This window comes from Bradyrhizobium sp. UFLA05-89 (assembly GCF_059803475.1).
Genome location: NZ_JBANBA010000001.1, coordinates 173,015 through 229,628, shown reverse-complemented (window position 1 = coordinate 229,628; position 56,614 = coordinate 173,015). Strand labels below are relative to the sequence as shown.

General features: G+C 64.0%; 53 protein-coding genes (1 of these 53 only partly in view). 20 read left to right on the top strand and 33 right to left on the bottom strand.

Going from position 1 to position 56,614, the window contains the following annotated elements; translation table 11 throughout:
- Positions 1-135 precede the first annotated feature (135 nt).
- On the top strand, positions 136-774 hold the full coding sequence (locus SO139_RS01015) for an aspartate/glutamate racemase family protein (RefSeq protein WP_498539546.1): 639 nt from the start codon (positions 136-138) through the stop codon (positions 772-774).
- Between the two features lie 97 nt (positions 775-871).
- On the opposite strand, the gene SO139_RS01010 is transcribed toward SO139_RS01015, so the two are convergent.
- Positions 872-1,516, bottom strand: a complete 645-nt coding sequence (locus tag SO139_RS01010) for a TetR/AcrR family transcriptional regulator (protein ID WP_449383249.1) — start codon at positions 1,514-1,516, stop codon at positions 872-874.
- Positions 1,517-1,676: 160 nt separating this feature from the next.
- Here SO139_RS01010 and SO139_RS01005 point away from each other — a divergent pair, with 160 nt between their 5' ends.
- From SO139_RS01005 to SO139_RS00985, 5 genes are read left to right on the top strand one after another with little or no spacing between them, the layout of a single operon-like run.
- Positions 1,677-1,886, top strand: coding sequence for a ferredoxin (locus tag SO139_RS01005; RefSeq protein ID WP_449383250.1), 210 nt, complete (start codon positions 1,677-1,679; stop codon positions 1,884-1,886).
- A gap of 53 nt (positions 1,887-1,939) precedes the next feature.
- Entirely contained in the window at positions 1,940-3,160 is a 1,221-nt protein-coding gene (locus tag SO139_RS01000; RefSeq protein WP_498539545.1) for a cytochrome P450, read from the top strand.
- Between the two features lie 33 nt (positions 3,161-3,193).
- The gene (locus SO139_RS00995; protein ID WP_498539544.1) at positions 3,194-4,516 is read left to right on the top strand and encodes an MFS transporter; all 1,323 of its coding nucleotides are present in this window, start codon (positions 3,194-3,196) and stop codon (positions 4,514-4,516) included.
- Between the two features lie 35 nt (positions 4,517-4,551).
- The gene (locus SO139_RS00990) at positions 4,552-5,217 is read left to right on the top strand and encodes a sulfite oxidase-like oxidoreductase (RefSeq protein ID WP_498539543.1); all 666 of its coding nucleotides are present in this window, start codon (positions 4,552-4,554) and stop codon (positions 5,215-5,217) included.
- A 49-nt stretch (positions 5,218-5,266) separates the two neighbouring features.
- Positions 5,267-6,490 (top strand): bifunctional alpha/beta hydrolase/OsmC family protein, encoded by a 1,224-nt coding sequence (locus SO139_RS00985; RefSeq protein ID WP_498539542.1) that lies wholly within the window; start codon positions 5,267-5,269, stop codon positions 6,488-6,490.
- Position 6,491: 1 nt separating this feature from the next.
- Here SO139_RS00985 and SO139_RS00980 read toward each other — a convergent pair whose 3' ends face one another.
- The 16 genes from SO139_RS00980 to SO139_RS00905 form a co-directional block, all read right to left on the bottom strand.
- Positions 6,492-7,574, bottom strand: coding sequence for a YeeE/YedE family protein (locus SO139_RS00980; protein WP_498539541.1), 1,083 nt, complete (start codon positions 7,572-7,574; stop codon positions 6,492-6,494).
- Between the two features lie 33 nt (positions 7,575-7,607).
- Positions 7,608-8,612, bottom strand: a complete 1,005-nt coding sequence (locus SO139_RS00975; RefSeq protein WP_449383256.1) for a quinone oxidoreductase family protein — start codon at positions 8,610-8,612, stop codon at positions 7,608-7,610.
- 51 nt (positions 8,613-8,663) lie between these two features.
- The gene (gene paaK / locus SO139_RS00970) at positions 8,664-9,995 is read right to left on the bottom strand and encodes a phenylacetate--CoA ligase PaaK (protein ID WP_449383257.1); all 1,332 of its coding nucleotides are present in this window, start codon (positions 9,993-9,995) and stop codon (positions 8,664-8,666) included.
- Between the two features lie 35 nt (positions 9,996-10,030).
- Positions 10,031-10,480 (bottom strand): hydroxyphenylacetyl-CoA thioesterase PaaI, encoded by a 450-nt coding sequence (gene paaI / locus SO139_RS00965; RefSeq protein WP_449383258.1) that lies wholly within the window; start codon positions 10,478-10,480, stop codon positions 10,031-10,033.
- 102 nt (positions 10,481-10,582) lie between these two features.
- Positions 10,583-11,665, bottom strand: a complete 1,083-nt coding sequence (paaE, locus tag SO139_RS00960; RefSeq protein ID WP_498539540.1) for a 1,2-phenylacetyl-CoA epoxidase subunit PaaE — start codon at positions 11,663-11,665, stop codon at positions 10,583-10,585.
- Positions 11,666-11,796: 131 nt separating this feature from the next.
- The gene (gene paaD, locus SO139_RS00955) at positions 11,797-12,300 is read right to left on the bottom strand and encodes a 1,2-phenylacetyl-CoA epoxidase subunit PaaD (protein WP_449383260.1); all 504 of its coding nucleotides are present in this window, start codon (positions 12,298-12,300) and stop codon (positions 11,797-11,799) included.
- A complete protein-coding gene (gene paaC, locus SO139_RS00950; protein WP_449383261.1) occupies positions 12,294-13,070 on the bottom strand; it encodes a 1,2-phenylacetyl-CoA epoxidase subunit PaaC in 777 nt (258 codons plus the stop codon). Before paaC ends, paaD begins: the two co-directional genes overlap by 7 nt.
- Positions 13,070-13,357 (bottom strand): 1,2-phenylacetyl-CoA epoxidase subunit PaaB, encoded by a 288-nt coding sequence (paaB, locus tag SO139_RS00945; protein ID WP_092186062.1) that lies wholly within the window; start codon positions 13,355-13,357, stop codon positions 13,070-13,072. The genes paaC and paaB overlap by 1 nt, the downstream gene beginning before the upstream one ends.
- Before the next feature lie 10 nt (positions 13,358-13,367).
- On the bottom strand, positions 13,368-14,360 hold the full coding sequence (paaA, locus tag SO139_RS00940; protein ID WP_449383262.1) for a 1,2-phenylacetyl-CoA epoxidase subunit PaaA: 993 nt from the start codon (positions 14,358-14,360) through the stop codon (positions 13,368-13,370).
- A 75-nt stretch (positions 14,361-14,435) separates the two neighbouring features.
- Positions 14,436-15,302, bottom strand: coding sequence for a phenylacetic acid degradation operon negative regulatory protein PaaX (gene paaX / locus SO139_RS00935; RefSeq protein ID WP_449383263.1), 867 nt, complete (start codon positions 15,300-15,302; stop codon positions 14,436-14,438).
- A 146-nt stretch (positions 15,303-15,448) separates the two neighbouring features.
- Complete coding sequence (locus SO139_RS00930; protein ID WP_498539539.1) at positions 15,449-16,219, bottom strand: esterase/lipase family protein; 771 nt, start codon at positions 16,217-16,219, stop codon at positions 15,449-15,451.
- A gap of 186 nt (positions 16,220-16,405) precedes the next feature.
- Positions 16,406-17,692 carry a DUF445 domain-containing protein gene (locus tag SO139_RS00925; RefSeq protein ID WP_449383265.1) on the bottom strand — a complete coding sequence of 429 codons (1,287 nt, stop codon included), beginning with the start codon at positions 17,690-17,692 and terminating at the stop codon, positions 16,406-16,408.
- A 167-nt stretch (positions 17,693-17,859) separates the two neighbouring features.
- Positions 17,860-18,315, bottom strand: a complete 456-nt coding sequence (locus SO139_RS00920; protein WP_449383266.1) for a phasin — start codon at positions 18,313-18,315, stop codon at positions 17,860-17,862.
- Between the two features lie 215 nt (positions 18,316-18,530).
- Positions 18,531-19,124, bottom strand: a complete 594-nt coding sequence (locus tag SO139_RS00915) for a GNAT family N-acetyltransferase (RefSeq protein WP_449383267.1) — start codon at positions 19,122-19,124, stop codon at positions 18,531-18,533.
- A complete protein-coding gene (locus tag SO139_RS00910) occupies positions 19,121-20,203 on the bottom strand; it encodes an alpha/beta fold hydrolase (protein ID WP_498539538.1) in 1,083 nt (360 codons plus the stop codon). The genes SO139_RS00915 and SO139_RS00910 overlap by 4 nt, the downstream gene beginning before the upstream one ends.
- The gene (locus SO139_RS00905) at positions 20,200-20,580 is read right to left on the bottom strand and encodes a hypothetical protein (RefSeq protein ID WP_449383269.1); all 381 of its coding nucleotides are present in this window, start codon (positions 20,578-20,580) and stop codon (positions 20,200-20,202) included. Before SO139_RS00905 ends, SO139_RS00910 begins: the two co-directional genes overlap by 4 nt.
- A 168-nt stretch (positions 20,581-20,748) precedes the next feature.
- Between SO139_RS00905 and SO139_RS00900 the strand changes: the two genes are divergently transcribed.
- Positions 20,749-21,669 (top strand): alpha/beta fold hydrolase, encoded by a 921-nt coding sequence (locus SO139_RS00900; RefSeq protein WP_449383270.1) that lies wholly within the window; start codon positions 20,749-20,751, stop codon positions 21,667-21,669.
- Here the strand turns inward: SO139_RS00900 and SO139_RS00895 are convergent.
- The 6 genes from SO139_RS00895 to SO139_RS00870 form a co-directional block, all read right to left on the bottom strand.
- Positions 21,666-22,340: a spermidine synthase gene (locus SO139_RS00895; protein ID WP_498539575.1), complete on the bottom strand. Its 675-nt coding sequence runs from the start codon at positions 22,338-22,340 to the stop codon at positions 21,666-21,668. The two genes, SO139_RS00900 and SO139_RS00895, sit on opposite strands and share 4 nt — an antisense overlap.
- Before the next feature lie 31 nt (positions 22,341-22,371).
- Positions 22,372-25,608, bottom strand: a complete 3,237-nt coding sequence (locus SO139_RS00890) for a bifunctional cytochrome P450/NADPH--P450 reductase (protein ID WP_498539537.1) — start codon at positions 25,606-25,608, stop codon at positions 22,372-22,374.
- Positions 25,609-25,738: 130 nt separating this feature from the next.
- Positions 25,739-26,734 carry an alpha/beta fold hydrolase gene (locus SO139_RS00885; RefSeq protein WP_449383277.1) on the bottom strand — a complete coding sequence of 332 codons (996 nt, stop codon included), beginning with the start codon at positions 26,732-26,734 and terminating at the stop codon, positions 25,739-25,741.
- A 23-nt stretch (positions 26,735-26,757) separates the two neighbouring features.
- The gene (locus tag SO139_RS00880) at positions 26,758-28,308 is read right to left on the bottom strand and encodes a WS/DGAT/MGAT family O-acyltransferase (RefSeq protein WP_449383272.1); all 1,551 of its coding nucleotides are present in this window, start codon (positions 28,306-28,308) and stop codon (positions 26,758-26,760) included.
- 47 nt (positions 28,309-28,355) lie between these two features.
- On the bottom strand, positions 28,356-29,159 hold the full coding sequence (locus SO139_RS00875; protein WP_449383273.1) for an esterase/lipase family protein: 804 nt from the start codon (positions 29,157-29,159) through the stop codon (positions 28,356-28,358).
- A complete protein-coding gene (locus SO139_RS00870) occupies positions 29,159-29,416 on the bottom strand; it encodes a DUF6489 family protein (RefSeq protein WP_449383274.1) in 258 nt (85 codons plus the stop codon). The genes SO139_RS00875 and SO139_RS00870 overlap by 1 nt, the downstream gene beginning before the upstream one ends.
- Before the next feature lie 306 nt (positions 29,417-29,722).
- Here SO139_RS00870 and SO139_RS00865 point away from each other — a divergent pair, with 306 nt between their 5' ends.
- From SO139_RS00865 to SO139_RS00810, 12 genes are all read left to right on the top strand, one after another.
- The gene (locus SO139_RS00865) at positions 29,723-31,324 is read left to right on the top strand and encodes an ABC transporter substrate-binding protein (protein ID WP_474798128.1); all 1,602 of its coding nucleotides are present in this window, start codon (positions 29,723-29,725) and stop codon (positions 31,322-31,324) included.
- A gap of 100 nt (positions 31,325-31,424) precedes the next feature.
- Complete coding sequence (locus SO139_RS00860) at positions 31,425-32,405, top strand: ABC transporter permease (protein WP_449379445.1); 981 nt, start codon at positions 31,425-31,427, stop codon at positions 32,403-32,405.
- A gap of 1 nt (position 32,406) precedes the next feature.
- Positions 32,407-33,378: an ABC transporter permease gene (locus tag SO139_RS00855; protein ID WP_449379446.1), complete on the top strand. Its 972-nt coding sequence runs from the start codon at positions 32,407-32,409 to the stop codon at positions 33,376-33,378.
- A gap of 13 nt (positions 33,379-33,391) precedes the next feature.
- Complete coding sequence (locus tag SO139_RS00850) at positions 33,392-34,378, top strand: ABC transporter ATP-binding protein (protein ID WP_449379447.1); 987 nt, start codon at positions 33,392-33,394, stop codon at positions 34,376-34,378.
- Positions 34,375-35,364, top strand: coding sequence for an ABC transporter ATP-binding protein (locus SO139_RS00845; protein ID WP_449379448.1), 990 nt, complete (start codon positions 34,375-34,377; stop codon positions 35,362-35,364). Before SO139_RS00850 ends, SO139_RS00845 begins: the two co-directional genes overlap by 4 nt.
- Positions 35,365-35,452: 88 nt before the next feature.
- Entirely contained in the window at positions 35,453-37,258 is a 1,806-nt protein-coding gene (locus SO139_RS00840; protein WP_498539536.1) for a gamma-glutamyltransferase family protein, read from the top strand.
- A gap of 16 nt (positions 37,259-37,274) precedes the next feature.
- Positions 37,275-37,985: a DUF1028 domain-containing protein gene (locus SO139_RS00835; protein WP_498539535.1), complete on the top strand. Its 711-nt coding sequence runs from the start codon at positions 37,275-37,277 to the stop codon at positions 37,983-37,985.
- Positions 37,982-38,971: an ABC transporter ATP-binding protein gene (locus SO139_RS00830; RefSeq protein ID WP_449379451.1), complete on the top strand. Its 990-nt coding sequence runs from the start codon at positions 37,982-37,984 to the stop codon at positions 38,969-38,971. Before SO139_RS00835 ends, SO139_RS00830 begins: the two co-directional genes overlap by 4 nt.
- On the top strand, positions 38,971-40,077 hold the full coding sequence (locus SO139_RS00825; protein ID WP_498539574.1) for an ABC transporter ATP-binding protein: 1,107 nt from the start codon (positions 38,971-38,973) through the stop codon (positions 40,075-40,077). The genes SO139_RS00830 and SO139_RS00825 overlap by 1 nt, the downstream gene beginning before the upstream one ends.
- 46 nt (positions 40,078-40,123) lie before the next feature.
- Entirely contained in the window at positions 40,124-41,632 is a 1,509-nt protein-coding gene (locus tag SO139_RS00820) for an ABC transporter substrate-binding protein (protein ID WP_449379452.1), read from the top strand.
- A gap of 10 nt (positions 41,633-41,642) precedes the next feature.
- Positions 41,643-42,584 carry an ABC transporter permease gene (locus SO139_RS00815; RefSeq protein ID WP_449379453.1) on the top strand — a complete coding sequence of 314 codons (942 nt, stop codon included), beginning with the start codon at positions 41,643-41,645 and terminating at the stop codon, positions 42,582-42,584.
- Positions 42,585-42,587: 3 nt separating this feature from the next.
- Positions 42,588-43,475, top strand: coding sequence for an ABC transporter permease (locus SO139_RS00810; protein WP_449379454.1), 888 nt, complete (start codon positions 42,588-42,590; stop codon positions 43,473-43,475).
- 118 nt (positions 43,476-43,593) lie between these two features.
- Here the strand turns inward: SO139_RS00810 and cnbZ are convergent, their stop codons facing one another.
- The 10 genes from cnbZ to SO139_RS00760 all read right to left on the bottom strand — a co-directional run bounded on the left by cnbZ (position 43,594) and on the right by SO139_RS00760 (position 56,028).
- The gene (gene cnbZ, locus SO139_RS00805; protein ID WP_449379455.1) at positions 43,594-44,337 is read right to left on the bottom strand and encodes a 2-amino-5-chloromuconate deaminase CnbZ; all 744 of its coding nucleotides are present in this window, start codon (positions 44,335-44,337) and stop codon (positions 43,594-43,596) included.
- 10 nt (positions 44,338-44,347) lie between these two features.
- Positions 44,348-45,601, bottom strand: coding sequence for an adenylate/guanylate cyclase domain-containing protein (locus SO139_RS00800; protein ID WP_498539534.1), 1,254 nt, complete (start codon positions 45,599-45,601; stop codon positions 44,348-44,350).
- Positions 45,598-45,987, bottom strand: coding sequence for a response regulator (locus SO139_RS00795; RefSeq protein ID WP_498539533.1), 390 nt, complete (start codon positions 45,985-45,987; stop codon positions 45,598-45,600). The genes SO139_RS00800 and SO139_RS00795 overlap by 4 nt, the downstream gene beginning before the upstream one ends.
- Positions 45,984-48,584 carry a sensor histidine kinase gene (locus tag SO139_RS00790; protein ID WP_449379458.1) on the bottom strand — a complete coding sequence of 867 codons (2,601 nt, stop codon included), beginning with the start codon at positions 48,582-48,584 and terminating at the stop codon, positions 45,984-45,986. The genes SO139_RS00795 and SO139_RS00790 overlap by 4 nt, the downstream gene beginning before the upstream one ends.
- A gap of 54 nt (positions 48,585-48,638) precedes the next feature.
- Positions 48,639-49,619 carry an ABC transporter substrate-binding protein gene (locus SO139_RS00785; protein ID WP_498539532.1) on the bottom strand — a complete coding sequence of 327 codons (981 nt, stop codon included), beginning with the start codon at positions 49,617-49,619 and terminating at the stop codon, positions 48,639-48,641.
- A 112-nt stretch (positions 49,620-49,731) separates the two neighbouring features.
- Positions 49,732-52,827 carry a MexW/MexI family multidrug efflux RND transporter permease subunit gene (locus tag SO139_RS00780; protein ID WP_449379460.1) on the bottom strand — a complete coding sequence of 1,032 codons (3,096 nt, stop codon included), beginning with the start codon at positions 52,825-52,827 and terminating at the stop codon, positions 49,732-49,734.
- A 71-nt stretch (positions 52,828-52,898) separates the two neighbouring features.
- The gene (locus tag SO139_RS00775) at positions 52,899-54,089 is read right to left on the bottom strand and encodes an efflux RND transporter periplasmic adaptor subunit (RefSeq protein ID WP_449379461.1); all 1,191 of its coding nucleotides are present in this window, start codon (positions 54,087-54,089) and stop codon (positions 52,899-52,901) included.
- A gap of 1 nt (position 54,090) precedes the next feature.
- Entirely contained in the window at positions 54,091-54,792 is a 702-nt protein-coding gene (locus tag SO139_RS00770) for a TetR/AcrR family transcriptional regulator (protein ID WP_474798182.1), read from the bottom strand.
- Between the two features lie 109 nt (positions 54,793-54,901).
- Complete coding sequence (locus SO139_RS00765) at positions 54,902-55,492, bottom strand: thiamine pyrophosphate-dependent enzyme (RefSeq protein ID WP_449379462.1); 591 nt, start codon at positions 55,490-55,492, stop codon at positions 54,902-54,904.
- A complete protein-coding gene (locus SO139_RS00760) occupies positions 55,489-56,028 on the bottom strand; it encodes a phosphonopyruvate decarboxylase (RefSeq protein ID WP_449379463.1) in 540 nt (179 codons plus the stop codon). The genes SO139_RS00765 and SO139_RS00760 overlap by 4 nt, the downstream gene beginning before the upstream one ends.
- 104 nt (positions 56,029-56,132) lie before the next feature.
- On the opposite strand from SO139_RS00760, the gene SO139_RS00755 reads away from it, so the two are divergent.
- A protein-coding gene (locus SO139_RS00755; RefSeq protein WP_498539531.1) for a cytochrome P450 crosses the window boundary here: on the top strand, positions 56,133-56,614 show its start. The gene runs 751 nt beyond the window's last position; 482 of the gene's 1,233 nt are visible here — the first part of the coding sequence; its start codon is at positions 56,133-56,135; its stop codon lies beyond the right edge, outside the window.

Below are 56,614 nucleotides of genomic sequence, written 5' to 3'. Positions count from 1 at the left end.
TGCACTTTCCCCGGATTGCGCTGCGCTCCATCCGGGCCACGGGACTCCCGCGAATCCATTCCTGCGGACAGAGCCTCTCACCCAGCCCTCTCCTTGTAAGAACGGGGAGAGGGTTGAGAAGGAGCGACAAACTTCATGCGCATCACCCTGATCCACGCGCTCAAGCATTCCATCGCCCCGATCGAGTCGGCGTTTGCGCATCTTTGGCCGGAAGCGCGGCTGATGAACCTGCTCGACGACAGCCTCTCGGCGGATCTAGCGCGCGACGGCGCGCTCACCGACGCCATGACCGACCGCTTCCTTGCGCTCGGGAATTATGCGGTTGCGACCGGGGCAGATGCGATCCTGTTCACCTGCTCGGCCTTCGGACCCTGCATCGAGGCGGTTGCGCGCGCGCATGCGGCGATGCCCGTCCTGAAGCCGAATGAAGCGATGATAGAGCAGGCGGTGACGATGGGCCGGCGCATCGGCCTGCTCTCGACCTTCCCGCCGACGCTGCAATCGATGCCGCCGGAGTTTCCGGCCTCGGTCGAGATCGTGTCGAAGCTCGCCGATGGCGCGCTCGCTGCGCTCGACCGCGGCGACCGCGCCACGCACGATCGCCTGATTGCGGAAGCCTCAAGAGATCTGCGCGACTGCGACGTGATCGCGCTTGCGCAGTTCAGTATCGCGTCCACCGCGCCCCTGGTCACTGATGCCACCGGCAAGCCGGTGGTGACGACGCCTGACAGCGCCGTGCTTAAACTGATGAAACTGTTGTCGGTGACGCGCTAAAGCATGATCCGGAAAAGTGTGAAGCGGTTTTCCGGAAAGATCATGCGCAAACAACAACCTAAAGCGCGATGACGATTCATCCTGATCTCATCGCGCTTTAATCGGTCTTGCCGCTGCGGCGCGCTCCCTTGATCGCAACCTCCAGCGCAAGCTTGGTCTCGGCCACAAAGTCCTCGACCAGTTCCTCAAGCGTGGTGTGCGCCGACCGGCCGGTGAGCATGCCCTGCTCGGCCAGCATCACCACGCCGTGCAGCGCGGCCCAGATCTTGAGGGCGTGCCTCTCGCGCAAATAGCCGACGGCCGGGGCCTCCAGCGCCTCGATCACGAGCGCGAAGGTCTCGTTCGTCGCCGCGTGCAGCTCGCTCCCCACGTCCGCGCAGGAGACCGTGCGCGAGGCGAACATCAGCCGGTAGATGCCAATGCGGCGCAGGCCGAAATCCAATGTGGCCTGGGCGAGCCGCGAAAGCTTCGACTGTTTCGATGGCCTTGCCATGGCTTCACGCAGCACAGCGGTGAACTGCCGGAAGGCTTCAGCCGTCACCGCGGCGAGCAGCGCCTCACGATCGGCGAAATGACGATATGGCGCAGGCTGGGAGACGCCGAGTTCCTTCGCCAGCGCCTTGATGCTGATCGCCTCCGCCCCGCCCTGCTCCGCCTCACGCAAGGCGGCCTTGATCAGGGCGTCGCGAAGATCACCATGGTGATAGGCGTTTTGCGGCTTGCGGGCGAGTTGTGTCGGCATGTTGAGCGGAAACCTATAAGTTTGCGCTTGACAGGGAAAGCCCGTCCGCAATGTAATATACTATAACTTGTTTCGCGGACATCGCTGCGAAGAAGAATCAATTGAGGAACGCGCCCGGCCCCCTTGAGGGGCCCGCATGCGCACGACCGAGGGGGCTTAAATGGCAGAACGACTGAGGGTTCAGGTCGATCCCGACAAGTGCCAGGGCCATGCCCGCTGCAAGGCGCTGGCACCCGAACTGTTCGAGCTCGACGAATACGGCAATGCGCATGCGGTCGGCGACGGCACGGTGCCAGCCGGCCTGGAAGACAAGGCCTGGCTTGCCAAATCCAACTGTCCGGAAATCGCGATCGAAGTGACTGAGGAATAGCGCGCCGCGCGTTCCTGCGTTCTTCCGTGAACACAATCCCCGAGGATCCAGAGATGTCCGACGTCAGCCAACCCGCCGCCCATCCGCCCGTTACCGATTGGCTCCACGATTTCGACCACACCGATCCGCACTGGACGGAAGATCCCTTCCCGATCTGGGACCAGATGCGTGCAGCAAGCCCGGTCGTGCATACCGAGCGCTTTCTCGGCTGTTATCTGCCGACGACCTACGAGGCGGTGCGGCAGATCGCCAACGACACCGAAAGCTTCTCCTCGCGCCGCATCATCGTTCGCGATGAGCGGCCCGAAGTCGCCAAGAACGCGGCGCCGCCGATCACCTCCGATCCGCCAGACCACAAGCCGGCCAAGCAATTGCTGCTGCCGCCGTTCACGCCGGATGCGATGAAGAAACTCGAGCCGCGCGTCCGCGCCATCTGCAACGAGCTGATTGACGAATTCATCGCCGACAGCAAGGTCGACGCCGCTGCGAGCTACACCAAGCATATCCCGGTGCGCGCGATCGCCCACATGCTCGGCATCCCCGAGAGCGACGGCGACCTCTTCATCAAGTGGATCCACATGATCCTCGAGCTGAGCATCAAGAACGAGATGATGCTGAAGCAGGCGGCCGACGAGATGACCGATTATTTCGCCGGCCATGTCGAAGCGCGCAAGAAGACGCCGGGCGACGACCTGATCTCCTATCTCCTCAATGCCCGTGACAAGAACGGGCAGCCGCTCGAGGACTCCCACATCTACGGCTCGCTGCGGCTGCTCCTGATCGCCGGTATCGACACCACCTGGAGCGCGATCGGCTCCTCGCTCTGGCACCTCGCGAGAACGCCCGCCGACCGGGAGCGCCTGATCGCCGAGCCCGAGCTGATGCCGATCGCCGTCGAGGAATTCCTGCGTGCCTATTCGCCGGTGACGATGGCGCGCGAGGTGGTGAAGGAGACGACCATCTCCGGCTGCCCGGTCAAGCCGGGCAACATGGTGCTGCTGTCCTTCCCGGCCGCCAACCGCGACCCCAAAATGTTCCCCGATGCCGACAAGGTCGTGCTCGACCGCCGGGAGAACCGCCATGCCGCCTTCGGGCTCGGCATCCACCGCTGCGTCGGTTCCAACCTGGCGCGGATGGAGATGCAGGTGGCAATTGAGGAATGGTTGAAGCGAATTCCGGACTTCCGGCTCGACCCGGCCGGCACCGTGACCTGGTCGCAGGGGACCGTGCGCGGGCCGCGCCAGTTGCCATTTCTGCTTGGAAAGTCCATGTAGCCTCTTGAGAACAAAAGTTCTGGGAGGCCGGTGATGACAGACCAAGCAATCAAGCCGGCCTCCGAGCACTTCGACATTGCCGATGCCCAACGCCGCATCAAGGCGATCTTCATCGGATCGATCGGCAATCTGGTCGAATGGTATGATTTCTACGCTTATACGGCGTTCGCGCTGTATTTCGCGCCGGCATTCTTTCCCGGCGACGATCCTGTCGTCCAGCAACTGAACGTCGCCGTCGTGTTCGCGGCGACCTTCCTGATGCGCCCCCTGGGCGGCTGGTTCTTCGGTTATCTCGCCGATCATTTCGGGCGCCGGATCTCGCTGACGCTCTCCGTCGTCTTCATGTGCTTCGGCTCGCTGATCATCGCGGTGACGCCGACCTATGCCTCGATCGGTCTTGCCGCGCCGGCCATCCTGGCGGTCGCGCGCGTGATCGAGGGCTTAAGTCTCGGCGGCGAATATGGCGCCAGCGCCACCTATTTGAGCGAGGTCGCCGATCCCCGGCATCGCGGCTTCTATTCGAGCTTTCAGTACGTCACCCTGATCGGCGGACAGTTGACCGCGATCATCGTGCTACTGCTGTTGCAAAAGGTGTTTCTCACGCCCGATGAGCTGAAGGCCTGGGGCTGGCGCATTCCGTTTGCGATCGGTGCGGGGCTTGCGATCTTCGCCGCGGTGATGCGGCGTGGCCTGCATGAGACCGAGGCATTCGAGGAAGCCAAGAAGGTGGTGAAGCCGACCGGCTCCATCGCGAACCTCCTGAAATATCCGCGTGAGCTGTTGCTGGTGGTGGGCCTCACGGCCGGCGGTACCGCGGCATTCTATACCTTCACCACCTACATGCAGACCTTCGTCAAACTCTCGGTCGGACTGACCGAGGACCAGACCACTTTCGTGATCTTCGGCACGCTGATCTTCGCGACCATCCTGCAGCCGATCTATGGCGCGATCTCCGACAAGATCGGGCGCAAGCCGCTGCTGATCTTCTTCGGCGTCGCCGGCACACTCGCAACCGTCCCGCTGCTGATGACGCTGAAGGAGACGAAATCGCCCTTTATGGCGTTCGTGCTGATCTGCTGCGCCTGGCTGTTCGTCGCCGGCTACACCTCGATCAACGCGGTGGTGAAGGCCGAGCTGTTCCCTACCAACGTTCGCGCGCTCGGTGTGGGACTGCCCTATGCGATCACGGTATCCCTGTTCGGCGGCACCGCGCCGGCGATTGCGCTCTATTTCAAGACCATCGGGCACGAGGACTGGTTCTATTACTATCTCAGCGGCATCATCTGCCTCTCGCTCATCATCTATGCTACGATGCGCGACACCAAGCATGCCTCCGCGATGCACCGTCACGAGTAGACATCGTCACGAGTAGACATTGCCACGAGCAGATCATGGCTGACGAGAACGAGCCGCCGCCCGAAAGCAAGCTGACGCGGACCAAGGAGAAATGGGCGCGCGAGGGCCGCTTCCTCACCGGCAGGATCACGCGCCCGGAAGACCAGCGCCTGCCGCCCGGGCAGCATCTCACCAAGGATTGGCCCGTGCTCGATCTGGGCCTCACCCCGGAAATCTCGCGGGAACGCTGGCGGCTCGACGTCTATGGCGCGGTCGAGAACCCGGTGTTCTGGACGTTTGCGGAATTCACGGCGCAGAAGCAGGCGCAATTCACCTCTGACATCCATTGCGTGACGACCTGGTCACGCTACGACAACCAGTGGGAGGGGCTTGCGACGCGTGAGCTGCTGGCGATCTGCCAGCCGCACGATGATGCGCGCTTCGTCGTGCTGCATTCCTATGACGGCTACACCACCAATCTTTCGCTGGAGGATTTCGCCGCTGAGGACGCCCTGCTCGCCCATAGCTGGTCGGGCCAGCCGCTGCCCGAGGAGCATGGCGGTCCAGTGCGGTTGGTCGTGCCGCATCTTTATTTCTGGAAGAGCGCCAAATGGCTCCAGGCGATCGAGTTTCTGACCGAGGATGCGCCCGGCTATTGGGAAGTTCGGGGCTATCATAACCGCGGCGATCCCTGGACTGAGGAGCGCTATTCCGGAGGCTGACATTACCACCTCATAGAGAGAGGTGGACGCCCACATCGAGGAGATGCCCATGGCGATGGAACGCTTTCAGTTCACAGGCGAAGGCGGCCATCTGCTGGCGGCCGCGCTGGAATTGCCGGAGGGCGAGCCTGCGGCGTACGCGCTGTTTGCGCACTGTTTCACCTGCGGCAAGGACGTGCTGGCCGCACGCCGCATCGCGGTCGCGCTCGCGGCAAAAGGCATCGCCGTGCTTCGCTTCGATTTCACCGGGCTTGGCTCGAGCGAAGGCGACTTCGCAAACTCCACCTTCTCCTCCAACGTCGCCGATCTCGTGCACGCCGCCGATCATCTGCGCGCAACGCGCAAGGCGCCGGCGATCCTGATCGGCCATAGCCTCGGCGGCGCTGCGATCCTGGCGGCAGGCGGAAAGATTCCGGAGGCCAAGGCGGTGGTGACGATCGCGGCGCCGTCCGATCCTGCGCATGTCACGGGATTGTTCCGAGAGCATCTGGACGATATCCGCAAGCAAGGCGAGGTCGAGGTGTCGCTTGCTGGGCGGCCCTTCCGCATCAAGCGCGAGTTCCTCGACGACATCGTCGAGCACGAGCTGATGAAGGACCTCACCACGCTGCACAAGGCGTTGCTGGTGATGCATTCGCCGGTTGACGACACCGTCGGCATCGACAATGCGACGAAGATTTTCGTCTCGGCGAAACATCCGAAGAGCTTCGTCTCGCTCGACCATGCCGATCATCTGCTCAGCAAGGCGAGCGACGCCGTTTATGCCGCCGACGTGATCGCGGCCTGGGCCAGCCGCTATGTCGAAGCGGCAAGACCGGCAAAAGTGGCAGACCTCCCTGAAACGCCGCGCCAGGTCATCGTGCAGGAGACCCGCAAGAGCAAGTTCAACCAGATGATCTCCGTCGGACCGCACCGCCTGGTGGCCGACGAGCCGGTCGCGGCCGGCGGCGAGGACGCCGGCCCCGGCCCCTATGATTTTCTGCTCGCTGGCCTCGGCGCCTGCACCTCCATGACCATGCGGCTCTATGCCGACCGCAAATCCCTGCCGCTCGATCGCGTCACGGTGACGCTGAAGCACTCCAAAATCCACGCGAAAGATTGCGAGGAGTGCGAGACGCGCGACGGCATGCTCGACCAGATCGACCGCGTGATCGCCATGGAAGGCACACTCGACGCCGAGCAGCGCAAGAAGCTGATGGAGATCGCCGACAAGTGCCCGGTACATCGCACGCTGACGTCAGAGATCAGGATCGTGACCAAAGCTGCGGAGTAGCTTAAGCGGCCCGAGAACCGGCTTCCGCTGCCGTCTTCATCGGCTGCACCCGCAACGCGCCGCGCAAGCCCGCGGTCGTGCCAAGCAGGATGCCCGCAACGGCGACGAACGAGGCCAGCGCCAGTGTCGAGAGGCCGGTGAGCCCCTGTCCGATCGAGCAGCCAAAGGCCATGACGCCGCCGATGCCCATCAGCGCCGCGCCACCCGCCGAGCGCAGCATGTGGCCGGGCGACGAATAGCCTTCGAGCTTGAAGCGGCCCGTCGCAAGCGCCGTGACAAGGCTACCGGCGAACACGCCGGCGACCGTGGCGATGCCGAAATTGAGTGTCAGGCCGGTCGACAGCATGGCATATTGCAGCGCGTCCGCGATCGGCGCGATGAAGGTGAGCGAAGTCACCGGTACCGGGTTGAAATCGTCAGCGCCGAGGAAGCCGGTGACATACCAGCCGCCGGCGATCAGGAGACCGACGATAGCGCCTGCCGCGATCTGACCCGGTGAGCGGCGGAACGCCGCGTGGGCAAAGGCGAACAGCACCAGCGCGGCGGCGACCACGACAGCAGCGAGCGTTCGCGAGGCAGCATCGCCGAGCCCGAAAGCAGACAACAGCGCCGGCAGCGAATTCGCGCCCACGGTGGCCTGCGAGGCCTGCACCAGCGCAATGCGCGCGGGAGCGATCAGGCCTTTCAGCGTCATCTGCGCTGCGATCGCCAGCACGATCACGACGACGAAGGAGCGGAGATTGCCGCGGCCAAGCAACACAAGCGCGCGCGAGCCACAGCCGTTCGACAGCACCATGCCGTAGCCGAACAGGAGCCCGCCGAGGAAGAGCACCGGCGCCGAGAAGGTCTGTTGCAGATAGATCGACTTGCCGAGATCGACCACGCCGCTTGCGGCGAGGAACTGGCTCGCGGCGATCGCGACCGCCATCGCCAGCGCGTAGGTGCGCGCAAGGCGGCCATCGCCATCTGCGATGTACCCGCGCATGCTGCTCATCAGGCAGAAGCCGCTGAGCAGGCCGACGGCGCCGTAGACGAGGCCGATGGCAAGGCCGGCGAAGATGACAATCGCAGCAGCAGATTCCATGTTCAAATTTTGGGTCGTTGCTTCGACGACATGTTACGGCTTCAGGATCACGCGATCGCGCGAGGAGCCCGCGACAGCGACATAGGCCTCCTTAGCGTGCTCCAGCGCATAGATCGCGCCTTCCTTGATGGGGAACGGCTTCAGATGCCCGCTGGCAAAGCCGGGACCGAGATCGCGCAGCACGGCTCCCGTCGCGATCGACGACAGACCGAGCGTGTCGATGCCGACATAGGTGTGCTGGCCGCGATAAAACTCCAGAATGTTGAACTGCACGATACGGTCGATCGCCGCGATCAGGATCTGCCGACCGCGCAGGGCCAGCGACTTGTGCGCGGCCTGGAAATAGGGATCGCCGACCGTGTTGAAGACGATATCGGCGCCCTTGCCGCCGGTCACTTCGCGCACGCGCGCTGCGATATCAGTGGCTGAGGCGTCGATCACCTCTACGGGCGCGTTCCTGTGGCCTTCATAGGCTTCCGCCTTGCGCACCACGCCGATCACGCGCGCGCCTTGCCACGTCGCGATCTGCACGGCGGCCTGGCCGACCTTGCCGTTGACGCCCATCACCAGCACGGTCTCGCCCTGCTTCGGCAGGCCGGCGCGACGAAAGCCTTCCATTGCGGTGACGAAGGGCACGCCAATGCCAGCAGCTTCCTCCCAGGACAACGCCGCGGGCTTTTCCACCACCGCCTCGAGCCCGACGACGAGATGCGTCGCGTGGGTGCCGTCGCGGCGGATGCCGAGGTCGCCGGATGAGCCGAACACCTCGCGGCCGACGGTGCCGGCCGGGCCATCGACCACCACGCCGGCATAATCGCGGCCGGGCGTGCGCGGGAACACGGCATAGGGCATCAAGCCGGTCGCGGCCTTCACGTCGGACGGATTGACGGCGGCGGCTTTCACTTCGATCAGGATATCGTTGACGCCACGCGCGAGCGTGTGATGCTCGACGCGAGGTGCAAGCGCCGCTGCGTTCTCGACCTTGGCATTGAGGCGCACGCAGCGCGCTTCGACGGTTTTGCTATCGGCTGCCGACATCGAAAGACCCACGATTTCTCGCAGGCCTTGTCGCCTTTGGGGCCGGTCAAGTCAATCCTTCGGCCGCTTGTCGTAGAGGCGCTTCGCCTTGCCCAGCGACCGCTCCAGCGTAGCCGGCGCGACGGCCCGCACCTTGGCGGTGATGCCGATGGTGTTCTTGATGTGGGTCGATATCCGCTCGGCGTGGTCGACGAGCCCGCGGCCGTCCCAGCTCTCGGGACGCGCCTCCGCGATGATGGTCAGCTCATCCATCCGGCCCTCGCGGGTCAGTTCCAGGATGAAATGCCCACCGCACCAATCGGTCGCGAGCAGCACCTCCTCGATCTGGGTCGGGAACAGGTTGACGCCGCGCAGGATGATCATGTCGTCCGACCGCCCGGTCACCTTCTCCATCCGCCGCATTCCGGGACGAGCCGTGCCCGGCAACAGTCGTGTCAGGTCGCGGGTGCGATAGCGTATCACCGGGAAGGCCTCCTTGGTGAGGGAGGTGAACACCAGCTCGCCCCTCTCGCCGTCCGGCAGCACAGCGCCGGTCTCGGGATCGATCACTTCTGGGTAGAAGTGATCCTCCCAGATGTGCAGACCGTCCTTGGTCTCGATGCATTCCTGCGCGACGCCCGGACCGATCACTTCGGAGAGGCCATAGATGTCGGTCGCATCCATGTCGAAGGCCTCTTCGATCTCGCCGCGCATTGCGTTGGTCCAGGGCTCGGCGCCAAAAATGCCGACCTTGAGCGAGCATTGGCGCGGATCGAGCTTCTGGCGCTTGAACTCATCGAGGATCGCCAGGATGTAGCTCGGCGTCACCGTGATGATGTCGGGTCGGAAATCGTTGATGAGCTGCACTTGCCGTTCGGTCATGCCGCCGGAGATCGGCACCACCGTGCAGCCAAGCTTTTCCGCGCCGTAATGAACGCCGAGGCCGCCAGTGAAGAGGCCATAGCCATAGGCGTTGTGGATGATCATGCCGGTACGGCCGCCGGCAGCGCGGATCGAGCGCGCCATCACCTCTGACCATGTGTCGATATCCGCTCTCGTATAGCCGACGACGATCGGCTTGCCCGTCGTGCCGGAGGAGGCATGCACGCGCACCAGCTTTTCGCGGGGGACCGCGAACATGTCGAAGGGATAGTTGTCGCGCAGATCCGTCTTCACCGTGAACGGAAACTTTGCGAGATCGGACAGCTCTTTGAAATCAGACGGATGCACGCCGGCCTGGTCGAAGGCTTTGCGATAATGCGCGACGTTGTCGTAGGCGTGCTTCAGCGACCAGGCCAGTCGCTGCGTCTGCAACGCCATGATCTCGTCGCGCGATGCGCGCTCGTGCGCGTCCATCTCGGCGCTATAGGCGTTGCCACCTGCCTTCAGCCTGGTCAGAGCCATCCTCGTTTCCCCACATCATTTATTTGTTTTTGTGTTCACTGATCCTGCGGTGGCAGCCACGTGCCGGGAATGACACGCGAATGCCCGCGGAATTCGGCGATGACGGCCTCGCCGGCGGTGACGCGCACGTCATAGATGCCGGAGCGGCCGCTGCGGGTGACCTCGCGCGCTCTTGCAATGAGGCGATCACCGAGCTTGCCCGGCCGGATGAATGTGATCTGACCTTGCGCCGCGACTACGCGTTCATTGTGCGAGTTGCAGGCGAACGCGAAGGCGGAATCCGCGAGCGTGAAGATGAAGCCGCCATGGGCGATGCGCTGGCCGTTGACCATGTCCGGCCGCACCGTCATCGCCAGCGTCGCAAAGCCCGGGCCGATCTCGACGACCTCCATGCCGAGACCTTGCGAGGCATCGTCCTCCGCCCACATCGCATCGGCGCAGGCGCGGGCGACGTCTTCCGGTGACAGGGCTGCTTTGACGTTCACTCGCGTCTCCCACTTGTTATTTTTGGGTGCGATGTTCTGCCGATCGCTCAAGACTGTCAAATAATGCGACGCATTTGCACCATCAGGTTCTGATGCACCTTCTTAGACATGGTCGTAGTCGACCACGACCCGCTCCGACGAGGGTTTTGCCTGGCAAGTCAGGACGAAGCCCGCCTTCAGCTCCCAAGGCTCCAGCGAATAGTTGATGTCCATCGGCGCCTCGCCCTCGACCAGCTTGGCGCGGCAGGTCGAGCACATGCCGCCCTTGCAGGCAAACGGCAGATCGACGCCGGCGCGCAGTGCGGCATCGAGGATGGCTTCGTCCTCGGCGACCGGAACATCGCGGCGCTTGCCGTCGATGATCAGCGACGCGACGGCCTTGGGCGGCGCATCGACTGCGACCTCCTTCTTCGGACGCGGCTTGCCGCCGAACTCGGACACGAAGCGCTCGACGTGGATGCGATCGTCCGCAATGCCGAGGTCGCGGCAGGTCGCCTCGATCTCCTCGCTCATGCCAAGGGGGCCGCAGACGAAGACGTGATCGACGCTCGCGGCCGGTACGAGCGAGCGCAGCAGCACCCTCACCTTCTCGCCGTCGAGCCGGCCATGCAGGATCGGGATATCCTGCTCCTCGCCGGAGATGACGTGGAAGATCGAGAGCCGATCGATGAACCGGTCCTTGAGTTCCTCGAGCGCCTCCAGGAACATGATGTTGTCGGTCGCGCGGTTGCCGTAGAACAGGAAGAAGCGGCTCCTGGGTTCGCGCGCCAGCACGCCTTTCACGATCGAGAGGATCGGCGTGATGCCAGACCCCGCGGCAAAGCCGACATGGACGCGCGCGGCGTCGCCTTGCGGGATCGCACCGAAGCGCCCGGTCGGCGTCATCACGTCGAGCTCGTCGCCGCACTTCAATTCGTCCGCGGCCCAATTCGAAAACGCGCCACCGTCGACTTTCTTCACGGCGATGCGAAGCTCACCGTCGTCAGGACCCGAGCAGATCGAATAGGAGCGGCGCACCTCCTCACCGTCGAGCATGGTGCGGAGCGTCAGATACTGACCGGGCGTGAAAGTATAGTCGCCCGCGAGCTCGCGCGGAATGACGAAGGTCATCGACACGGCGTCCGAGGCTTCGCGACGGAGGTCGTTGACGGTGAGGCGATGAAAACGTGGTGCGGCTGCGGACACCGTGGACACCCTAGATTTGGCCCACCGCCGTCATTGCGGGGAGCGAAGCGACGACGCAATCCAGAATCCCTCCGAGGAGACAGTCTGGATTGCTTCGCTCGCAATGACGATGGGCTGGCATTGTGCGTTTCTCAATGGCACTTGAAATAATCGAACGGTTCGCGGCAGGACTTGCAGCGCCAGAGCGCCTTGCAGGAGGTCGAGCCGAATTCGGACAACAGCTCGGTATGCACAGAGCCGCATTGCGGACATGCGACGGCTTGCTCGCCGAACAGCGCACGACGCGAGCTCGAGGCCTGCGGCGGCGCGATGCCATAGGCGCGGAGTTTCTGGCGGCCGTCCTCGCTCATCCAGTCGGTGGTCCAGGCCGGCGACAAGACCGTGCGCACCTTGGGCCGCGCGAAACCGGCGCGCTCCAGCGCCAGCTCGATTTCGAGCGCGATCATGTTCATCGCCGGGCAGCCCGAATAGGTCGGCGTGATCGCGACCTCGACGCGATCACCGTCAACGACAACATCCCGCAGCACGCCGAGATCGGCAATGGTCAGCACCGGGATCTCCGGATCGACCACGGTTGCCGCAGCGTTCCATGCGCGCTGGCGCAGATCGCTCTCGCTGTCGAGAGCCGTCACCATGTCAGCCCCGGGAAGGTCCGCTGCATCGACTGCAACTCGCTGAGGAGATGGCCGAGATGCTCGCTGTGTCGGCCCACGCGGCCACCCTGCTGCATCCAGCTGTTTTGCGGTAGCGTGAGTGTCGCCTCGCGGACGACATCGGAGAGCGTCGTCAGCCAGCGATCGCGCAACGTCGCCGGATCGATCGCGATGCCGGCATCGATCAGGCCGCGCTCGCCTTCGTCGACGGCAAACATCTCGCCGGTGAAGGCCCAGAGGTGATCGATCGCTCCTTGCGCACGCGCGTGGCTCTCCTCGGTTCCGTCGCCGAGGCGGATGATCCATTCCGAGGCATGGCGCAAATGATAGGCGCTTTCCTTCTCGGACTTGGCGGCAATCGCAGCGAGCGTCGCATCGCACGAATTCATCATCGCCCGCCAATAGAGATCTGCGAAAGCGGAATAGAAGAACTGCCGCACCAGAGTCTGGGCGAAGTCACCGTTCGGCTGCTCGACCAGCAGCAGGTTGCGGTACTGCCTGACATCACGCAGGTAGGCGAGCTTGTCCTCGTCATTGCTTTTGCCTTCGACCTTGGCCGCATAGGTGTAGACCTCGCGGGCGTGGCCGATGAGGTCGAGCGCGATGTTGGAGAGTGCCATGTCCTCTTCCAGCATCGGCGCGTGTCCGCACCATTCCGACAGCCGATGCCCGAGGATCAACGCATCATCGGCGCGGCGCAGGGCGTAGAGCACCAGCGGCGTCTCGGAGACCTGGATGTTGGCGACGGGCATCACATGTGCCCCACTTCTTCCGGCACCTCGTAAAACGTCGGGTGCCGGTAGATCTTGGATTCCGCCGGCTCGAACATCATGCCCTTCTCGGCGGGATCACTCGCCGTAATGGCAGTGGACGGCACGACCCAGATCGACAAACCTTCGCCGCGACGGGTGTAGATGTCGCGCGCGGCTTGCAAGGCCATGGTGGCGTCGCTCGCATGCAGCGAGCCGACATGCTTGTGCGCAAGACCGTTGCGGCTGCGGATGAAGACTTCCCACAGCGGCGTGTTCGGCGTCGTCATCGTGATCTCCCTATTCGGCGGCTTGCGCGGTCTGGCGATGCAGGCGCTTGGCTGCATAGCTAGCTGCTGCCTCGCGCACCCAGGCGCCCTCGTCATGCGCCTTGCGGCGCGCGGCGATGCGGTCGCGGTTGCAGGGGCCGTTGCCGGCGAGCACCTGCTTGAATTCGGTCCAGTCGATCTCGCTGTAGCGCCAGTGCCCGTCGTCATCCTGCGTCATGCCGGGGTCGGGAATGGTAAGGCCGAGATACTGCGCCTGCGGCACGGTCGCATCGACGAACTTCTGGCGCAGCTCGTCATTGGAGAAGCGCTTGATCTTCCATTTCGTCGAGGCATCGCTGTGCTGGCTCGCGGCATCGGGCGGGCCGAACATCATCAGCACCGGCCACCACCAGCGATTCAATGCGTCCTGCGCCATCGCCTTCTGCTCATCCGAGCCGCGGCACAGCGTCAGCATGATCTCGTAGCCCTGGCGCTGGTGGAAGGACTCTTCCTTGCAGACGCGGATCATCGCGCGGGCGTAGGGGCCATAGGAGCAGCGGCATAGCGGGATCTGATTCATGATCGCGGCGCCGTCAACCAGCCAGCCGATGGTACCGATATCGGCCCAGGTCAGCGTCGGATAGTTGAAGATCGAGGAATACTTGGCCTTGCCGGCGAGCATCGCATCGACGAGCTCCTCGCGCGAGGAGCCGAGCGTCTCGGCGGCGGCATAGAGATAGAGCCCGTGGCCACATTCGTCCTGCACTTTCGCAAGCAGCGCCGCCTTGCGGCGCAGCGTCGGCGCGCGGGTGATCCAATTGCCCTCGGGCAGCATGCCGACGATTTCGGAATGAGCGTGCTGGGAGATCTGACGGGTGAGCGTCTTGCGATAGGCCGCCGGCATCCAGTCGTTCGGCTCGATGCGCTCCTCGGCATCGACGCGCGCCTGGAACTGTGCAGCCTTGGCGGCATCCTCGAGGCCGCGATCATCGGCCTCGGCCGTATTCAGCGCCTGGGTGTACATGCGCATCCTCCCGATTTATTGGGAGGCAAGATATAACAGAAATTAGATCATGCAAGATATTTCTGTAACATAAACTCAAACCTCGAATCTCCTTTCCAGGAGCTTCCGGGCGGCCGGCAATGACCCCTTTTCATTGGTTCCATGACCATCAAGCCATTGTTCCGACGGGGCGAGCAGTGCGCGATAGATCTCAGCACAGAGCTCGCGAGCCGCCCTGCCCGGCCAGTCCGCCGGCAACAATTCACCTGGCAGGAGTGGATCGCGCAGCACGACGCGGCGGTAGTAGTGGATCAGCAGGATGCGCGCGGTGAAAGCGTCGGCGTCGGCGAGGTCAGTGCCGCGCGCAATCGCGGCGCGCAACGGCTCGAACATCTTCATGAATCTGAGATAGGCATCGGCCGTACGATCAAGCGGCCAGCTCGCGCGGAGCAGGCGGCGGCCGCTGTCATCCTCGGCCGAGACCTCGAGGCGGATCGCGCCGGCAGCCTCGTCAGGCACCGCCACGCCCGATGGCGCAACCCATACGCCGGGCAACGGGCTGCCAAAGCCGGCATTGCGCAGCGCTTCACGCGAGGCGTCGCGGTCCTCGCCATTGGCGATCAGCAGCAGTTCGAAGCGGCCGGTCCAGTCGGATGGCGGCGGATCGTAGATGTGGCGCGTCGCGGCCTCGAAGGTCTGGCGGCCTTTTTCAGCGAGGCGATAGAAACTATTGCGGCCGACTTTCTCGCGCGTCAACCAGCCGTCGGCGGCAAGCCGCGACATCGCAGTGCGGACGACGCCGCTGTCGATGTCGAGACCTTCAAAAAATTCGAGCAACGTGCCGAGCCACACCGAACCGCCGCGCGGCACGATGGCATCGCCGAACACGGTGATGACGATGGAGCCGGTGCGCGACGGCTCGCGCTTGAGCTGGTCGATGATGCGGGAAAGCGGATGCGCCATGCGTCAGGCATAGCGCGATTTGCGCTAATGCCAAAGCTGGGCTCGATCCTCAGGATGAGGTCGAACAGCTACCGTTAGAGATTCGATCTCAACCCTCATGGTGAGGAGCGCGGCAAAGCCGCGCGTCTCGAACCATGCAGGCCCGCTCAGCGATGCGGATCCGGGTAGACCAGGCTGCGCCAGCCGCCGCGATCGAAGGGCTGCCACTGGCCCTCTTTCTGCGCCAGACGATCAGCCACCGCGTAGACCGCCGCAGGATGGTGCCCCATGCCGCAATGGCTGCTCTCGACCTCGATGCTCTCGCTCTCAGCGCCCGTCTTCTCCATGCAGCCCTGCCAGGCGCAGACGCCGTCGGTACGGCTGAAGATGGCGGTGGTCGGCACCGGCGGCGGAACGGCGAGGTCGCCGCCGAAACGCGGATCGACCTCGTCGGCTTTGCGACCGCTCGCCCATTCATAGACGCGCCAGGCATTGGTCGAGCGCGGATCGCCCGCAAAGGGACTGCCGAGCGTGATCACCTGGCGTACGCGCTCCGGCATCATCTTGGCAAGCTGGCGCGCATAGAGGCCGCCCAGGCTCCAGCCGACCAGGCTGATCTTGCGACCATGGGTGTCGCTGAGCTCCTGGACCAGATCGACCATCGCATGCTGCACGCCCGGGCGCAGGCCATAGTTGCGGCCCTGGCGCCAGCCGCTCACCGCATAGCCCTTGCCCTTCAGGAAGGAACGCAGAGGACGCGTCGAGGCGTCGGATGCGACGAGGCCGGGCAGCACCAGCACCGGACGGCCGTCGCCACGCGCCGCGAGGCTTAGGAGCGGTAGCGCGCCGAGGAAGGCGCCGAGCTCGTGGATCGCCCGGCCCTCCAGAAACATCAGGGTGCGGGACGGCGGACGCAGCGTCTGGGCAGTAGCGGTCATCACTATTTCCTCTGAAGGCGCCGGCCGCGGTGCCGGTCAATGGGCATGAATTCCAAGACGCCGGCTTCTTGATCGTTCCGCAGCGCAACATGAATCAACTAGGCGGCCGGTTCCCGACATTCAAGCCGGGGAAATCGGGAGCGACAATAGGCCCGCGCGTTAATGCTAACGGTCGTGACGCAAAAGTCACAGCAATCGAAGCAGGAATTCTACGGAGTAGAGCGCAAGACCCGCCAGCCCGCCGATCATCGAGCCGTTGAAGCGGATGTATTGCAGGTCGCGGCCGATGTTGATTTCGATCAGCGAAATCAACTGCGTCATATTCCACGACTTGACCTGGTCGGAGATGAAGGTCGAGACGCCGCTCTTCTGGTCGGCGATGAAGCTGCGCAGCACCGTGACCAGGCCTTTGTTGATCTCGCCGCGCAGCTCCGCATCGCCCGCGAGCGCCTCTCCGGCCGCGACGAACATGCCTGCAAGATGATGCTGGAGCACTTGCGTCTCGCCGGAGGCACTGCGTTCGATGAAGGCGCGCGTGTTGGCCCACACTGTGCGCGCAAGGTCAGCAAGCTCGGGCCGCGCCAGGAGATCCCGCTTCAGACCGTCGATGCGGTCGATATACGTCTGGTCGGTGCCGAGCCGGTCGACGAAGGTCAGCACCATGCGGTCGAACTCGCCGCGGAACGGATGCTTGGGATCGCTGCGCACCTCCTCGAAGAAGGCGCTGGCTGAGGCCACGATCTTGTTCACCAAAAACTTGTCGGCACGGTATAGCGTGAGCAAAGTCGGCAGCTCCGCGCGCACCTTCTCGCGGATCATCGCCATGGTCTCCTTGCCCGTCAGCGTGTCGTGCATGACGCGCAGGAGATCGTCGAACAGGACCTGGTGTCGCCCCTCCGCCACGAAGCCGCGCAACGTCCCGGCCGCAAGCGGCGCGAGGTCGATGGCCTGCAGTTGCGAGGACATGCGGCGGATGATGAAGGTCATCAGGCCCGAGCTCTCCGTTGCGGAGAAAGCCTCCGGCAACAGCCGCAGCGCAAAGCGCGCGAGATCGTCGCTGCGCTTGCGATCGCGCAGCCAGTCGGCAATGAAGGAGCCGAAGTCGATTTCCTTCAGCTTCGCCTCGACCGGACCCGCCTCGAGGAAATGCAGCTGGATGAATTCGCCGAGCTTGTCGGCGATGCGGGCCTGATTGCTCTGGATGATCGCGGTATGCGGGATCGGCAGGCCCAGCGGCCGCTTGAACAGCGCCACAACGGCGTACCAGTCGGCGAGCCCGCCGATGGTCGCGGCTTCCGCAAACGCCGCGATGAAGCCGAATACGGGGTGCACGTTGAGCAGCCATTTCGCGACCACGAACAGCGCGAGCGTCGAGGCCAGCACGAACGTCGCCAGCGCCTTCACGCGCCGCAGCTCGGCTGCGCGCTCGGCGTCGCCGGGGACATCGAAGGAGAAGGTGCCGGATGTGGTCATGACTGGATCACAGTACCCGTCATTGCGAGCGAAGCGAAGCAATCCAGAATCTTCGCGCGGAAAGACTCTGGATTGCTTCGTCGCTTCACTCCCCGCAATGACAGTCGTCCAAAAAACAAGGCCCGCCGAAGCGGGCCTTAAAAACTCAATTGCTGAACTCAACGCACTTAGGCGGTCTTGTTGTAGACCTTCGCGAAATTGTCCTGAGCGGACTTCGCGCCATTGGCGGCGAGCTTGCCGAGATAGTCGGTGGTCGCCTTGGCGCGCGAGACGAACGCTTCGCCGCGGGCACGGAGCAGGCTGGACTGGATCTCGACGGCTTCGCTGACCGACTTGGCCGAAGCGAGCTTGTCGATGCCGGAGAAGAACGCCTCTGCGTCCTCGTAGATCGCCTGCTGGATGTTGCGGCTGATCTTGCCGGCCTCGGTGATGGAGTCAGCAGCCGCGTTCTCGATGGCGGCGGTCACCCGCTCGGAGCCAGCGAAAACCTCGGCAGCACGATCCTTGGCGGTGTTGGCAGTCTTCTTGACGAATTCGCGGGCAGCCTCGGGAACTTCCAGGTTCTGGATGTTCTTGAACGCGTCCTTGAAGCCCTCGAAAGCGGTGTTGGTTTCGGTCGTCATGGGGGTCTCTCCATCCTCAATTGTTTGAGCTATGGGCTCACCCCGTCCGGATTGGCCCGGGGCACGGCTTATATGGCATAGTTAATTGTGCGATGCAATATCCATATTGCACTGCGATATCACGAGATCGTGAACAGCCTCAACGGAAGGCATTGTGATGCCTCCCTAGCCATTTCGGGATCCGTTGCATCCAAACTGGGTCTGATTGCCGGATTCTAATGCCGGACGGCGCCTGGCAGCCCGTATGCCTCCATCTGGGCCTGGACCTGCGCGATGTTGTGCCCGAGCACGACGATGTCGTGGGTCTTGCCTTCGATATCCCGGACATGGTCGCGCAGCAGCGCTTCGGCCTTGAAGCCAAGGCTCTCGAACAGCGCGATCGCTGCCTGCTGGTCGACCGTCATCTGGACCGAGAGCTTTTCAAGGCCGGCACCGAGCGCGAGCGCAAACGTCTCCTGCGACACTGCCCGTCCAACTCCCTTCCCGCGCACGTCTGATGACACCACCATCCGGATCTCGCCGACATGGGGCGACCAGGAATGGGGGTCACGTACCAGCGTGCCGCAGCCGACGACCGTGCCACCCCTCACCGCCAGCAGGCTTTGAATCGCACCGCGCTCGATCTCCTTGACCCAGGCCGAGAGCACCTTCGGCTCGCTGATGTTGCGCGGCAAGAACAGGAGATCATGCGTTGGCAGCGCCTTGCCGAAGGCGAGCACGGCGGCTTCATCCGCCGGGGACATCAGGCGGATCTCGACGTCTCCAGCATCCGTCTTGACGTAACGCGGATAGGAACGGGCTTCACTCATGTCGACCTCTTCCCCAGCCAGGAGTCCAGCTTCGGCCATAGCCGCTTGATCGCGTTGGCACCCGCGACGAGCGAGACGTGGCCGCCCTTCAGCATCACCTCTTCCTTGTCCTCGGACCCGATCCTCGTGATCAGGTGCTTTGCGGCGTCATACGGCACGATGTGATCGTGCTCGGCGACCGCGTGCAGGATCGGCACCTTGATGTTTTCCAGCTTTGCCGCGCGTCCCCCGACCGACATGGTGTCGTTGAAGAGCTTGTTGTCCCACATCAGGTCCTTGGTGATGGCGCGGAAATATTCGCCGGCGAGCGGCAGCGTGTCGGTCGCCCAGCGGTCGAACATCCGGTAGGACTTGACGAACTCGTCGTTCCAGATGTTCTCCCAGAGTTGGATCTGGCTTACCGCGCGCGAGGCCGGGCGAAGCAACTCGAAGGAGGACAGGATCATCTCCGGCGGTACATTGCCGACGCTGTCGACGAGACGATCGACGTCGAAATAGCGGCGGTCGGAGAAATTTGAGAACAGCTTCATCTCGCGGAAATCGATGGGCGTGGTGAAGCAGATCAGATTCTTCATCGGCCCGTCGTTCACAATCGAGCCGTAGAGCAGCGAAAGGACGCCGCCGAAGCAATAGCCAATGATGGAGACGTCCTGCTCGCCGGAATCCTGCTGCACGCGGCGGATGCAATCGGGGATGAAGTCGAGGACGTAGTCCTCCATCGCCAGGCTCTTCTCCTCCGGCCGCGGCGCGGTCCAGTCGAGCATGTAGACGTCGTAGCCGCGTTTGAGCAGAAACTCGATGAAGCTCTGGCCCGGCACGAGATCGAGGATGTACCCGCGGTTGGTGGTGGCCATCACGATCAGCACCGGCACGCGGTAGATTTCGTCCGACATCGGGCGGTAGTGATAGAGGCTCATCGTGCCGCGCGAATGCAGCACGTCCTTCGGAGTCGAACCGAGGGTGGGACCTGAGGTCGAGAAATATTCGACGCCCTTGATGCTGCGCATGATGGCGCGCTGCACCTCGGACTGGATGCGCTCCGGGATCTCCGCGAAATCAAGTCCCGTCGGCGCATTCATTTTTGCTCTCCGCTTTCGGATGGCGGACGCTTGGTGCGCGGCGGCCGCGGTGCGCCGCCCGACTGCGTCGTGCCTGATGCAGCCGACATCTGGCTCAGCATCGACCTGATCTCGGCGAGCTGGCTTTCGATGGATTGCAGCCGTTCAGCGATGCCGGTCATCTGCTCGCGGCTCGGCAGATTCATCGAGAGAAGGTATTTCTCCATGAGATCGCCGAATTGCTTCTGAGCACCCGCAGCAGCGCCGCCGGCCCGGTTCATGGCCTGCGAGAATTCGGGCGTCTCCATCGCTTTGGTGGCGAACGAGTTGAAGCCTTTCTCCATCTCGCCAATCATCTTCTGCCACAAGGCGACCGGATCATTGATCTTGTCGGTCATCGGCGTCCTCCAGGTCGAGGGCTGTGTTGCCCTTCTTTTCCCGCCATACCACACCGTTGTGACGGGCGGGTCAACCCACGAGCGGCGGCCTGTTGTCGCGCACGCGGCTTCTTTGCAGCGACAAACCGTGCGATACAACGTTGGTCGCCAGCAAGGGGGAACACGCCCGTGAATGCTTCCGCTCATCAGCCGCCGCAGACCGTCCGCACCAACGGCATCGACATCTGCTACGAGATTTTCGGCAACGACAACGCCGAACCTCTGCTGCTGATCATGGGGTTAGGGGCCCAGATGATCCACTGGGACGACGCGTTCTGCGAACAGCTCGCCGCACGTGGCTTTCGCGTGATCCGCTTCGACAATCGCGACATCGGCAAGTCCAGCCATCTGACCGGCGGCAAGCGGCTGACGCCGTTCGAGCTGTTGAAGCTGCGCCTCCTGAAGATTCCGGTGGCCGCAACCTACAAGCTGATCGACATGGCCAGGGACACGGTCGGCCTGATGGATGCGCTCGGGATCAAGTCGGCACATGTCGTTGGCGCCTCGATGGGTGGCATGATCGCGCAGGAGATCACGCTGTCGTTTCCGCAACGCGTGCGCTCGCTCACCTCGATCATGTCGACGACGGGCAATCCCCGCGTGCCGCCGCCGACCCGCGAGGCGGCTGCCATGCTGATGGCACCGCCGCCGCGCAGCAAGGAGGAATTCATCGTCCGCTACGGCCAGACCTGGAAAGTGCTGCGCGCAGGCCATTTTCCGGAGGAAGAGGCGCTCGATCCCGGCCGCGCGGAACGCGTATTCGCGCGCGGGCTCAATCCGGCCGGCGTCGGTCGGCAGCTTCGCGCCGTGCTCGCCTCGGGCAGCCGCAAGGAGCGCTTGCACGGCGTGAAGACGCCGACGCTGGTCATCCACGGTACCGTGGATCCGCTGGTGCACCCCGAAGGCGGCAAGGACACCGCAGCATCGATCCCCAACGCAACACTTCTGATGATCGACGGCATGGGGCACGCATTGCCGATGCGCTTCTGGCCGCAAATCATCGACGCAGTCGCCAAGCACGCCCATGGCGCCGCGGCGAAAGCGGCCTAACCCTTCCCCGCGATCCAGATCACATGGCGCGCGCCACCGCCTTTTCCGGTGGCGCGGACGTTGACTTCGTTGACCTCGAAGCCCGCGGCGCGAAGATGGCGTGAAAATTTCGCATGCGGCCCGGATGACCAGACGGCGAGCACGCCGCCCCGCCGCAGCGCCGTGTGGGCTTTTTTCAACCCCGCGACATCGTACAAGGCGTCATTGGCCTTGCGGGTGAGACCTTCCGGACCATTGTCGACGTCAAGCAGGATCGCATCGAACCCGAGCGGATGCCCTTCGATCAACTGCCCAACATCTGTTTCACGTATGTCAACGCGAGAGTCGTTGAGACTGTCGCCAAAAATCTCGGCCATCGGACCTCGCGCCCATGCCACCACGGCAGGGACCAGCTCGGCCACCACGATCCGCGCCTTGCTTCCGAGCACGGCAAGCGCCGCACGTAGCGTAAATCCCATCCCCAATCCGCCGATGAGGACAACGGGTTTGGCTACCTTCTCGATCTGTTTGGCTGCAAGCGTCGCGAGTGCGGCCTCCGAGCCCGACAGGCGGCTGTTCATCAGCTCGTTGGTACCGAGCATGATGGAGAACTCTTTGCCGCGGCGCATCAGGCGAAGCTCGCCATCGGAGCCGGGAATCCGAGTGGTATCGATTTTTTCCCAGGGAATCATGCGCAACGTTTAGCACGATCGAGGCCGGCGGCTATCCGCCCGCCCAGACGTCGAGCACGTAGCGGTTCCTCGCGCCGAGCTCCTCGATCCAGCGCGCGCCAGCGGCAGTGTCGCTGCCACTCTTCTCGCGATAGATGGCCACCAGTGCGGCCTTCACGTCGGGCTCCATCTTGCTGCCATCGCCGCAGACATAGACGATCGCGCCCTGCTCGATCAGGCCCCACGCCTTGTCCTTCTGCGCGGCCAGCACGTGCTGCACATAGGTTTTCGGCCCCTCGGCACGCGAGAATGCAGTGAACAGCTCGGTGACGCCGCTCGCGGCCAATGCCTTCAATTCATCGGCATAAAGAAAATCCTGGTCGGGGTGGCGGCAGCCGAAGAACAGCATTGCCGGCCCCAGCGCCGCACCCTTGGCTTTTCGCGCGGCGCGCTCCTGGAGGAAACCGCGGAACGGCGCAAGCCCCGTGCCGGGGCCGATCATGATGATCGGCACTGACGAATCATCCGGCAGACGGAACCCTGCCTTGGTCTCACGCACCGTGGCGTAGATCGTGTCGCCGGCGCGGCGATCGCTGAGATAATTCGAGCAGATGCCCTTGTAGATGCCGCGACCTGAAGCAGCCGGCCCGCCGACCACGCCGACGGTGACGCTGCATCGCGCAGTATCGACCGACGGCGAGGACGAGATCGAGTAATAGCGCGGCGCCAGCAGCGAGAGCATTTCGAGATAGACATGGAACGGCAGCTCGCAGGCCGGATGCTCGACCAAGAGATCGAATACCGATTTGCGCTTGGCCAGGATCTCGGCACGGTAGCGCTCGCCAGCCTCCGCGTCGTCTCCGACGCAGGCAAGCAGCTTCGGCTTGGTCACCGGGCAGCGCGTGTGCTCCGACATGATCTGGATCTGCTTGCGCGTCGCGACCTGCTGGAGCTCGACGAAATCGGTGAGGAGCTGACCGACGGACACGCTCTCGCCGACCGGCAATTGCGCGCGGCGACCTTCAGCCACCGCGAGCTTGATCTGGTCGGCCGGCAGGAAGCCGAAGCGGCGCGCCACGGCGTCAACCAGTGCCGGATCGTTGCGCGGCACCACGCTGAGATGATCACCGACGCGGTAGCTCACGCCTTGCGGCAACTGCACCTCGATATGGCGAGTCGAGCGCTCGGACGGGTTGGGACCGCTCTTGCTCTGAAGCTCGTGGTTGACCAGGACTTTCATCGCCGCCGTGCCGCCGAGCGCAGCGATCGCGTTGACCGCACCTGGTGCGACCGGCTCGACCTTGTAGAGCGGCTCATCGTCGGCGTTGCGGCGGAAGTCCGCCGTCAGCCCCCACTCCTTCACGGCCGCGGGCGCGGCGGCGGCGAACCATGTCTCAAACTGGCCATCGAGATCGCTCCGCGCATCACCCTCGCCGCGCGCATAGAGGCTGCGCGCGCCATGCGCAGCCAGTTGCTCGTCGATGAAGCGCGGCACGGATTGATAGGTGGCGGCCCAGTCGCTGTTGCCGCAACCGAATACGGCGTAGCTCACTTTTGAGAGCGCGTCCTTCGGCATCTCGCCATGGAGCCATTTGACGAACTGCGTGGCATTGTCCGGCGGCGCGCCGTTGTAGGAGGCGCAGAAGATCAGCACACCGCCCTCCTCCGGCAGCTTGCCGGCGTAATCGTCCAGCGGTGCGAGCTTGCTGGCAAAGCCGTTGACCTGAGCAAGATCGGCAACGCGCATCGCCAGCTCTTCAGCCGTGCCGAGATTGGAGCCATAGAGCACCAGCAGCGGCGTGTTGTGCCCGGGGCGCGTGGTGGCGCGTGGTACAGCCGCACCGGCACTCGTGGTCGCTGTCGCAGCGCCGGAATAGGCGGCGCGTTCGCGATCGGCGCGCGCATGGACCTTGATCTTGAAGCCTTCCGGCTTGATGGTCAGCGTTTCCTTCAGGTGCATCTGGTAACGCTGGTGGTCGATCAGCCTAAAGCGCTGGAGGATCATGCCGAGCGCAAGTGCGGCCTCGTGCATGGCAAAGCCCCGACCGATGCAGGCGCGCTGGCCGTTGCCGAACGGCTTCCAGGCATTGACGGGACGCTTGGCTTCCGCCTCGCGGCTGAAGTTCTCGGGATCGAACGCATCGGGGTTGGGTCCCCAGATGCTGGGATCGCGATGCAGCGCGGTCACCAGGATTGTGGTGAAGGTGCCCTTCTTCAGCTTGTACTTGCCTCCACCGATGGTCTCGTCCTTCAGCGGCGAGATGCCGTAGGCGGGCGCGGGCGGCCACAGCCGCAGCGCCTCCTTCAAAACCTGCGTGATGTAGGTGAGCTGCGTGACCTGCTGATAGGTCGGCCTGGCATTGACGTCGGGACCGAAGACGCGGTCGACCTCGTCATAGGCTTTCTTGAGAATGTCCGGGTGCTTGAGCAGCGCGTAGATGGTGTAGGACAACAGACCGCTGGTGGTCTCGTGTCCCGCGATCAGGAACGTATTGATCTGGTAGCGGATGTTGACGTCGTCGAGCTGCTGGCCGGTCGAGCGGTCGACGCCGGTCATCATGGCCGCGAGCATGTCCTTCTTGTCGTCCGAGCCTTCCGCGCTTTTGCGCCGTTCGGCGATGATCTCATCGACCATCTTGTTCATGAAGGCCACGTCCTCGGCAAGCGTCTTCCGCCGCTTCTGCATCCAGAGCTGCTCGAACGGCAGGCCGCGGGTCATCATGATGGTCTCGAGCGAGCGCACCAGCGACTCGACGAAGGGATGGTAGTCGCGCCGGTAGAAGGAATTGAAGCGGTAGTCGAAGCCGCACAGACCGATCGTATCCAGCGTCAGCGCGGTCATGTCGTGGACGACGTCGATCTCGTCGTCCGCGTTGAGCCGCTCCCATTTCTTGACGAGCTGCTCTGCGATATCGACCATGCTCGGGTGATAGGATTGCATGGCCCGGTTGCCGAACGGCTGGAGCAGGATGTTGTGGGCCTTGCTCCAGTTCGGTTCGTTGGTGTCGGCCGTGAAGAGACCATCGCCACCGACGGCGCGCACCCGGCGCAGCGCGCCGCGCACCACCTTGTCGAAGCGCTTCTCGTCCGAGAGCTCGTCGACGAGGTCATGGCCTGAGACGATGACGATCGGCGCCCCCATCATGTCGAGCCAGAAGATCGGACCTAGCTCCTTGGCGAGACGCGTCAGATGCTGCACGGGTGCAGCCGAATCCAGCGACAGCATGTTGCCGACCACCGGTTTGGTCGGCGGATGCGGGATCGGGTCCAGACGGTTCTTGGATGACATTAAGTGCGCTTCCCCCAATTGCGTCATTCCGGGGCGATGCGCAGCATCGAACCCGGAATCTCGAGGTTCCGGGTTCGGTCCTTCGGACCGCCCCGGAACGACAGCTCAACTCACACCGATGACCGCGTCGTCACCCAAACCGCCTTCTACGCCATTCGATCAGCTTGGCGCTGACCTCTTCCGGCTTTTCCTGCTGCGTCCAATGGCCGCTATCCCGCACCAGATATTTTTCGAGATCCGGCACCAGCCTCTCCATGCCGTCTGCCGCCGAGGGCGGCAGCACCGCGTCGTTCTCGGCCATGATCATCAGCGACGGCACGCGCACGTGATGATCCAGCTCCTTGGAGTTCTGCCAGTTGCGGGTAAAGTTGCGGTACCAGTTGATGCCGCCGGTGAAGCCGGTCTTGGTGAAGGCATCGACGAACACCTTCTTCTCCTCGGCCGACAGGATCGGCGTGCGCGCATCGAATTTTGCATCGTAGGCCGCAATCATCTGCGGAAACGCGAGGTTGGTTTTCGACGACGCTCCGACCCCTGCAACGGGCGGCTCGGTCGGCTTCGCGTCCGGCCGTGGCAGCGGCTTGCGCATGAAGGCATCGAAGGTCTGCTCGACGCGGCTGCCAAAAATCCTGTCCGGCTCGCGCGCCGGGTCCTGGAACTGCACGATGTACATCTGATCGCCGAACCGCTTGCGGAACAGCTCGATCGGATCGGCCGGCGCACGGTCCCAATGCGGCGTGTTCACGCCGACGACGCCGGCGACCCGCGAAAGGTGGCGCAGCGGCATCTGCCAGACGATGAAGCCGCCCCAGTCGTGGCCGACGAAGATCGCCTTGTCGATCTCGAGATAGTCGAGCAGACCGACGAGATCGCCGGTCAGGTGTTCCATGTCGTAGTCCTCGACCGGCTCCGGCCGATCGGTCGCGCCATAGCCGCGCTGGTCCGGCGCGATCACGCGGATGCCGGCCTCGCTCAGCGCCTTGATCTGGTGACGCCAGGAGAAGGCGAGCTCCGGCCAGCCGTGGCACAGCACCATCGGCGGCTTGTCGCTCTTCGGGCCCGCCTCGTAATAGCCCATGCGAATTCCGTTCGTCTGCACGAACTTGAGCGGCGGCATTTCAATCATCATGGGCTTCCTGGCAAACTTTCCTACTCGGCGGCGCCCTTGACGTCGGTCGCAGGCGGCGCGTAGGCCGCTTCCAGCGCGGCAAACTCTTCCGGCAGCATGTCGCACATCACCTGCACATGCGGGATGATGTTGGCGCCGACAATGAAGCCGAAATCGAGCTGGTCGCGATAGCTCTGCACGGTGATGTTGAGCGCCTGCCCGTGGGTGGAGATCGACACCGGATAGATGTGCAGCAGCTCGGCACCCGCGGCATAGAGCGTCTGCCGCGGCCCCGGCACGTTGGAGACGGTGATGTTGGCGGCCGGCGGCAGCACGTCCGACAGGTTCGAGCGGCTGTAGAGCAGCGCCAGGATCTGCGTCATCATCGGCGCGCCAAGCATCGAGATGTTGGAGACCTGCGGCATCAGCGCGCGCAGTGGATGCGACATCTCCTTGGCCTTGGTCGACTGTGCGATGATCGCCTCAAGCCGTCCCTTGGGATCGTCGACATTGGTGGCGATCGAGCAGATCATGCCGAACACCTGATTGTTGGCCTCGGTATTGCCCTCCTCGCGGAGCGAGATCGGCACCGCCGCGGTGAGCGATTTCGCGGGCAGCGTGCCGTATTGCTGGAGATAGCGCCGCACCACGCCGGAGGCGAGTGCGAGCACCACGTCATTGAGCTTGCCGCCGGCCTGCTTGGCGAGCGCCTTGGCACGCGAGAGCGGGATCGAGACGCCGGCAAAGCTGCGCTCGGAAGAGATCGACTTGTTGAGCATGGTCGGTGGCGAGACCATGCTGGCAAGGCTTTCGCGCGAGTTCGGATCGGATATCTTGCCGAGCACGTCGGAGACGCTCTTGAGCACAGTCGGAATGTTACCGGCAAAGCGCACCGCGCTTTCGATCTGGTACATCGCATTGTCGAATAGGATCGAGCCGATATCGCTCTTGCCCGTGCGCGGCAGTTGCAGGTTCTTGGCGGCTTGCGAGGCCTCGAGCGGCTGGGTGAAGAGTTGCTGGTAGGAATCGAGCAGATTGGCGGCGATGTCGCGCGGCTCCTGGCCGGGCTTCGCACCGCCCACCGGCGGATCGACCGTCCGCGGGATCGGCGAGATGTCGTAGATCATGTTGGTCAAGGCCGCGCCGGCGCCGCCGTCGATGGCGGCATGGTGCATCTTGGAATAGAGACCGACCTCGTTGTCCTTCATGCCCTCGAACACGTAGAACTCCCAGAGCGGACGGGCGCGGTTCAACAGCTTGGCATGCATCCAGCCGACGATGCGCTCGAGGGTGGCGCGGTCGCGCGGCGCCGGCAGGCTGGCGCGGAAGATGTGACGGTCGATGTCGAACTGGTCGTCCTCGACCCAGGAGGGATGGTCGATGTCGAGCGGCGCCTTTTCGAGGCGTGCTTTCAGGATCGGCGCGATGTGCAACCGCGAGGCGATCATCGCCTTAAAGTCTTCGAAGAAGTCGCCCTTGTAGTCGTCAGGCAGGCGAAAGATCGCCATGCTGCCGACATGCATCGGCATCTCCGGCGTTTCGAGATAGAGAAACGACGCATCCAGCGACGACAGCTTCTTACCGTCACCCATAGTTCCCTCCGACTTACATTGGACAGGCGCCTTACCGGCGCTTCTTGTCAGGCCGACACTGTAGGGGCCGGCGGGGCATATGCAATGGCAAACGGGCCTGCCGCCCGGTCGAATGGCCAGAACTCCCCTTCCGGTTGCGCCAGCCGATCGGCCACGGCCCAGAGCGCTGCGGGGTTGACGCCGAGCCCGATGTGGCTGGCGAAATAGACCTCGATGTTCTCGGCACGCTCGCAGGGCCGGCACTGGCAGGTTTGCCAGTGCACGATCCCGTCGCTGCGCGAAAAGATCGAGCTGCTCGGCACCGGCAGGTCGCCGGCGATGGCCTCGCGCAGCTCGGAAAAGTCCTCGACCCGTTCGCCCGACAGCGTCTCGTAGAGCCGCGTCGCATTGGTCGCCCGCACGTCATTGGCGAAGGGGCTGCCGAGCGTGACGACATAGCGGACCATCTCGGGCGCCTGCAGCGCGAGGTCGCGGGCATAGACGCCGCCAAGGCTCCATCCGACGAGGCTTACCTTGCGCCCGGTCGCGGCATGAATTTCCGCCAGGCGGACACGAAGCGAGTCCCGGACGCGCGCCAGCCCGCCGAGATTGCGGCCCATGCGCCAGGCCTGGGCGTCATAGCCGAGTTCGCGTAGATAGCGGCGCATCGGCGCCATCGAGAGGTCGCTGGCGAGAAAGCCCGGCAGTGCCAGCACCGGATGGCCGTCGCCCTTTGGCGCCTGCATCAGAAGCGGCGACAGGAACAGGCTGGCGTTGAATTCGAACAGGCCGCGCGCCTCCGCGAGCAGGAGCCCGAGGCCCGGCGGACGAAGCCGGGGCGGCACCTCTGCTCCGTCCTGCCCGGCCGGCATTATTTCTTCTTGTCGCTGCTGCGCGGGGCACCGAGACCGGCCATCGTCACGAACATGTTCTGAAACTGCTCGGCGATCTTCGGATCGAAGGTGAACCAGCTCTGGATCAGCGATTCCGGCGAGACCTTTTCGATGTTGCTCAGCACCTGCTGCTGCAACTTGTCCATCACCGCCGTCTGCATCGGCCCCACGTCGGGCAACCCGAAGAACTGGCGGGCCTCGAGAGGGGTGCAGTCAATTTCGATGTTAACCTTCATGTCCCCTCCTGATCGGATTCGGGCGGCCCTGCCGCAGTATCACCGCGAGTTGTGGTGCGACGCAAGCGACCTGATGCGGGCGCCACATGGCCCATCCCGCAATCAGTCAATATGGTCAATCAAAAGTCGAATGTCGCCGGCGGGCGATCTGTCGGACTATCGGTCAGCATTGCTGCACAGCGGCGCAAGTTGGCGCGTTCCTTGCTGGAATGGCGCTTGCACGGTGCAAAAACTCTGGGCAACATGGATTCATCAACCGGCCGAACAATCAAAAATCACGGCACGGCAGAGTGGAGAGGGTCAAGAATGTCGGTACGTCAGGGTCTTTTAGCGATGACGCTTGCCTCGGCGCTTGCGTTGGCGGTCTCACCGGCCATCAGCCAGACACTGCGCTACGCCAACCAAGGCGAGCTGAAATCGCTTGATCCCTACACGCTGAATGAAAGCACCACCCACGCCCATCTCGGCCATGTCTATGAGGGTCTCGTCGAGCGGGACAAGGACCTGAAGATCATCCCGGCCTTGGCCGAAAGCTGGGAAATACCGGAGCCGACCCGCTGGCGCTTCCATTTGCGCAAGGGTGTGAAATTCCACAATGGCGATCCCTTCACCGCTGATGACGTGGTGTTCTCCGCCGACCGGGTGCGCGCCCCGGGCTCGAACTTGCAGAACCGTCTCCCCGCCGACGCCAAAGTCGTCAAGGTCGACGACTACACCGTCGATTTCGTCCTCAGCTCGCCAAACCCCATCCTCCACGGGCAGTGGGACGTCTGGTACATCATGGACAAGAAATGGGCCGAGGCGAACAATGCGGTGGCACCGACGCCGGTCGCCGCCACGACCCCGAGCTACGCCTCGCTGCATGAGAACGGCACAGGCCCCTTCACGATCGAGAGCCATCAGCCCGGCGTAAAGACCGTTTTCAAGGCCAATCCGAACTACTGGAAGAAGCCGGAACATAATCTCAAGGAGATCGTGTTCACGCCGATCGCGTCGGACGCAACGCGCGTTGCGGCACTGTTGTCGGGTGAGGTCGACGTGATCGAACCGGTTCCGATCCAGGACATCCAGCGCGTCAATGCGAGCCCCAATGCGACGGTGCTGTCCGGGCCGGAACTGCGCACGATCTTCATCGGCATGGATGAGTCGCGCGATGAGCTGCTGTTCTCGAACGTCAAGGGCAAGAACCCGTTCAAGGACATCCGCGTCCGCGAGGCCTTCTACAAGGCGATCGACGTCGAGCTGATCAAGAATCGCGTCATGCGCGGGCTTTCGACCCCGTCCGCCCTGATGGTCGCCCCGGAGCTCTATCCCCTGTCGAAGGAGTTCACGCGGCCGAAATTCGATCTCGATGGCGCCAAGAAGCTCTTGACCGAGGCGGGCTATCCCGATGGCTTCGAGGTCACGATGGACTGCCCGAACGACCGCTACGTCAATGACGCCGCGATCTGTCAGGCCGTGGTCGGCATGCTTGCCCGCATCGGTGTCAAGGTGAGCCTGCTGGCGCAGCCCAAGGCGCAGTATTTCGCCAAGGTGCTGAAGCCCGGCGGCTACAAGACCTCCTTCTTCATGCTGGGCTGGACGCCGGCCACGATGGACTCCCAGAACGTGCTGCACGACATCATGGGCTGTCGCGACGATCCGAAGGATCCCAACCGCGGCGAAGCCAATCTCGGCGGCTACTGCAACAAGCAGGTCGACGCACTCACGGACCAGATTCTGGTCGAGCCTGACATGAACAAGCGCAATCAACTGATCAAACAGGCCTTCGAGATCGCCAACAAGGACTACGCCTATATCCCGCTGCATCAGCAGGCGTTGGCCTGGGGCGTATCGAAGAAGGTGAAACTGGTTCAGCGCGCGGACAACCAGGTCCTGCTCTACTGGGCCACCAAGCAGGAAGAGTAAGTGTCGACGAGTTGTGAAGTCCCGGAAGCCTCGGCTTCCGGGACTTGCCGTTTAGGGTTACGCAATGATGCGCACCGCTGAAGAGACGTGAAGGTATCAGATGCTCGCTTTCACGCTTCGCAGGGCAATCCAGGCCGTCGGTGTCATGATCGCCGTAGGCATCATTGCGTTCTCGATGTTCCGCTTCGCCGGCGATCCCGTGAACCAGATGGTGTCGATCGACACCTCGGGCGCCGAGCGCGCCGCGATCCGCCAGTCGCTCGGCCTCGATGATCCCGTGATCGTTCAGTTCGGCCGCTATGTCGCCAATGCAGCGCAGTTCAAATTCGGCATCTCCTACCAGTTCCGCCTTCCGGTCACGAATCTGTTGATGGAGCGGATGCCGGCGACGCTCGAGCTCGCGATCTGCGCCACCATCTTCGCGATGGTAGGCGGCATACTGATGGGCGTCTATTCGGCGCTCCGCCGCGACACCTGGCTCGCGCATGCATTCCAGGCGATCTCGCTGATCGGCATCTCGCTGCCGACTTTCCTGATCGGCGTCCTGCTGATCTATCTGTTCTCGGTGACGCTTGGCTGGCTGCCCTCGTTCGGCCGCGGCGACGTCGTTCATATCGGCTGGTGGACGACGGGGCTTCTCACGCTCTCCGGATTGAAGGCGCTGATCATGCCCTCGATCACGCTTGGCCTGTTCCAGATGACGCTGATCATGCGCCTGGTGCGCGCCGAGATGCTGGAGGTGATGCGCACCGACTATATCCGCTTCGCCCGCGCCCGCGGCCTCACGACACGCGCGATCCATTTCGGCCACGCGTTGCGGAACACGCTGGTTCCTGTGATCACGGTGGCCGGCCTGCAATTTGGCTCGGTAATTGCATTTGCGATCATCACCGAGACGGTATTCCAGTGGCCGGGAATGGGCTTGTTGTTCGTCCAGGCCGTTCAGAATGTCGATATCCCGATCATGGCAGCGTATTTGATGATGGTGTCCCTGATCTTCGTCACCATCAATCTCGTCGTCGACATCCTCTACACCATCGTCGATCCGCGCTTGCGCTCGACGGTCAGCCGGGCACACTGAGATGAGCGAGGCCGTCGTCCAGCACAAAACGGAAGAGCCCCTCGCGCGCAGTGCGGCCCATTCCGGCTGGTTCAAGCGCGCCGTCGAGAGCGACCTGTTCTATTCCTTCCGCCGCTCCAGGATCACCATGATCGCGGCTGCGATCACGCTGCTGTTCTTCCTGCTCGCCATCTTCGCCTCATTGCTGGCCGTGCAGAATCCGTTTGATCCGGCGCAGCTCCAGCTCCTGAATTCGCGCATCTCGCCACTCTGGACCGCCGACGGCCAGAGCCCGTTCCTGCTCGGCACCGACGAGCAGGGCCGCGACGTGCTCTCCGCGATCCTCTACGGGCTGCGGATCTCTCTCGTCGTCGGCGTGCTCGGTGTCGTCTTGTCCGGTGCGCTCGGCATTCTGCTCGGCTTGACCGCGGGCTATTTCGGCGGCGCCGTCGACGGCCTGATCATGCGCGTCGCCGACGTGCAGCTCTCCTTCCCCGCGATCCTGATCGCGCTTCTCGTCAACGGCATCGCCAAATCGGTGCTCGGCAACAAGCTCGACGAGATGAGCATGCTGGGTGTGCTGGTGCTCGCGATCGGCCTGAGCTTCTGGGTGCAATATGCCCGCACGGTGCGCGGCTCGGTGATGGTCGAGAAGAACAAGGATTACGTTGCCGCAGCGCAACTGATCGGCCTCCCCGCCCCCGTGATCATGCTGCGCCATGTGCTGCCGAACACGATGGGGCCGATCCTTGTCATCGCCACCATCAACCTGGCGCTGGCGATCATCACCGAGGCGACGCTGTCGTTCCTCGGCTCGGGCATGCCCGAGACCATGCCCTCGCTCGGCACGCTGATCCGCATCGGCAACAACTATCTGTTCGCCGGCGAATGGTGGATCGTCGCCTTCCCCGGCCTCGCGCTCGCGGCGCTGATCCTCTCCATCAACCTGCTCGGCGACTGGCTGCGCGACGCACTCAATCCCAAGCTCAGGTGAGTCCACCTCGTTCATGACCGACACAGTTCTCTCCGTGCGTAACCTTCAGGTGGAGTTCGCCTCCCGTCGCGGCACGCTGCGCGCGATCGACGACGTCTCCTTTGATATCGCCAAGGGCGAGGTGCTGGGCGTGGTCGGCGAGTCCGGCGCGGGCAAGTCGGTCACCGGGCTCGCCGTGATTGGCCTGATCGATCCGCCCGGCCGCATCGCCGGCGGCGAGATCCTTCTCGCCGGCACGCGCATCGACAACCTGCCGCCGGAGGAAATGCGCCGCGTCCGAGGCAAGCGGATCGGCATGATCTTCCAGGATCCGCTGACCTCGCTGAACCCGCTCTACAAGATCGGCGACCAGATCGTGGAGACGATCCGCACGCATCTGAACCTGTCCGAGCAGGCCGCGCGCCGCCGCGCCATCGATCTCCTCGCCGAGGTCGGCATCCCCGCGCCGGAGAAGCGCATCGACGGCTATCCCCACGAATTCTCCGGTGGCATGCGCCAGCGCGTGGTGATTGCGCTCGCGATCTGCGCCGAGCCGGAGCTGATCATCGCGGACGAGCCGACCACCGCGCTCGACGTCTCCGTGCAGGCGCAGATCATCTCGCTGATCAAGCGGCTCGGACGCGACCACGGCACCGCCGTGATGCTGGTAACCCACGACATGGGCGTGATCGCAGAGACCTCCGACCGCGTCGCGGTGATGTATGCCGGCCGCGTCGCCGAGATCGGCCCGGTGCAGGATGTCGTGAAGAATCCGCTGCACCCCTACGCCAAGGGTCTGATGGGCGCGATCCCGACGCTCGCCGGCGAAGACAAGCGCCTGGTGCAGATCCCCGGCTCCATGCCGCGTCTGTCGGCGATCCCGCGCGGCTGTTCGTTCAATCCGCGCTGCGCCTTTGCGTTCGACCGCTGCCGGGTCGAGCGGCCCGAGCCGCTTGCCCAGGGCGCGCAATCGGTCGCGTGCCATCTCTATGACAACGTCCCCGCGGAGAGCGCAGCATGAGCGCATCCTTCGTCCAGGCCAGGAACTTGCGCCGCGTCTTCGACGTCTCGAAGCCATGGTTGAACCGGGTGATCGAAGGCGGCCATCTCGAATATCTCAAGGCCGTCGACGGCGTCACCTTCGACATCAACAAGGGTGAGACTTTTGCGCTGGTCGGAGAATCCGGCTCGGGCAAGACGACGGTCGCACGGATGGTCGTCGGGCTGTTGCCGCCGAGTTCGGGCCAGGTCCTGATCGACGGCGTCTCGATGACCGATCCGAAGCAGGCGCCGGCGCGTCGCCGCTTGCGCCGCCGCATCCAGATGATCTTCCAGGATCCTTATGCGAGTCTCAATCCGCGTTTCCGGGTCGACGCCATCATCGCCGAGCCGATCCGCGCCTTCGACCTGATCCAGGGCGAGCGCGACATCCAGGCCCGCGTCGGTGAATTGTTGAGCCTGGTGGGGCTGCATCCCGACGACCGGCTGAAATACCCGCATGAGTTCTCCGGCGGCCAGCGCCAGCGCATCGCGATCGCGCGCGTGCTGGCGTCCGACGCCGAGTTCATCGTCTGCGACGAGCCGACCTCGGCGCTCGACGTGTCCGTGCAGGCGCAGATCCTCAACCTGATGCGCGACCTCCAGGACAAGTTCGGCCTCACCTACATGTTCATCAGCCACAATCTTGCAGTCGTTCGCCACATGGCGAGCCGCGTCGGCGTGATGTATCTCGGCCGCATCGTCGAAATCGCCGAAGGCCGTGAGCTGTTCGCGCGCCCGCGCATGCCCTACACCAAGATGCTGCTCGGCGCGGTGCCGGATCTGGCGATGTCCGGCCGCCAGCGTATTCCGGTCAAGGGCGAGATCCCGAATCCGATCAATCCGCCGCCGGGCTGCGCCTTCAATCCGCGCTGCCCTCTCGCCTTCGATCTCTGCCGCAAGAAGACGCCGCAACTGATCGACGGCGTCGCCTGCCACGCCGTCAACACCGCGCCGGTACCGGCGTGACGCGCGCGTGCCATGCTGCCCGCGCAATTGGCAGCGGGTCGTGCCTGTGATCAATTGTGGCCGCAGCAAACAAGAAAAGTGACCCCCCATGGCCAGCAATGTCAATCCCGATCCCTTCACGACGCGGCCCGAGATCGAAGGCACGTTCGGGGTCGTCGCCACCACGCACTGGATCGCGACCGCCGTCGGCATGGCCATCCTCGAAAAAGGCGGCAACGCGTTTGACGCCGGCGTCGCGACCGCCTTCACGCTTCAGGTGGTCGAGCCGCATCTCAACGGCCCCGGCGGGGACGTGCCCATCATCGTGTATGACGTCAAGCGCGGCCGCACCGAGGTGATCTGCGGCCAGGGACCGGCACCGGCGCGCGCCACCATTGCCCACTACAAGAGCGAAGGCCTGGATATGGTGCCCGGCACTGGCCTCCTTGCGGCCTGCGTCCCCGGCACCTTCGAATCGTGGATGCTGCTGCTCCGCGACTACGGCACGATGCGTGTGCGCGACGTGCTTGAGCCCGCGATCTCCTACGCACGCGACGGTTATCCGCTGGTCGAGCGCGCCTGCGCCACGATCAAGACCGTCGAGCAACTGTTCCGCAAGCACTGGCCGACGTCGGCCGCTGTCTATCTTCCGAACGGCGAGGTGCCGAAGCCCGGCACACTCTTCACCAATAAGACTCTCGCGGCGACCTACGCCCGCATTCTCAGCGAAGCCGAAAGCGGCGGCGGTGGCCGCGATGCCGAGATCGAGCGCGCGCGAAACGCCTGGTCGAAAGGCTTTGTCGCGGAGGCCATCGACAGGTTCTGCCGGACGCAGGAGGTGATGGACGTCAGCGGCGCGCCGCATCGTGGCGTTCTCTCGGCCGACGACATGGCGCGCTGGCAACCGACGATCGAGGCGCCGCTGACCTACGACTACGGCCGCTACACCGTCTGCAAGGCCGGCGTCTGGAGTCAGGGTCCGGTCACGCTCCAACAGCTTGCGCTGCTCAAAGGCTTTGCCCTCGACGGGCTCGATCCGACGGGCCCCGAGTTCATCCATGTCCAGATCGAATGCGCCAAGCTCGCTTTCGCTGACCGCGAAAAGTTCTACGGCGATCCCAAGTTCAACGAGATCCCGATCACAACGCTGTTGTCGGATGCCTATAACGACGAGCGCCGCAAGCTCGTCACCGAAAAAGCCTCGCTCGACTTCCGGCCCGGCTCGGTCGAAGGCTTTGGCGGGGTCGTCAAGCTGCGCCGCGCCGAAGGCCAACGCGAGGCGGTCGGCGCGCTCGGCGCCGGCGAGCCCACCGTCGGCAGGTTCGGCGAGGTACGCGGCGACACCGTGCATTTCGACATCATCGACAAGGCCGGCAACATGGTGTCCTCGACGCCGTCGGGCGGCTGGCTACAATCCTCGCCGGTCATTCCGGAGCTCGGCTTCTGTCTGGGCAGCCGCGCCCAGATGTTCTGGCTGGAGGAAGGTCACCCCGCCTCGCTCGCGCCGGGCAAGCGTCCGCGCACCACGCTGTCGCCGACCATGGCGCTGCGTGACGGCGAGCCGTATCTCGCCTGGGGATCCCCGGGCGGTGACCAGCAGGATCAGTGGATCACGCAGTTCTTCTTGCGGCATGTCCATTGCAACCTCAATCTCCAGGAGGCGATCGACGCGCCGGCATGGCATTCGGAGCATTTCCCGATCTCGTTCTGGCCACGCACCGCGCGACCCGGCGTGCTCGTCGTGGAGAACCGCGTGCCGAAGGCGACGATCGAGAATTTGCGCGAGCGCGGGCATATCGTGGAGGTCGGTCCCGACTGGTCCGAAGGCCGCCTTACCGCCGCATCGCGCGTCGGGGGGCGCCGACGCGCCGCGGCGAATCCACGGGGTATGCAGGGATACGCGGCAGGGCGCTGACCGAGACGAGCACAACATGACCTGGTCGATCATCGCGCGAGATCCTGCCACCGGCCAGTTCGGCATCGCGGTTGCGACGCGCTTCTTCGCCGTCGGCGCGCGCGTCCCCTTCATCGCCGCTGGCCTCGGCGCCATCGCGACGCAGGCTTTCGTCAATCCCTATTATGGCATCGACGGCGTCAAGCTGTTGCGCGAAGGTCTGAATGCGCATGACGTACTCGCGGCGCTGCTCGCGACCGATGATGGCCGTGAAAGCCGCCAAGTCCACATCATGGATGCCAGCGGTGAAGTCGCGGCGCACACCGGCCGCGACTGCATCGACTGGTGCGGACACACGGCGGGAAACGGCTTCTCCATTGCCGGCAACATGCTCGCCGGCCCCGACGTCCTCAGCGAGACGGCAAAGACCTACATCGCCAATGACAGCCTGCCCTTCCCGCGCCGCCTGCTGGCGGCGATGCGGGCCGGAGAAGCCGCCGGCGGCGACAAGCGCGGCAAGCAGTCTGCTGCCTTGCTCATCCATGGCGAGGAGGAATGGTCCGCGCTCGACCTGCGCGTCGACGATCATCTCGATCCGCTTGCCGAACTGGCACGGCTTGAGCAGGTCAGCAACGAACTCTGGGTGCATTTCCGCGCCTCGCTGCCGACGCGCCGGAACCCGGCCGGGATCACCGACCGCGCCGTGGTCGATGCCCGCATCGCAGCGGCCCGCACGACAGAGCAATGAGCGCGGCGCCCCTCATCAAGATCGAGAACCTGCGCGTCCGCTTCCACGGCGACGATGGTCGCATCACCCACGCGGTGGACAGCGTCGATCTCAGCGTCGCCAATGGAGCGACGCTCGGCCTCGTCGGCGAATCCGGTTGCGGCAAGAGCGTGACGTCGCTTGCGATCATGGGACTGTTGCCGAGGCAGACCAGCGAGGTCACCGGCTACATCCGCTTCGATGGCGTTGATCTCCTGCAAAGCTCCGACAAGAGCCTGCGCGACCTGCGCGGCAATCGGCTCGCGATGATCTTCCAGGAACCGATGACCTCGCTCAATCCGAGCTTCACCATCGGCGACCAGATCATCGAGACGATTTTGCGCCACCGCGGCGGCTCGAGGAAGAACGCCCGCGAGCGGGCGATCGAGCTGCTCCGCCGCGTCCACATTCCCTCCCCCGAACGGCGCATCGACGAATACCCGCATAAGCTCTCCGGCGGCATGCGCCAGCGCGTGATGATCGCAATGGCGCTTGCCTGCGACCCGCGCCTTTTGATCGCCGACGAGCCGACCACGGCGCTCGACGTCACCTTGCAGGCTCAGATCCTGGAACTGATGCGCGAATTGAAGGCGGCGAGCGGCGCTGCCATCATCCTGATCACCCATGATCTCGGCGTCGTCGCCGAAGTCTGCGACGAGGTCGCCGTGATGTATGCCGGCGAGATCGTCGAGCGCGCGCCAGTGGACGAGCTGTTCGCCTCGCCGCAGCATCCCTATACCGTCGGCCTGCTCGGCTCGATCCCGCGCCTCGACCACCGCGCCGAGCAGCTTGCAACGATCGAAGGCATGGTGCCGAACATGGCACATCCGCCGGCCGCCTGCCGCTTTGCTGCAAGGTGCCCGTTCATGCTGGAGGCCTGCACGAAAGCGCCGCCGCCGCTTGCCGAAGTGAGCGCCGGCCATCTCTCGCGCTGCATCCGCGCGCCGCTCGAGCAGTTGGTGTCGTGATGGCGCTGCTCGAGGTCGAAAATCTGGTCAAGCATTTCGTTGCCGAGCGCTCGCTGCTCGGCAGGCCCAAGTCCCTGGTCAAGGCCGTCGACGGAGTCAGCTTTGCACTCGAAGCAGGCAAGACGCTGGCGCTGGTCGGCGAATCCGGCTGCGGCAAGTCGACGGTCAGCCGGCTGGTGCTGCGGCTGATCGAGCCGGATGCCGGTAGCGTTCGCTTCGAAGGTCGCGATCTGCTCGCGCTCAACGCCGATGCGCTGCGCGCCTTTCGCCGAAAGGCGCAGATCATCTTTCAGGATCCTTACGCCTCGCTCAACCCGCGCATGACGGTCAGCCAGATCCTGACCGAGCCGCTCGCGCTGCATAATCTCGTCCCGCCATCGCGCCGGCGCGAGCGCGTTGCGGAACTTTTGCAGCTCGTCGGACTGGAATCGCGGCTGGCTCGCCGCTATCCGCATGAATTCTCCGGCGGCCAGCGCCAGCGTATCGCGATTGCGCGGGCGCTCGCGGTCGAGCCCAGGCTGATCATCTGTGACGAGCCGGTCTCGGCGCTCGATGTCTCCATCCGCTCTCAGATCCTGAATCTGCTGCGGGAGCTCCAGGATCGGCTCGGCCTCGCCTACATCTTCGTCTCGCACGATCTTGCCGTGGTGAAGCATATCGCCGACCGTGTTGCCGTGATGAACCTTGGCCACATCGTCGAGACGGCCGACGCCGACGCGCTGTTCGCCGCGCCGCGCCATCCCTATAGCCGCGCACTTCTGTCCGCGATTCCTCTGCCGCAACCGCACGCAAAGCGAAGCACCATCCTGCTCAAGGGCGAGATGCCGAGCGCGCTCGCCCCGCCGGCAGGGTGCCGCTTCCACACCCGCTGCCCGTTCGTGGTCGACCGCTGCCGCAGCGAGGCACCGCAACTTTTGGCTGACAGCAGCGGCCATACCACTGCATGTCACCGCGTCGCCGAGCTGCCCCCGGCCGATGCCATCCTGCCCGCCCCGCACGCTTTGTCGCCGGCGCTCGCGAAATTGGTTGCCGCCTTCAGCCGAAAGACGGAAGGCGCTGGCCCCTCCGGGGTTGGTATACAAGATGCACCGGCAACACCGAGATAGCCGCCAGTCATGTCAGATGAGTCTTGATAGCCTTGGGGATGATGCAATGAAGATGTTCCGCCTCGCGGCCACCGCCGCCGCATTGCTGGTGTCACTCGGCGCCGCGCAGGCCCAGACCACGCTGCGCATCGGGCTTGCCGAGGACCCCGATATCCTCGATCCGACCATGGCGCGCACCTATGTCGGCCGCATCGTGTTCTCCGCATTCTGCGACAAGCTGTTCGACATCGACGAGAAGCTGAACATCGTGCCGCAGCTCGCGCTGTCGAGCGAGACCGCCGACGACGGCAAGGCGCTCGTCATCAAGCTCCGCCCCGGCGTGAAATTCCACGATGGCGAGCCGTTCGACGCGGAAGCCGCAAAGTTCTCCCTCGAGCGACACCTCACCTTCCCGGGCTCGTTCCGCAAGCCCGAGCTCGCCTCGGTCGACCATGTCGAGGTGGTCGATCCCCTCACCATCAGACTGGTGCTGAAGGCGCCATTCTCGCCGCTGCTCGCGCAGCTCACCGACCGCGCCGGCATGATGGTCTCGCCGAAGGCAGCCAAAGCCGAAGGCGACAAGTTCGGCCTGCATCCGGTCTGCGCCGGTCCCTACAAATTCGTCGAGCGCGTGCAGCAGGACCGCATCGTGTTCGAGAAATTCGCCGACTATTGGAACAAGGACAATGTCTTCATCGACCGCGTCGTGTTCCAGCCAATCGTCGATTCCACGGTGCGGCTTGCCAATTTGAAATCCGGCGGGCTCGACCTGATCGAGCGCGTACTCGCGACCGATCTGAAGGACGTGCGGGCCGACTCGCGGCTGAAGGTCGCGACCGCGATCGAGCTCGGCTATCAGGGCGTCACGCTCAACATCGGCAAGGACAAGGCCAAGGGGCCGCTCAGCCAGTCCGCCAAGGTGCGCCAGGCGCTCGATCTTGCCATCGACCGGGACGCCATCAATCAGGTCGTTTTCAACGGCGAGTTTCAGGTCGGCAACCAATGGGTCAATCCCGACCATCCCTTTTATCAGAAGGCCGTTCCGGTCCGCGCCCGCAACGTGGAGAAGGCCAAGGCGCTGCTGAAGGAAGCCGGCGTGACGCCGCCTGTCAGCGTCGATTTCCTGGTGCCGAAAGGCGCGGAAACCGAAACGCCGGCGCAGGTGATCCAGTCGATGGCGGCGGAAGCCGGGTTCGACATGAAGATCCGTGTCACTGAGTTTGCGACCGGACTCAAGCAGGCCGAGGCCGGCGATTACCAGGCCTTCGTGCTCGCCTGGAGCGGCCGCGTCGATCCCGACGGCAACTCCTACATCTTCCTGCACAGCGACGCGCCGCAAAATTACGGCGCGTGGAATAATGCGCAGGCCGACAAGGCGCTCGAGGAGGCCCGGCTCGTCAGCGATCCCGACAAGCGCAAGGCGATCTATGAGACTCTGGCGAAGCTGGTTCAGGAGGAGGAGCCGATCCTCTATCTCTACCACCGCCGCATCATCATCGCCCACACGACCAGGCTGGAAGGTTACAAGCAGATGCCGGACGGCCTCGTGCGCGTCATCGGCCTCAAGCTGAAGTGACGTCCCGGGGATGCTGAACTTCCTCGCCCGCCGTCTTGCGCAGATCATACCGACGCTGTTCTTCGTGTCGGTGCTGATCTTCTCGCTCCAGCAGCTCCTGCCGGGTGATCCGGCGCTGGTGATGGCCGGCGAAGAGCGGGATCCCGCCGTGATCGCGCAGATCCGCCAGCAATACCGGCTCGATCAGCCGATCCCCGTGCAATACGCCTATTGGGTCAGGGGCGTTCTGACCGGCGACTTCGGGGAGTCCCTGCGCAACAAGATGCCGGTGCGCGCGCTGATCGCGCAGAAGCTGCCCGTGACGTTGCAGCTCGCGTCGATGGCAATTCTGATCGCGTTCCTGATCGGGATCCCCGCAGGCATCGTCTCGGCGGTCAAGAAAGGCACGGCCTGGGACTACGGCGCCAACCTGTTTGCGCTGTGGGGCATCTCGACGCCGAACTTCTGGCTCGGCATCATGCTGATCTTCCTGTTCTCGATCGAGCTCGGCTGGCTGCCGGCCTCCGGCTATATACCGCTGACGGAGGACTGGCGCGCGAGCCTTGCCGCCACGATCATGCCAGCCTTCGTGCTCGGCAATGCCATCGCCGCGATCCTGATGCGGCATACGCGCAGCGCCATGCTCCAGGTGCTGGAGAGCGACTATGTCCGCACCGCGCGCGCCAAAGGCCTCCTGGAGCGGACCGTCATCCTCAAGCACGCCATGCGCAATGCGCTGACGCCGGTGATCACGCTCGGTGCGCTCGAGCTCGGCACACTCTTGTCGGGCGCGGTGCTGACCGAGCAGATCTTTTCCATTCCCGGCTTCGGCAAGCTGATCGTAGACGCCGTGTTCAACCGCGACTACGCAGTCGTGCAGGGCGTGGTGCTGGTCACCGCGACGATCTACATCACGCTCAACCTGATCGCCGACATCGCCTATATCCTCGTCAACCCGCGGCTGAGGGGCTAGGTCATGACCGACGCCGTTCTCTCAGCCCATCCCGTCACTGATACGAGCGAGCTCGACAGCCCCGCACGGCGCGCCCGGCGGCGCCTGTTCAAGCGCAAGGCGGCGGTCATGGGGCTCGTCGTGATGACGACGTTCATCCTGCTGGCCCTGCTGGCGCCGCTGATCGTTCCCTACGATCCCGTCGCCACGAGCTGGAGCCTGGTGCGAAAAGCCCCCACCGCGCTGCATTGGTTCGGCACCGACGAGCTCGGCCGCGACATATTGAGCCGGGTCATCTACGGTGCGCGCGCCTCGCTGCTCGCCGGCGCCATCTCGGTCGCGATTGCGCTTGGCATCGGCGTACCGCTCGGCCTGCTCGCCGGCTACCGCGGCGGCTTCACCGACGCGCTGATCAGCCGGATCACCGATGCGATGCTCGCATGCCCGTTCCTGATCCTGGCTATCGCGCTCGCGGCGTTCCTGGGCCCGAGCCTCGGCAACGCCATGATCGCAATCGGCATCTCGGCCACCCCAGTATTCATCCGCCTGACCCGCGGCCAGGTGTTGAGCGTCAAGGCCGAGGACTATGTCGAGGCGGCGCGCGCGCTCGGCAACCCGTCCTGGCGGATCGCATTCGCTCACATCCTGCCGAACATCCTGCCGGCGCTGCTGGTGCAGGCCACGCTGTCGATCGCCGCGGCGATCATCGCGGAAGCCGCTCTGTCGTTTCTCGGCCTCGGCCAGCAGCCGCCGGCTCCGTCCTGGGGCAGCATGCTCAACGCGGCGCAGCGCTTCCTGACGCAGGCGCCGTGGATGGCGATCTGGCCTGGCCTTGCGATCTTCCTGGTGGTGCTATCCCTGAACCTGCTCGGCGACGGCCTGCGCGACGCGCTCGATCCGCGCCAGCGCTGAGGCGTTCCTCATGGTGAGGAGCGCGCTCTTGCGCGCGTCTCGAACCATGAGGCCCCGCTCTCGCCCCGGGGCCATCCTTCGAGACGCGGCCTGACGGCCGCTCCTCAGGATGAGGATTTCAGATCACGACTTCGCGCACCACGCGCCGGCAATCCATCTCGAATTCGAGATCGACCACCGGCGGCCGCGCGAAATGCCAGGTGAGGCCGGAGCGCAAGGCGCCGCGACGCACCAGCTCGTCGGCCAGCGCGTGGTGGAAATCGCGGATCGAATAGGCCTGCACGGCGGTCGTCTCCTTCCAGCCGAAGCCGAATGCCGCAAGGCGGCTTTCCATCTGCGCGGCGGTGAAGCGGACCTTCTCCGTGATGCCCTCCGGGCTGAGGTCCCGGTAGCGCACGCTGCGCTCGACATAGCTGCCGCTCCCCTCGCGCGCCTCGGCACCGCCGGCGATCACGAAGGTCGGTGTGCTCGATCGCGTCGGCCGCGTGAAGGAGAACGCATGGAAGGAAGGTTCAGTGGGTGGGTCGATCTCGGGACAGACATTGCTGCGTGCCACCGGATTGGTGGTGCCATCGAAGATGCCCCACTCGGACAGCGTTTTGACGTAGTGCAGATTGAAGTTGCGGAAGCCTTCTTCCGTGAACGCGGCCGGCGAGCGCAGCTCGCAGGCGCAGAACGCGGTCAGCGGACGCCCGGCCTCCCGGATCAACTTGGCGGCCAGGGCAAATCCTTCCGCGAGCGGCGCCAGGCGATCCAAGCGAACCCGCTCGATCTCGTAGCCGGGATCGGCGGCGGCACCCGCCGAATACTGGAACACGGACGGAATGAAACGATAGTTGCCGGCAGAGAATTCGCGGGTCATTTTCGAATCCCTATTCCAATTGCATGCGGACGCCCTTGGCGCCGTTGAGCAGGCGCTTGAGGTGCAAGCCGGCCAGCGCATCGTCGGCGTGCATGCCGACCAGCGCGGCGAAGGCTGGCATGGCCGCGACGTCGCCCGCCTCAAGCTTGGCAAAGGCTTCGGAGTATTGCGTCGTCAGAGGTGTTTCGAATCTCGCCGGCGGAAGCGGCTCGAAGGCCCGGAGCGGCTCGCTGCGGCCGCGCAACATGAGGTCGCCTACCGGGCGGCCCCGAAAATTCGCGGCCTCCTTGGCGATGGTGGCGCTGACGCAGATGCGCGTGCCCAGGTACTTGTTGGCGGCTTCCAGCCGTGCCGCCGTGTTGATAGTGTCGCCATAGGCAGTGTAGTCGAAGAAACGGCTGCCGCCGAAATTACCGACCAGCGCGGGCCCGGCATGGACGCCGATGCGTGTCGTGCCGAAATTGACGCCCTTGTCCTTCCAGCGCAGGCGGAAGTCCTCGGCCCATATATCGAGATCGTGGGCGCAGGCGACCGCGCGTGTCGCAAAATCGGGTTGATCCCCGGGGGCATTGAACAGCACTTGAATGGCGTCGCCGATGATCTTCGCAACGGTGCCTTCGTGCTGGAACACGATGTCGGTCATGCCGCCGACATAGGCGTTGAGGAGCCCGCCCAGCGTTTCCGGCGCAGCACTCTCGACCAGCGTCGTGAAACCGGTGATGTCGGTGAAAATGGTCGCCACGTCGCGCCACTGCACCTCCATGCCGTCGCTCTCGCCGCTCGCCGCGGCCAGACGCTTGGCGATCTCGGGCGAGAAGTAGCGCGACAGCGAGGCATGGGCACGCTCGGCTTCCGCCTGCCGGCGCCGCGCCTCGCGCAGCGTCTCGACGTGGCGGATGGTCTTCTGGATCGTCATCTCCAGATCCGCAAAATCAATCGGCTTGGTCAGGAAGTCGAAGGCGCCGCGATTCATCGCGGTCCGGATGTTGCTCATGTCGCCATAGGCAGAGACGATGATCGTCGACTTCTTGTCCTCGGCCTCCTGGAGCTTCTGGAGCAGCGACAGCCCGTCCATCCGCGGCATGTTGATGTCTGATACCACCAGGTCGACATGAGGATGCAGCTCGATCGATTGCAGCGCCTCGATGCCGTCATGGGCAAACATGAAGCTGACAAGCCCCTCGCGAATCTGCCTACGAAACTTCTGGAGGACCAGCGCCTCCAGATCGGGCTCATCATCGACAACGAGAATCGTGGATGTCATGCCGCTTGCTCGAGCCTGGTGTCGATCTCCTGCCGCAGCAGCGCAAAGTCGATCGGCTTGGTCAGAAGCCCGACCGCGCCGCGCTCGATCGCCTTCCGCCGTGTTTCCGCATCGCCGTAGGCCGTGATCATGATCACGGGCACATCCGGACGTGCCGCGCGCACCTTCGGCAACATCTCGAGCCCGCTCATGCCGGGCATATTGATGTCGGAAAGGATCAGGATCAGCGAGGCGTCGCGCACCGCGACGGCGCGTTCGATCGCCACCGGCGCGGACGGTGCGAACTCCATCTGGAAACGGCCGGCGCGCAGGTCGCGCCGGAAATGTTGACGAAACAGCGCCTCAACGTCGGGCTCGTCGTCGACGACAAGGATATAGACGTTCAATTCCTGCCTCCGGTATGGCCTTCTGCCAGCATGCGCGGCAGCGTAATGATGAATTCGGTGAAAGCACCCGGCTCAGTGTTTACGTCGACTGTGCCGCCATGCTGTTTCACCACGATGTCGTGACTCATGGACAGGCCAAGCCCGGTTCCCTCGCCGGCCGGCTTGGTGGTGAAGAACGGATTGAACATTTTCTCCTTCACCTCGGGCGGGATGCCGGTGCCGTTGTCGCGGATCCTGATTTCGACCTTGTTGCCGAGATTCCTGGTTGAGGCGCTCAGCGTCGGCTCGAAACCGTCGCCCACCTGCTCCTTCCGTTTGGTCGCGGCATAGAAGCCGTTCGAGATCAGGTTGAGGAAGACGCGGGTGATCTCCTGCGGATAGATGTCGAGCATGCCGGCGGCCGGATCGAGGTCGCGCTTGAGCGTGATGTTGAAACCCGGCTTTTCGGCACGCGCGCCGTGATAGGCAAGATTGAGGCTCTCCTCGACGAGCGCGTTGATGTCTGCCGCCCGCCGCTCGCCCGAGCCTTCGCGCGAATGCAGCAGCATGTTCTTGACGATGGAATCGGCGCGCTTGCCGTGCTGTACTACTTTCTCGAGGTTACCCTTGAGCATGTAGGTGAGCTCGGCGACCTCCTCCTTGGTCTTGTCGTCGAGGCCTACCGATTGCATGACCTCGTTGAGTTCGTCGATCAACTCCGTCGACACCGAGGAGAAATTGTTGACGAAGTTGAGCGGGTTCTTGATCTCGTGGGCGATGCCGGCGGTGAGCTGCCCCAGCGAAGCCAGCTTTTCGGTCTGGATCAGGCGGTCCTGCGCGGTGCGCAGCTCGTCGAGGGATTGCGAGAGCTCATTGGTGCGCTCACGAAGCTGCTTGAGCAGTCGAGCGTTCTCGATCGCAATGACCGCCTGATTGGCAAAATTCTCCACCAACGCGATCTGCTTGTCGGTGAACGCGCGAACCTCCCGGCGAAAGATCGTGATCACGCCGACCAGCTCGCTCTCCCGCAACAGCGGCACCATGAGCGTCGTGCGCGCACCCCCGACATCGGCGAGCAAGACCGCCATCTCGGATCCGGCACGATAGGCAGGGCCTTCGCGAACGTCGAGGACCTGGGCTACCTGATGCGTCCTGACAACCTGGGCAAGGCCGCTCTCGGGATGTGGAGCAATCGTGCCATCGTGCCGCCGCGTGGCTGCAAATTCCGGGGGAAGATTGTAGTCCGATACCAGACTGTATCGCTCTCCGTCCCAGAGATCCATGACGCCAAAGCTTGCGCCGCAGACCCGCGTTGCATTCTGCAACATCTTGTTGAAGACCGGCTGCAGTTCGCCGGCGGACGAACTGATCGTCTCCAGAACCTCCGAGGTTGCCGTCTGCTGCTGGAGGGATTCACTCAGCTCCGCCGTGCGCTGCTCGACCTTGTTCTCCAGGTCCGCATAGGACTCCTGCAAGCGCGCGCCCATGTCGTTGAACTGGTTGGCGAGCCCTTCCAGCTCGTCGCCGGTCTTGATCGAGATACGCTGCGAGAAGTCGCCACCGCCGATGCGCTCGGCGCCGGTGCGCAGGGCCTGGATCGGGCCGACCATGCGCCGCGCCAGGAAAATCCCTGCGAGCACCGCGAAGATGGATGCTGCGAGCAGCACGATGGCGAGACGTTGCAGGGAGGCATAGAGCGAGGCATAGGCCTCCTCGACCGGAAGCTCCACGAACATGGTCCAGCCCAGCGGCGCGATCGGCGCGGACGCGGTCAGCACCTTCTGTCCCTGGAGATTGGTCGCCTCCTGCAACGAGTCGGGCATGGTCCCGCCACCGGTCTGCGCGGCGCGCACCTGCTCGAGCCTGGACATGTCGGTGTTGCGCAACACCAGGCTGATGTCTGGATGTGCGATCAGCCGGCCCTGCGAGCCAACCACATAGGCATGCCCGTGCTCGCCGACCTTGATCTGCGAGACGACGTCCCAGATCAGCTTGAGATTGACTTCCGCGATGCTGACGCCGGCGTCCTTGCGCGTGCCGGCGAGCGCCAGCGTCATGTAGGGCTCGGATTCTCTCCGGAAATAGACCGGCCCGTAATAGACCTTGTGCGCAACGGCTTCGGTGAATTTCGCGTCATTGGAAAGATCGATCCCGCTATCGACGACGTCCATCGCCAGGCGCGAGACACGCAAGCGCTCCTTGCCGGTCGAATCCACCTGGGCGAGTTCGGTGATGGCCGGAACCTGGCGCAGCAGCCGCAGCGCATCGAAGCGGCGCTGCTCGATCGAGCCGGCCGACCACGGCAGTTGCGTGGTCCAGCCAAGCTGGCTCTCGATCTCCTTGACGAACTGGCTGATCTTGGCGGCGGCCGCCTCGGCCTGCTCGCGCTGAACGCGGATCAGCGCGGCCTTGTGCTCACGATAATAGAAGAACACCTCGAAGAGACCGTTGGCGAGCAGCGCAACCGCCACCACAGCCACGAACAGCCCGACATATTTGGTGAACAGCCGGGTCCGGATCCCGGGCCGCGCGCCGTCACCGGAAGCAACATCGCCCGCCGCTGCGCTACCAGGCAGCGACCGGCCCTGCGGCGTGTCGGGATGGAGGGAAATGCTCATCCCGCCAAACCTAGCAAGAAGGCCCGGGCTTGTCTCTTGCCGCAGCGCACAAGGTTACTCGATGACTTCGTCTGCGAGGGCCAGCAAGGTGGGCGGAATCTCGAGTCCAGTCGCCTTCGCCGTCTTCAGGTTGAGCACCAGGGGATAGCGGGTCGGCTGCTCGAACGGCAAATCGCCGGGGTTCGCTCCATTGAAAATGCGAGCGACCAGTGCTGCCGCCCGCTCGAAACATTCCGACACGTCCGGTCCGTAGGACATCAGCCCGCCGTCGCGGGCGAAATCATCATTTTCGTAGATCGCCGGCAGCTTCCGGACGGCGGCGAACTCGAACACCCGCTTTCGGTTGAGAATGGTGAGCGCATCCGCCACCATCAGGATGCCGTCCGGCAAATCGCCTGACATCACCGAGAAGGCCTCGTCGAAATCGTCGGGCTCGCGGACGCCGAGGGCCTGCACGGTCAGCCCAAGCGCCTGGGCGGCCTTCGCCGATGCCTGATAGCGCATGGTCATGCCGAGGTCGTCCTTGTTCCAGAGCATGGCGACCTTGGTCAGTTTCGGCGACATCTCCTTCAACAACGCCAGCCGCTTGGCACTGAGCGTCGCCGCGACGTCCGAAATGCCGGTGATGTTGCCGCCGGGATGGGCAAGGCTTTCAATGAGCCGGGTCTCGACGGGATCGCCGATGCCGCTTGCCGCGACAATGGGTATGCCCGCCGCCTTGGCGGCTATGGCCGTCGGGTAGCCTATGATGACAATGGCATCGACGCTCCTGGACTTCAGCTCCGCGATCAGCGAGGGGAGCTTGGCAACATCGCCTGCCGCGCCGCGGGGCTCGAGACTGAGATTCTGACCGAGGTTGAAGCCACGCTCGCCGAGCACCTTGATCAGGATCTTGCCGCCCGGTCTCGTCTCCGAAATGGGCACGATCGGTGTCAGCGTGCCGAGACGGTAGGTTTTGCTGCCCTGTGCCGCGACCGAACCCGGACACAACAGCGAAATGCAGCCAAGCCCTCCCAGGAATTCGCGCCGCCTCATCATGCCTTCCCTGCCCTGGTGCAACCTTTGCGCGGCAGAAGTCTAGCAGGGACAAGAAAAAAGCGGCAATGGCGATGTGCCATTGCCGCTCTTCACCTTGGATTGAACGGCCTCAGGTCGGCCGCAGCGCGCTGGAGTCCATATCCAGCGCCTCGATCTGCTTGTTCCGCTCGGATTCGGTCTTGGCGCGGTGGTCGGTCGCGAGCACCACGTAGACTGCCGGCAGCACGAACAGCGTGAACAGCGTGCCGATCGACATGCCGGCCACGACCACGAGGCCGATCGAGAAGCGACTGGCGGCACCCGCGCCGCTCGCGGTCAGCAGCGGGATCAGGCCGGTGACCATCGCGGCCGTCGTCATCAGGATCGGCCGCAGACGGATGCGAGCCGACATCTCGATCGCCGAACGGCGATCGAGCCGTTCGTTGACCTGGAGCTCGTTGGCGAACTCCACCATCAGGATGCCGTGCTTGGTGATCAGGCCGACGAGTGTCAGCAGGCCGACCTGGGTGTAGATGTTCATCGTCGCCGCACCGAAGAACAGCGGGATCAGCGCACCGACGATCGCCATCGGCACCGAGATCATGATGACCAGCGGATCGCGCAGGCTCTCGAACTGCGCCGCCAGCACCAGGAAGATGATGATCAGCGCGAAAGCAAAGGTGATTGCGAGCTGATTGCCTTCCTGCACGTATTGCCTGCTGTCGGCGAGATAGTCGTGGCTGAAGCCTTGCGGCAGCTTCTTGGCCTCGCCTTCGAGGAAGTCGACCGCCGCACCGACGGTGACGCCTGGCATCGGCACGGCCGAGAAGGTCGCCGAGTTCAGCTGATTATAGTGCGTCAGCGAGTTCGGCTCGGTCGAGGTCTCGAGCGACAGGACGGTGGACAGCGGAACCTGCTGGCCGGTGTTGGTCGTGACGTAGTAACCGTCGAGCGCCTCCGGCGAGAGCCGCTTCTCCCGCGGAACCTGCGGGATCACCTGGTAGGAGCGCCCCTCCAGGTTGAAGCGGTTGATGTAGTTGCCGCCGAGCAGCACGGCCAGCGCACTACCGACGTTCTGCATGTTGATGCCGAGGTCCTGCGCCTTGGTACGATCGATCCTCACCTTCACCGTCGGCTGGTTGAAGGCGAGATCGCTATCGGAGACGATGAACATGCCGCTCTTGCGCGCAGCATCCTTCAGCTTCTCCATCTGCTCATAGACGGTCTGGAAGCCCGCGGTCGAGTTGATCACCATCTGCACCGGCAGGCCGCCCGGGCCGCCCGGGAGCGGCGGCAGGTTGAAGGCGAACGCCTGCACGCCCTCGATCTTGGAGAGCTCGGCCTGCACCAGCGGCTTAAGCTTGATCGACGAACGCTGACGCTCGTCCCAGGGCTTGAGCAGCATGCCGGCGATGCCGCCCTGAGGGCCGTTGATGCCGTTCAGCACGAAGCGCAAGTCGGTCTCGGGGAAGCTTTGAAATTTCTTGTCGAGCTTTTCGCCATAGAAATCGAGATAGTCGATATTGGCGTATTTCGGCGCCTTGGTCACCGCGAACACGATGCCCTGGTCTTCTTCCGGCGCCAGCTCCTTCGAGGTGTGCATATAGAGGAAGCCGACGAGGCCGAGGATCGTCAGCGCGAACAGGCCGGTCACCGCCTTGTAGTCGAGCGAGCGGTCGAGCCTGCGGCCGTACCAGCGCGTCACGGCGCCGAACACCTTGTTGACGAGCTTGGCGAAACGGCCCTCTTCGGTGTTCTTGAGCAGCACCGAGCACATCATCGGCGACAGCGTCAGCGCGATGACGCCCGACACGATCACCGAGCCCGCCAGCGTGAACGCGAATTCGCGGAACAGCGAGCCGGTGAGGCCGCCGAGGAAGCCGATCGGCGCGTACACGGCTGCAAGCGTGATGGTCATCGAGATGACGGGGCCGACGATTTCGCGCGCGCCTTGCAGGGCCGCCTGCACCGGTGACTTGCCCTCCTCCAGATGGCGGTGGATGTTCTCCACCACCACGATGGCGTCGTCGACCACGAGACCGATCGCGAGCACCATCGCGAGCAGCGTCAGCAGGTTGAAGCTGAAGCCGAATGCGAGCATCAGCGTACAGACGCCGATCATCGACAGGGGGATGGTGACGACGGGAATGATCACCGAGCGGAATGAGGCCAGGAACAGGAAGATCACCACGATGACGATGATCACGGCCTCGCCCAGCGTCTTCTCGACCTCGTCGATCGACGACTGGATGAACTTGGTCGAGTCGTAGGCGACCTTCATCTTCATCGACGGCGGCAGATTGCGCTCGAGCTCGGGGAACAGCGCGCGCACGCCCTTCACCAGCGTCAGCGGGTTGCCTTGCGGGGTGGCCTGCACGCCGATGAAGATCGCGTGCTCGCCATTGAAGGCGACGCTCGCATCCGTGCTCTGGGCAGCAAGCTCGACGGTTGCGATGTCCTCCATCCGGACGAAGCCGCCGTCCTTGGCCTTGACGATCATCTTCCTGAACTGGTTGACGTCGGTCAGGCCCGTGTTCGTCGAGATGTTCGAGACGATCAGATAGCCCTTGGTCTGGCCAGCCGCCGACTGGAAGTTGTTGGCGGTGATCGCGGCCGCGACATCGCCGGGCGACACGTTGCGGCCGGCCATCTTCACTGGATCAAGCCACAGCCGCATCGCAAAGGTCTGGCCGCCCAGAATGTCGGCCGACGCCACGCCGTCGACGGTCGACAGCACCGGCTGCACCACGCGCGTCAGATAGTCCGAGATCGCAGAGCCCGACAGCTCCTCCGAGGAGAAGCCGAGATACATGACGGCCGTGGTCTGGCCGGTCGTCTTGGTAACGATCGGGTCGTTCGATTCCTTCGGGATCAGATATTTGACCGAGTTCACCTTGGCGAGCACCTCGGTGAGCGCCTGGTTCGGATCGAAGTTCAGCTTGATGTAGATCTGGATCGTCGAGGTGCCCTGCACCGAGGACGAGGTGATGTAGTCGACACCCTCGGCCGAGGCGACCGCCTGCTCGATCGGCGTCGTGATGAAGCCCTGGATCAGGTCAGCGGACGCGCCCGGGTACACCGTCGTGACGTTGACGACCGTGTTCGACAGTTTCGGATATTGCCGGATCGGCAGCACCATCGCCGCGCGCAAGCCGATCAGCAGGATCAGCAGGCTGACGACGACCGACAGGACCGGTCGCTTGATGAAGATATCGGTAAAGGCCATCGCGGCGATCTCGAATTCGTTTGCTTGAGTGGCGTGATCCGGCGTCAGGCCGGATCACGCGAGCGCGTCAATCAGTAGCGCGGCGGCTGCGCAGGAACGGCCGGTGCCGGATCGGACGAAATCGCCACCGGCGCACCCGATTGCAGCTTGAGCTGGCCGACGGCGACGACCTTGTCGCCCGGCTTCAGGCCCTTCAGGATCTCGACGCGGCCTTCGACCCGGTTGCCGGTCTGCACGAAGGTGCGCACCGCATTCAGGCTGGTCTTGCCGTCATCCTCCTTCTTCTCGGTGATGACGAACACGGAGTCGCCATAGAGCGTGTAGTCGACCGATGTCTCCGGAACGGTGATCACCGGCGGCTTGTCCGGCAGCACCACGGTGGTGGTCACGAACATGCCTGGCTTGAGGATCTTGCCCGGGTTCGCGATCGTCGCCTGCACGCGGATGTTGCGGGTGTCGCTCGCGATTTGCGGTTCGATGGTGGTGATCTTGCCCTCGAAGACGCGGCCCGGATAGGCATCAACCTTCAGCCGCACGGCCTGGCCGACCTTGAGATTGCCTGAGTCCTTCTCCGTCACCGTGAAGTTGGCCCACAGCACCGACAGATCCGTCAGCGACACGATCGCCGTGCCCGCGGTGAGATACTGGCCGACCTCGACCTTGCGCACGCCGAGATCGCCGGAGAACGGCGCCCGCACCAGCTTCTGCGAGATCAGCGCTTCCGTCTTGGCTATGCCTGCCATCGCCTGATCGTAGGAGGCTTGCGCCTGGTCGACGGTCGCCTGCGGACTGAACTGGCGCGCGGCGAGCTGCTTGGCACGATCGAGCGAGAGTTGCGCGACGGTCGCCTGCGCCTTGAAGTTGGCGAGATCGCCCTGCTCCGGCGCGTCGAACAGCTGCACCAGTGGCGTGCCTTCCTCGACATGCGCGCCCGGCTCGAACTTGATCTCCGTGACACGGCCGTTGACGTCGGCGGTGACATTGACCTGATGCACGGCGGCGAGCTCGCCGACCGCGGTCAACAGATTCGGCACCACCTCGTTCTTCGCCTCGGCCGCGCTGACGCTCACCGGCGGCGGCTTGTTGTTGGCGAAGAACTGCTTGATCATCTGGCCACGGAACGAATTGAACCAGACCAGCCCGCCGACGAGTGCGCCGAGCAGCAAACCGACAATGATGAACCAGCGCACCGGCTTCACCGGGCGCTTGGGCGCCTTGTCGATCGGTTCGCCCGATATCTTGTGTTCAGCCACGATGTTCATGTCATGCACTTTCTGCAATCGCCGCCTTGCCGGCACCCGGCGCCAAAGCGCGGCCCAGATGCGAAGCAATTGCGGCGTCGTTAAGTCCGATACCTCTCAGGAGAAACTCACAGAGCTGCCCTTCCAGATCGTCCGCCTTGCCGTAAGCGAGGCAGGGCGTGGCCGGCAGCCTGGTCAGCGCAGCCGTCATCAGCGAATGGTGCGCGAACCAGAACAGGTTGAGCGGCGCCGTTGCGCAGGGCCTCGCGTCCCCCGCCGCCACCGCACGCTCCAGCGAGGCGACGAAGACGGCTCCGATCAGATGCTCGATCTTGGCATAGAGCAGACGAGCAAATTCGCCATCATCCAGATGGCTAGTGACCATCAGCCGCAGGCGCTGCGCCTCTTCCTGATCCGGGCTGTCGGCGACCTGCATGAAGTGCTCGACCATGCTGCGGATCAGCTCGACCAGGGTGGCCGTCGACGGCTCACGCTCAAGAAGCTCCATCAGAGCCGGATCGGCCTCGCACTCGTCGCTGAGGATTTCGGCATAGAGCGCCGCCTTGGACGGAAAATGCTTGAACAGCAGCGCCTCGGAAATGGCAGCGGCGGCCGCCACGCTCTTGGTCGTGGTGCCGGTATACCCGTGACGGGCAAAACAACGTTTAGCGGCACCGAGGATGAGTTGCCTCCTCAGGTCGCTGGTCATACGCAATGAGCTCATGTGAGTGAGTAAGCACTCACCCACGCAAAAGTCAAGCAGGATGCTGCGATGCAACCAAAATGCGTTGGCGACTCGGCGGGATATCGCCCCCTGGGCCGCCGGCACTGAGCTAGATCGGCGGGAACCCGAGGTCGCCGCGCAGCCGGTTGACGATGTAGGTGCCGTCGCGCGTGGGCAGGATCCGGGTCAGCTCGGCACTGTCGATCTTCACATTGGCAAAGCGGGGGCCGGCCGAGACGTCATGGACGGACGCGGCGAAGGCCTCGACCTCCGCCATGGTGGAGATCGCCCGGCTGTCCTTGATACCGCAGGCCTTGGCGACGCCGACGAGATCGGCGGCGGCCGAGGTGTGACTGGTCTGGCCACCGGTCTCGCCATAGCGTTCGTTGTCCAGCACCACGATCGAGAGATTGGCGGGCTTCTGCAGGCCGATGGTGGCAAGACTCCCCATACCCATCAGCATCTCGCCATCGCCGGTGATGACCAGCACCGGCAGTTTTGGCTGGGCCAGCGCCAGCCCCAGGCCAATCATCGCGGCGCCGCCCATGCCGCCCCAGAGATAGAAGTTGCGCGCATGGTCACCGGCGGCGCTGATGTCGTTGGTCGAGGCGCCGAGACCACCGATCGCGACCACATCCCTGCGGTTCGCAAGCAGCGCGGTGACGACCTGGCGGCGATCGAGGAGATTGGTCTTGCTCATTTGGTGAAAACCTTGGCACCGATCAGGCGCTGCGACAGGAGAACGGCGGTCGGCGTCAACGCGTTGTAGGCCTGCGCTGCGGCGGCCTCCAGCACGGCCGGCACTTCGGCGGCCTGCGACGCGCGCAGCACCTTAACGCCGGAGAGTTCGAACACGCCCTGCGTGGTCGATCCCATTGGTACCTGCCAGGGATTGAACTCGCCCCATTCGCCGCGCATCGTCACCAGCGTGAGGAACGGAAAGCGCAGGATCGGGATCAGCGACAGCATGTTGATGCAATTGCCGACCCCGCTCGACTGCATCAGCAGCACGCCGCGCTGTCCGCCAGTCCAAGCGCCGGCAAGCAGCGCCACGCCCTCCTCCTCGGTCGTCAGCGGAATGCCGCGCATGCTGGAGGACGCGAGCACGCGCTCGATGAGTTTGGAGTGTCCGGCATCGGGCACATAAGGCACCTGCCGGACATCGAAGCGCTCCAGGGCCGCGAAGATCTCGTCAGGCCATGACGGCGGGGCATCAGCATCAGTGCGCGCGTGCATTTTGGTGTCCAGTCGGCTAGCAAGTCGGAAGAAGTCTAGACGGACGCACGCGTCGTTCGAAGAACAATAACGGCATATCGGCTTTAACCGGTGAGTATAGCGGGATGAACGCACACGCGAGAGAGCTGGCGGCGAGCTTCGACCTGGAGAAGCTGACCGCGGAATTCTACGACAACCCCTATCCCACCTATCGTGCACTGCGGGAGAACGAGCCGGTCAAGCGCCTGCCGAACGGCACGGTGTTCCTGACGCGCTATGACGATCTGGTCGCCGCCTACAAGAACACGAGATCGTTCAGCTCGGACAAGAAGAAGGAGTTCGCGCCGAAATACGGCGCCTCCCTGCTCTACGAGCACCACACCACGAGCCTCGTCTTCAACGATCCGCCCGCCCACACCCGCGTGCGGCGCCTGATCATGGGCGCGCTGTCGCCGCGCGCGATCGCCAGCATGGAGGTCGATCTGGTTGCGCTGGTCGATCGGCTGCTCGATGCCATCGCTGACAAAGGCGACTGCGAACTGATCGGCGACTTCGCCGCCTCCATCCCCATCGAGGTGATCGGCAACCTGCTTGACGTCCCCCATGA

What these genes read in the sequence shown, in the direction of transcription:
- SO139_RS01000 (WP_498539545.1), top strand. Translation starts at nt 1,940, where the DNA reads ATGTCCGACGTCAGCCAACCCGCCGCCCATCCGCCCGTTACCGATTGG.
- SO139_RS00985 (WP_498539542.1), top strand. Translation starts at nt 5,267, where the DNA reads ATGGCGATGGAACGCTTTCAGTTCACAGGCGAAGGCGGCCATCTGCTG.
- SO139_RS00870 (WP_449383274.1), bottom strand. Translation starts at nt 29,416, where the DNA reads ATGAAGGTTAACATCGAAATTGACTGCACCCCTCTCGAGGCCCGCCAG.
- SO139_RS00820 (WP_449379452.1), top strand. Translation starts at nt 40,124, where the DNA reads ATGAAGATGTTCCGCCTCGCGGCCACCGCCGCCGCATTGCTGGTGTCA.
- SO139_RS00830 (WP_449379451.1), top strand. Translation starts at nt 37,982, where the DNA reads ATGAGCGCGGCGCCCCTCATCAAGATCGAGAACCTGCGCGTCCGCTTC.
- SO139_RS00995 (WP_498539544.1), top strand. Translation starts at nt 3,194, where the DNA reads ATGACAGACCAAGCAATCAAGCCGGCCTCCGAGCACTTCGACATTGCC.
- SO139_RS00980 (WP_498539541.1), bottom strand. Translation starts at nt 7,574, where the DNA reads ATGGAATCTGCTGCTGCGATTGTCATCTTCGCCGGCCTTGCCATCGGC.
- SO139_RS00875 (WP_449383273.1), bottom strand. Translation starts at nt 29,159, where the DNA reads ATGCCGGCCGGGCAGGACGGAGCAGAGGTGCCGCCCCGGCTTCGTCCG.
- paaC (WP_449383261.1), bottom strand. Translation starts at nt 13,070, where the DNA reads ATGCCCGTCGCCAACATCCAGGTCTCCGAGACGCCGCTGGTGCTCTAC.
- SO139_RS00910 (WP_498539538.1), bottom strand. Translation starts at nt 20,203, where the DNA reads ATGAATGCGCCGACGGGACTTGATTTCGCGGAGATCCCGGAGCGCATC.
- SO139_RS00835 (WP_498539535.1), top strand. Translation starts at nt 37,275, where the DNA reads ATGACCTGGTCGATCATCGCGCGAGATCCTGCCACCGGCCAGTTCGGC.
- SO139_RS01005 (WP_449383250.1), top strand. Translation starts at nt 1,677, where the DNA reads ATGGCAGAACGACTGAGGGTTCAGGTCGATCCCGACAAGTGCCAGGGC.
- SO139_RS00990 (WP_498539543.1), top strand. Translation starts at nt 4,552, where the DNA reads ATGGCTGACGAGAACGAGCCGCCGCCCGAAAGCAAGCTGACGCGGACC.
- paaA (WP_449383262.1), bottom strand. Translation starts at nt 14,360, where the DNA reads ATGTACACCCAGGCGCTGAATACGGCCGAGGCCGATGATCGCGGCCTC.
- SO139_RS00840 (WP_498539536.1), top strand. Translation starts at nt 35,453, where the DNA reads ATGGCCAGCAATGTCAATCCCGATCCCTTCACGACGCGGCCCGAGATC.
- SO139_RS01015 (WP_498539546.1), top strand. Translation starts at nt 136, where the DNA reads ATGCGCATCACCCTGATCCACGCGCTCAAGCATTCCATCGCCCCGATC.
- SO139_RS00810 (WP_449379454.1), top strand. Translation starts at nt 42,588, where the DNA reads ATGACCGACGCCGTTCTCTCAGCCCATCCCGTCACTGATACGAGCGAG.
- SO139_RS00925 (WP_449383265.1), bottom strand. Translation starts at nt 17,692, where the DNA reads ATGACCACATCCGGCACCTTCTCCTTCGATGTCCCCGGCGACGCCGAG.
- SO139_RS00815 (WP_449379453.1), top strand. Translation starts at nt 41,643, where the DNA reads ATGCTGAACTTCCTCGCCCGCCGTCTTGCGCAGATCATACCGACGCTG.
- SO139_RS00770 (WP_474798182.1), bottom strand. Translation starts at nt 54,792, where the DNA reads ATGAGCTCATTGCGTATGACCAGCGACCTGAGGAGGCAACTCATCCTC.
- paaK (WP_449383257.1), bottom strand. Translation starts at nt 9,995, where the DNA reads ATGGCTCTGACCAGGCTGAAGGCAGGTGGCAACGCCTATAGCGCCGAG.
- paaD (WP_449383260.1), bottom strand. Translation starts at nt 12,300, where the DNA reads ATGGTGACGGCTCTCGACAGCGAGAGCGATCTGCGCCAGCGCGCATGG.
- SO139_RS01010 (WP_449383249.1), bottom strand. Translation starts at nt 1,516, where the DNA reads ATGCCGACACAACTCGCCCGCAAGCCGCAAAACGCCTATCACCATGGT.
- SO139_RS00780 (WP_449379460.1), bottom strand. Translation starts at nt 52,827, where the DNA reads ATGGCCTTTACCGATATCTTCATCAAGCGACCGGTCCTGTCGGTCGTC.
- SO139_RS00890 (WP_498539537.1), bottom strand. Translation starts at nt 25,608, where the DNA reads ATGTCATCCAAGAACCGTCTGGACCCGATCCCGCATCCGCCGACCAAA.
- SO139_RS00865 (WP_474798128.1), top strand. Translation starts at nt 29,723, where the DNA reads ATGTCGGTACGTCAGGGTCTTTTAGCGATGACGCTTGCCTCGGCGCTT.
- SO139_RS00895 (WP_498539575.1), bottom strand. Translation starts at nt 22,340, where the DNA reads ATGATTCCCTGGGAAAAAATCGATACCACTCGGATTCCCGGCTCCGAT.
- SO139_RS00880 (WP_449383272.1), bottom strand. Translation starts at nt 28,308, where the DNA reads ATGGGTGACGGTAAGAAGCTGTCGTCGCTGGATGCGTCGTTTCTCTAT.
- SO139_RS00760 (WP_449379463.1), bottom strand. Translation starts at nt 56,028, where the DNA reads ATGCACGCGCGCACTGATGCTGATGCCCCGCCGTCATGGCCTGACGAG.
- SO139_RS00855 (WP_449379446.1), top strand. Translation starts at nt 32,407, where the DNA reads ATGAGCGAGGCCGTCGTCCAGCACAAAACGGAAGAGCCCCTCGCGCGC.
- SO139_RS00845 (WP_449379448.1), top strand. Translation starts at nt 34,375, where the DNA reads ATGAGCGCATCCTTCGTCCAGGCCAGGAACTTGCGCCGCGTCTTCGAC.
- SO139_RS00860 (WP_449379445.1), top strand. Translation starts at nt 31,425, where the DNA reads ATGCTCGCTTTCACGCTTCGCAGGGCAATCCAGGCCGTCGGTGTCATG.
- SO139_RS00930 (WP_498539539.1), bottom strand. Translation starts at nt 16,219, where the DNA reads ATGACCGCTACTGCCCAGACGCTGCGTCCGCCGTCCCGCACCCTGATG.
- SO139_RS00825 (WP_498539574.1), top strand. Translation starts at nt 38,971, where the DNA reads ATGGCGCTGCTCGAGGTCGAAAATCTGGTCAAGCATTTCGTTGCCGAG.
- SO139_RS00785 (WP_498539532.1), bottom strand. Translation starts at nt 49,619, where the DNA reads ATGAGGCGGCGCGAATTCCTGGGAGGGCTTGGCTGCATTTCGCTGTTG.
- paaB (WP_092186062.1), bottom strand. Translation starts at nt 13,357, where the DNA reads ATGACGACGCCGAACACGCCGCTGTGGGAAGTCTTCATCCGCAGCCGC.
- SO139_RS00800 (WP_498539534.1), bottom strand. Translation starts at nt 45,601, where the DNA reads ATGACATCCACGATTCTCGTTGTCGATGATGAGCCCGATCTGGAGGCG.
- paaX (WP_449383263.1), bottom strand. Translation starts at nt 15,302, where the DNA reads ATGGCGCATCCGCTTTCCCGCATCATCGACCAGCTCAAGCGCGAGCCG.
- cnbZ (WP_449379455.1), bottom strand. Translation starts at nt 44,337, where the DNA reads ATGACCCGCGAATTCTCTGCCGGCAACTATCGTTTCATTCCGTCCGTG.
- SO139_RS00915 (WP_449383267.1), bottom strand. Translation starts at nt 19,124, where the DNA reads ATGAGTGAAGCCCGTTCCTATCCGCGTTACGTCAAGACGGATGCTGGA.
- SO139_RS00790 (WP_449379458.1), bottom strand. Translation starts at nt 48,584, where the DNA reads ATGAGCATTTCCCTCCATCCCGACACGCCGCAGGGCCGGTCGCTGCCT.
- SO139_RS00920 (WP_449383266.1), bottom strand. Translation starts at nt 18,315, where the DNA reads ATGACGACCGAAACCAACACCGCTTTCGAGGGCTTCAAGGACGCGTTC.
- SO139_RS00775 (WP_449379461.1), bottom strand. Translation starts at nt 54,089, where the DNA reads ATGAACATCGTGGCTGAACACAAGATATCGGGCGAACCGATCGACAAG.
- SO139_RS00765 (WP_449379462.1), bottom strand. Translation starts at nt 55,492, where the DNA reads ATGAGCAAGACCAATCTCCTCGATCGCCGCCAGGTCGTCACCGCGCTG.
- SO139_RS00885 (WP_449383277.1), bottom strand. Translation starts at nt 26,734, where the DNA reads ATGATTGAAATGCCGCCGCTCAAGTTCGTGCAGACGAACGGAATTCGC.
- SO139_RS00905 (WP_449383269.1), bottom strand. Translation starts at nt 20,580, where the DNA reads ATGACCGACAAGATCAATGATCCGGTCGCCTTGTGGCAGAAGATGATT.
- SO139_RS00975 (WP_449383256.1), bottom strand. Translation starts at nt 8,612, where the DNA reads ATGTCGGCAGCCGATAGCAAAACCGTCGAAGCGCGCTGCGTGCGCCTC.
- SO139_RS00850 (WP_449379447.1), top strand. Translation starts at nt 33,392, where the DNA reads ATGACCGACACAGTTCTCTCCGTGCGTAACCTTCAGGTGGAGTTCGCC.